The sequence below is a fragment of the Piscibacillus salipiscarius genome (assembly GCF_042685285.1).
GTDB classification, from domain to species: domain Bacteria; phylum Bacillota; class Bacilli; order Bacillales; family Alkalibacillaceae; genus Piscibacillus; species Piscibacillus salipiscarius.
Window position 1 is genome coordinate 1 of sequence record NZ_JBHUMZ010000020.1, and the last position, 40545, is coordinate 40545.

The 40545-nt window shown below is 40.1% G+C and carries 37 protein-coding genes; 28 read left to right on the forward strand and 9 right to left on the reverse strand.

The annotated features are described in order from the left end of the window. Positions 1 to 122: 122 nt before the first annotated feature. The 3 genes from kynB to ACFSW4_RS08500 form a co-directional block, all read right to left on the reverse strand. The gene (gene kynB, locus ACFSW4_RS08490; protein ID WP_377328678.1) at positions 123 to 734 is read right to left on the reverse strand and encodes an arylformamidase; all 612 of its coding nucleotides are present in this window, start codon (positions 732 to 734) and stop codon (positions 123 to 125) included. A gap of 12 nt (positions 735 to 746) precedes the next feature. After that, a complete protein-coding gene (gene kynU / locus ACFSW4_RS08495) occupies positions 747 to 2021 on the reverse strand; it encodes a kynureninase (protein ID WP_054754742.1) in 1275 nt (424 codons plus the stop codon). Between the two features lie 276 nt (positions 2022 to 2297). Continuing rightward, positions 2298 to 4757 carry a sensor domain-containing protein gene (locus ACFSW4_RS08500; protein ID WP_377328680.1) on the reverse strand — a complete coding sequence of 820 codons (2460 nt, stop codon included), beginning with the start codon at positions 4755 to 4757 and terminating at the stop codon, positions 2298 to 2300. A 188-nt stretch (positions 4758 to 4945) separates the two neighbouring features. Here ACFSW4_RS08500 and ACFSW4_RS08505 point away from each other — a divergent pair, with 188 nt between their 5' ends. Beyond that, positions 4946 to 5383, forward strand: coding sequence for a DUF6376 family protein (locus ACFSW4_RS08505; protein ID WP_054754745.1), 438 nt, complete (start codon positions 4946 to 4948; stop codon positions 5381 to 5383). Between the two features lie 36 nt (positions 5384 to 5419). Here the strand turns inward: ACFSW4_RS08505 and megL are convergent, their stop codons facing one another. Then, a complete protein-coding gene (gene megL / locus ACFSW4_RS08510; RefSeq protein ID WP_377328682.1) occupies positions 5420 to 6625 on the reverse strand; it encodes a methionine gamma-lyase in 1206 nt (401 codons plus the stop codon). A gap of 296 nt (positions 6626 to 6921) precedes the next feature. Further along, positions 6922 to 7827, reverse strand: a complete 906-nt coding sequence (gene rarD, locus ACFSW4_RS08515) for an EamA family transporter RarD (protein ID WP_054754746.1) — start codon at positions 7825 to 7827, stop codon at positions 6922 to 6924. Between the two features lie 131 nt (positions 7828 to 7958). On the opposite strand from rarD, the gene ACFSW4_RS08520 reads away from it, so the two are divergent. The 3 genes from ACFSW4_RS08520 (at position 7959) to typA (ending at position 10733) form a co-directional block, all read left to right on the forward strand. Then, entirely contained in the window at positions 7959 to 8252 is a 294-nt protein-coding gene (locus ACFSW4_RS08520; protein ID WP_054754747.1) for a HesB/YadR/YfhF family protein, read from the forward strand. 11 nt (positions 8253 to 8263) lie between these two features. Then, positions 8264 to 8704 carry a hypothetical protein gene (locus tag ACFSW4_RS08525; protein ID WP_377328684.1) on the forward strand — a complete coding sequence of 147 codons (441 nt, stop codon included), beginning with the start codon at positions 8264 to 8266 and terminating at the stop codon, positions 8702 to 8704. 196 nt (positions 8705 to 8900) lie between these two features. Beyond that, complete coding sequence (gene typA / locus ACFSW4_RS08530) at positions 8901 to 10733, forward strand: translational GTPase TypA (protein WP_054754748.1); 1833 nt, start codon at positions 8901 to 8903, stop codon at positions 10731 to 10733. Positions 10734 to 10780: 47 nt separating this feature from the next. Here typA and ACFSW4_RS08535 read toward each other — a convergent pair whose 3' ends face one another. After that, entirely contained in the window at positions 10781 to 11215 is a 435-nt protein-coding gene (locus tag ACFSW4_RS08535) for a ferritin-like domain-containing protein (protein WP_377328686.1), read from the reverse strand. A 135-nt stretch (positions 11216 to 11350) separates the two neighbouring features. Beyond that, positions 11351 to 13948 carry a thermonuclease family protein gene (locus ACFSW4_RS08540; protein WP_054754749.1) on the reverse strand — a complete coding sequence of 866 codons (2598 nt, stop codon included), beginning with the start codon at positions 13946 to 13948 and terminating at the stop codon, positions 11351 to 11353. 248 nt (positions 13949 to 14196) lie between these two features. Here ACFSW4_RS08540 and ACFSW4_RS08545 point away from each other — a divergent pair, with 248 nt between their 5' ends. The 7 genes from ACFSW4_RS08545 (at position 14197) to ACFSW4_RS08575 (ending at position 22721) form a co-directional block, all read left to right on the forward strand. Beyond that, complete coding sequence (locus ACFSW4_RS08545; RefSeq protein WP_377328688.1) at positions 14197 to 15888, forward strand: peptide ABC transporter substrate-binding protein; 1692 nt, start codon at positions 14197 to 14199, stop codon at positions 15886 to 15888. Positions 15889 to 16143: 255 nt separating this feature from the next. After that, complete coding sequence (locus ACFSW4_RS08550) at positions 16144 to 17079, forward strand: ABC transporter permease (protein WP_377328690.1); 936 nt, start codon at positions 16144 to 16146, stop codon at positions 17077 to 17079. Continuing rightward, on the forward strand, positions 17079 to 18017 hold the full coding sequence (locus tag ACFSW4_RS08555) for an ABC transporter permease (protein WP_054754750.1): 939 nt from the start codon (positions 17079 to 17081) through the stop codon (positions 18015 to 18017). Before ACFSW4_RS08550 ends, ACFSW4_RS08555 begins: the two co-directional genes overlap by 1 nt. A gap of 13 nt (positions 18018 to 18030) precedes the next feature. Continuing rightward, positions 18031 to 19065 carry an ABC transporter ATP-binding protein gene (locus tag ACFSW4_RS08560; RefSeq protein WP_054754751.1) on the forward strand — a complete coding sequence of 345 codons (1035 nt, stop codon included), beginning with the start codon at positions 18031 to 18033 and terminating at the stop codon, positions 19063 to 19065. Then, complete coding sequence (locus tag ACFSW4_RS08565; RefSeq protein ID WP_377328692.1) at positions 19055 to 20071, forward strand: ABC transporter ATP-binding protein; 1017 nt, start codon at positions 19055 to 19057, stop codon at positions 20069 to 20071. The genes ACFSW4_RS08560 and ACFSW4_RS08565 overlap by 11 nt, the downstream gene beginning before the upstream one ends. A 480-nt stretch (positions 20072 to 20551) precedes the next feature. Continuing rightward, positions 20552 to 21742: a glycine C-acetyltransferase gene (locus tag ACFSW4_RS08570; RefSeq protein WP_377328694.1), complete on the forward strand. Its 1191-nt coding sequence runs from the start codon at positions 20552 to 20554 to the stop codon at positions 21740 to 21742. A gap of 31 nt (positions 21743 to 21773) precedes the next feature. Then, the gene (locus ACFSW4_RS08575; RefSeq protein ID WP_054754752.1) at positions 21774 to 22721 is read left to right on the forward strand and encodes an L-threonine 3-dehydrogenase; all 948 of its coding nucleotides are present in this window, start codon (positions 21774 to 21776) and stop codon (positions 22719 to 22721) included. 234 nt (positions 22722 to 22955) lie between these two features. Here the strand turns inward: ACFSW4_RS08575 and ACFSW4_RS08580 are convergent, their stop codons facing one another. After that, the gene (locus tag ACFSW4_RS08580) at positions 22956 to 23435 is read right to left on the reverse strand and encodes a tetratricopeptide repeat protein (protein WP_377328696.1); all 480 of its coding nucleotides are present in this window, start codon (positions 23433 to 23435) and stop codon (positions 22956 to 22958) included. 269 nt (positions 23436 to 23704) lie between these two features. Here ACFSW4_RS08580 and ACFSW4_RS08585 point away from each other — a divergent pair, with 269 nt between their 5' ends. The 15 genes from ACFSW4_RS08585 (at position 23705) to ACFSW4_RS08655 (ending at position 37903) form a co-directional block, all read left to right on the forward strand. Next, positions 23705 to 25282: a BCCT family transporter gene (locus ACFSW4_RS08585; RefSeq protein ID WP_377328698.1), complete on the forward strand. Its 1578-nt coding sequence runs from the start codon at positions 23705 to 23707 to the stop codon at positions 25280 to 25282. Between the two features lie 107 nt (positions 25283 to 25389). Further along, positions 25390 to 25923, forward strand: a complete 534-nt coding sequence (locus tag ACFSW4_RS08590) for an acyl-CoA thioesterase (RefSeq protein ID WP_377328700.1) — start codon at positions 25390 to 25392, stop codon at positions 25921 to 25923. Between the two features lie 59 nt (positions 25924 to 25982). Further along, a complete protein-coding gene (gene hutP, locus ACFSW4_RS08595; protein ID WP_054754754.1) occupies positions 25983 to 26432 on the forward strand; it encodes a hut operon transcriptional regulator HutP in 450 nt (149 codons plus the stop codon). Positions 26433 to 26526: 94 nt separating this feature from the next. Further along, positions 26527 to 28002, forward strand: coding sequence for a histidine ammonia-lyase (gene hutH, locus ACFSW4_RS08600; RefSeq protein WP_377328702.1), 1476 nt, complete (start codon positions 26527 to 26529; stop codon positions 28000 to 28002). Positions 28003 to 28255: 253 nt separating this feature from the next. Then, positions 28256 to 29920: a urocanate hydratase gene (gene hutU, locus ACFSW4_RS08605; protein ID WP_377328704.1), complete on the forward strand. Its 1665-nt coding sequence runs from the start codon at positions 28256 to 28258 to the stop codon at positions 29918 to 29920. 57 nt (positions 29921 to 29977) lie between these two features. Then, positions 29978 to 31237: an imidazolonepropionase gene (hutI, locus tag ACFSW4_RS08610; protein WP_054754755.1), complete on the forward strand. Its 1260-nt coding sequence runs from the start codon at positions 29978 to 29980 to the stop codon at positions 31235 to 31237. Then, entirely contained in the window at positions 31230 to 32183 is a 954-nt protein-coding gene (gene hutG, locus ACFSW4_RS08615) for a formimidoylglutamase (protein ID WP_377328706.1), read from the forward strand. The genes hutI and hutG overlap by 8 nt, the downstream gene beginning before the upstream one ends. A gap of 78 nt (positions 32184 to 32261) precedes the next feature. Continuing rightward, the gene (locus tag ACFSW4_RS08620) at positions 32262 to 32786 is read left to right on the forward strand and encodes a hypothetical protein (RefSeq protein ID WP_377328708.1); all 525 of its coding nucleotides are present in this window, start codon (positions 32262 to 32264) and stop codon (positions 32784 to 32786) included. Between the two features lie 75 nt (positions 32787 to 32861). Beyond that, positions 32862 to 33044: an SE1832 family protein gene (locus tag ACFSW4_RS08625; RefSeq protein ID WP_054754758.1), complete on the forward strand. Its 183-nt coding sequence runs from the start codon at positions 32862 to 32864 to the stop codon at positions 33042 to 33044. Positions 33045 to 33340: 296 nt separating this feature from the next. After that, positions 33341 to 34354: an amyloid fiber anchoring/assembly protein TapA gene (gene tapA, locus ACFSW4_RS08630; RefSeq protein WP_054754759.1), complete on the forward strand. Its 1014-nt coding sequence runs from the start codon at positions 33341 to 33343 to the stop codon at positions 34352 to 34354. After that, complete coding sequence (sipW, locus tag ACFSW4_RS08635) at positions 34335 to 34916, forward strand: signal peptidase I SipW (RefSeq protein ID WP_054754760.1); 582 nt, start codon at positions 34335 to 34337, stop codon at positions 34914 to 34916. Before tapA ends, sipW begins: the two co-directional genes overlap by 20 nt. An 84-nt stretch (positions 34917 to 35000) precedes the next feature. Beyond that, the gene (locus tag ACFSW4_RS08640; RefSeq protein WP_054754761.1) at positions 35001 to 35705 is read left to right on the forward strand and encodes a TasA family protein; all 705 of its coding nucleotides are present in this window, start codon (positions 35001 to 35003) and stop codon (positions 35703 to 35705) included. 18 nt (positions 35706 to 35723) lie between these two features. Then, positions 35724 to 36605, forward strand: coding sequence for a TasA family protein (locus ACFSW4_RS08645; RefSeq protein ID WP_054754762.1), 882 nt, complete (start codon positions 35724 to 35726; stop codon positions 36603 to 36605). A gap of 60 nt (positions 36606 to 36665) precedes the next feature. After that, entirely contained in the window at positions 36666 to 37286 is a 621-nt protein-coding gene (locus tag ACFSW4_RS08650; RefSeq protein ID WP_054754763.1) for a TasA family protein, read from the forward strand. Then, positions 37283 to 37903: a class D sortase gene (locus ACFSW4_RS08655; RefSeq protein ID WP_377328710.1), complete on the forward strand. Its 621-nt coding sequence runs from the start codon at positions 37283 to 37285 to the stop codon at positions 37901 to 37903. Before ACFSW4_RS08650 ends, ACFSW4_RS08655 begins: the two co-directional genes overlap by 4 nt. 77 nt (positions 37904 to 37980) lie before the next feature. Here the strand turns inward: ACFSW4_RS08655 and ACFSW4_RS08660 are convergent, their stop codons facing one another. After that, positions 37981 to 38313: a helix-turn-helix domain-containing protein gene (locus tag ACFSW4_RS08660; RefSeq protein WP_054754765.1), complete on the reverse strand. Its 333-nt coding sequence runs from the start codon at positions 38311 to 38313 to the stop codon at positions 37981 to 37983. A gap of 168 nt (positions 38314 to 38481) precedes the next feature. Here ACFSW4_RS08660 and ACFSW4_RS08665 point away from each other — a divergent pair, with 168 nt between their 5' ends. Together ACFSW4_RS08665 and lipA are read left to right on the forward strand one after the other, a co-directional pair. After that, entirely contained in the window at positions 38482 to 39321 is an 840-nt protein-coding gene (locus tag ACFSW4_RS08665; protein ID WP_377328712.1) for a lipoate--protein ligase family protein, read from the forward strand. A gap of 21 nt (positions 39322 to 39342) precedes the next feature. After that, on the forward strand, positions 39343 to 40266 hold the full coding sequence (gene lipA, locus ACFSW4_RS08670) for a lipoyl synthase (protein ID WP_054754766.1): 924 nt from the start codon (positions 39343 to 39345) through the stop codon (positions 40264 to 40266). The last annotated feature ends 279 nt before the right edge of the window (positions 40267 to 40545 follow it).

Consider the following 40545-nt stretch of genomic DNA (forward strand, 5'->3'; position numbering starts at 1 on the left):
AATTATATACGACCATTTTCGAAATTAAATTGCCACAGCCCTGTAGAATACAGGACCGTGGCAGCATAGGTGTTTTTTCTTGTCTCATTTCCCTGGGTCAGTTCAAAAGGCGGGGGTCAACTTTATCCTTCTAAAATGGCTCGGACGGGGCTACCATCAGCACCTTCTATTTTTAATGGAAGGGCAGTGAGCCTGTACATACCCGGCTTGACATCGGTTAATGTTAATCCTTCTAAAATATGCACTCCGTTTTGAAGTAGTGAGTGATGCGTATCTAGCGTTTTACTGTCTAACGGATCGACTGACGGTAAATCCACACCGAGAAGTTCTATGCCATGTTTTAAGAAAAAAGGTCCGAGGTCAGGATGAATGATTGGAATTTTTTCTGGGAAGACATCATCTGTCCACGTTTCAGTTTTAAGTAAAACCCTGCGAACTTCACTTAAATCGAGTCCGTCAAAATCTTTAGGAGTAATTTCACCTTTAGTTGTGACATCAACAACAAGTGCATCACCGACGAATAGCTCAAGGGGAAGCTGCTCAATCGTCATGCCACTATCTTTAAAATGGAAAGGGGCATCGACGTGAGTTGCGGTATGGCAGCTCGTTGTGATTTGACCAACGTTGACTGAACCTGTTTCCTCCTGGGACCAAGTGAGGTTATAGGAAAAGGGCGTATCACCCGGCCAAGTCGGTGTGTTCGCATTTAATAATCTTGAAATATCATAAATCATATCGCACACTCCTTAAGCAATGACATCACGTTCATTTTTATATTGCTTATATCGTTGATTGTCCATGATGTCTTTTAAAATCATCACGGTTTTGTACACATCGTAATAGGAAACGTAAAAGGCAACGGGGGCAAGGCGAATAACATTTGGCGCGCGGAAGTCAGGTACGACGCCATTTGCTTTGAGTGCCTTACAAATACTCGCAGCTTCTTGGTGCTCGAGGCATACATGCCCGCCGCGATGCTTGTCATCTGTCGGGTTTCCAATCGTAAAATCATAGTCTGATAAATGTTCTTTTACGAGAGTCATTAAATATTCAGTAGCTTTGAGCGATTTTTCGCGAATAGCCTCAATGCCAACTTCTTCAAAAAGCTCAAGCGAACCGATTAAAGGCGCAACACTTAGAACGTGGGGAGTTCCAATCTGGAAAGCTCCAGCTGAATCCGCAGGTGTAAAATCATGCTCCATATCAAATTGTTTCGTTTTGTCTGATCCAAACCACCCCGCAAGCCCCGGTTCAGCTCCAAAATGTTTTTCATGTACAAACAGCCCTGCAACACCGCCTGGTCCGTTGTTAACATATTTATAGTGGCACCAGTAAGCAAAATCGACTCCATGTTCGTGGAAATTATGTGGAATGGCGCCTACCGAATGGCAACCATCCCAGCCGATTAAAATACCACGGTCATGTGCTGCCTCGGTTACACGCTTAATATCGAGTAGCTGACCGCTGCGATAAAGGACAGTGGGTAGAATGACTAGGGCGACTTCGTCCGTCATCGCTTCGATAATATCATCCTCATTTAGCGTCCTGCCATCACGGCTTTTAACGCGAATTAAATGCTCATCAGGATCTAATCCGCGAAGCTTAAGTTGACTTTTTAAAGCATAAATATCTGAAGGGAAGTTCAGCTCATCTGCTAAAATCTTTGTGCGTGATCCCTCAGGTTTGAAAAAAGTCGCAACTAGCTGGTGGAGGTTCGTTGTCGTCGAACCTGTAACTACGACTTCCTCAGGATTACCACCCACTAAAGTTGCCATTTTGCTTCCAAGGTTTTCAGAAAGGAAAAACCAAGGATGGTCGCCTTTCGTCCAACCATCAATCCCGTAATTTTTCCAAGAATCAAGCACTTCTAAAAGACGTTGTTCCGAACGCTTTGACAATAGCCCAAGCGAATTCCCGTCCATATAAATTTGATTATCTTTTATGTAAAATTCATCTTTGTAACCACGAAGCGAATCCTGTTGATCCAATTCACGTGCAAACTCTTCAGTCGGTTTAAACATCCAAATCCCTCCTAATATCAATATACCATAAAAAGAGTTCAAGTGATGAGAATAGATGTGTTCGCATTAGGGTTAGTTTTGTTCGTATGTTTGTATGAACTGTTCGTATTTCAAGAAAGTTTGTCCGTGTAATTAAGGGAACTGTTCGTATAGGCGATAAATTTGTTCGTAAAATGGATTTAATTGTTCGTATCATTCTACATATCATCTTTAGAACGTTCGTCAGGCTGGGGAGGACGACTTACCAAGACACAAAAAAAGGGTAGAGACGTGTCTCTACCCATACTGCTCCTCGAATTGTACAATGGAACATGGTTTGCGAAAATAAAAGCCTTGATAATAATCGCAATCAAGCGTCTGAAGAAATTTAAGTTCCTCTTTAGACTCGATTCCTTCTGCAATCATTGGAATGTTAAGCTCGTTAGTGAAGTGAGAGATTCCTCTTAATATCGCCTGGTTCTTCACATTTTGATCGATATTTTGAATAAATTGACGGTCGATTTTGAGTAAATCAATGTTAAACAGGCTTAAATGAGCAATAGATGAATAGCCAGTGCCAAAGTCATCTAACGCAAAGCGGAACCCTATGTTTCTAAAGTCATTAATGGTGTTATTAACCAGTTCATGATCATGTATTAATGCCGTTTCTGTAATTTCGAAAATAATGTTCGATGCGTCGACTTGGTAATGTTCTAACGTTGATAAAACGTAGTCTTTGAATGACTGTCTTAAAAAACGCTTAGGCGATAGGTTATTAGTAATTGAGATATTTAGACCTATATCGTCTCTCCAACGTCTAATCGTTTCACAAGTTTTACGCAGCACAAAGTGGTCAATTCGATGAATCAGCCCTGACTTCTCAGCAATTGGGATAAACACATTAGGCGGAACATACCCATGCTTAGGATGTTTCCAACGAATTAAAGCTTCAGCAAGTGCCACTTGTTTTAATTCGTTACAATAAATCGGCTGTAAATAAAGCTCAAGTTCATTATTTTCAAAAGCGAAATTCAAATCTTGCTCAAGTTCATAATCGTTAAACGTTTGCTTCTCAACATCTTCTTCAAACATTTGCCAAGAATTTTTACCAATCGTTTTAACGTAATGAACGGCTCGATCAGCGTTATTGATTAGGTCGTTTAACGTATGACCGTGATTCGGAAACTGGCTAACGCCGATACTAGAAGTGACCTGAATCTGATACTCGTCAATTAACATTTTGCGTTCAAGTGAGTCTTTGAGGCGCTGTGCTATGTCCTCGATCGATTCATCATCTTTTAAACGGTTGACCATAATGACAAACTCATCACCACTTAACCGTGCGCAGATTCCGCGGTCCTGAATAACATGGTCCATTCTTGTGGCAGTCAGGGTAAGAACCTTATCGCCAATGTCGTATCCAAGAGATTCATTAATTGATTTAAAGTTGTCTAAATCTAAATAGATAATCCAAAAAGGCTGTTTCTTACGTTGGTTCATGATGTTATTAATGTAAGTTTCAAAATTTCTCCGGTTTTTAAGTCCGGTAATTTGATCATGATTTGCAATAAATTCAACTTCCTGTTCGTGAAGCTTTCGCTCTGTGAAATCAACTAACACACCGTCGATTTGAGTGATTTTCCCATTATGATCAAAAATAGGGATCGCTTGTTCTTCAACCCATTTCACTTGCCCTGCTTTCGATAAGATCCGATACTCATGCTTAACCTTTTCACCTCTTAGAATTTGTCTTCGGTTACGCGAAAAACTCGTTAAATCCTCAGGGTGAATATATCTTAACCAGTTAAAATCATCCTGATAGACTTGTTCGACTGTCACATCAATCATTCGTTCGATTCCTTTAGACACATACTCAAGCCTTCTATTATCCAAATTAAACGAGCAAACAATCATATCGAGAGAGTCGTAGATTTTCTGCAGGCGCTCGCGATTTATGGAAAGATCTTTTTCTAAACCACGCAGTTTGGTCACATCTTGGATAATTCCAATTAAACGAACGGGATCTCCGTTATCATTTAATATACTGTCACCTCTTACATGAAGCGTACGAATACCACTCTGAGTTTTAATGCGGTAATCCATCTCGTAGCTGGTCCCGTGTTCCATCGCCTGTTCGAAGGTTTCTTTAAATTGAGTATAGTCATCCGAATGTGTCATAGAGAAAATTTTATTGAGATCGATTGATTCATCTTTCCATTCAGGTCGTTCATAGATTTCATATAGTTGGTCAGACCAATGGATCGTATTCGTATTAAGGTCGACCTCCCAGGTCCCCATATCTGCAGTCGCTTGAGCAGATATCAATTTTTCTTTTATATGTGAAAGTTCACTTAAATCACGCTCAGTGTCAGTTAAATCATGAACGAGCGCGTACAGACCGATAACTTTTTCATTTTCAAAAATTGGGATACTTGTCAGCCTGACTGGAATTTCAAAACCATGTTTATGTATAACTTTTGTAAAATGCTTAACGGATTTTCCAGATATGACACGATTAAAATAGTTAACCGTTTCGCTTTGGAAGCCGTCTGCAATAAACGGGTTAAACGGTTTTAAATGAAGATCACGGTATTCATAAGAAAGCATGTCTAACAGTGCCTGATTCATGTCAATCATGATTCCTTTATGATCAACCGTCACAATTCCATCTGGAAACCGGTTGTATAAATCTTTTTGAGTCTGATTCTGTTGGTTAAGTTGAAGAGCCTTATGTCCGCTCCATTCTGTTCCAGCCATGATCCTAACCTCATCTTTCAGTCATCCAATTCTAGCCAATTATACTTATACCTAGTATAGCATACTACGCTAATACTTCCTATTATCTATCAGAAAGTTTCGAATATAATAGAAGTAAGATATAATAAAAGAATAGTAGGGTAAGACAAGCATATAATAGTAAAAAATCATTAAGGAGATGAAATAACATGAGGTTATTAACCATTGCTATTAGTTTTCTACTAATAACAGGTTGTGGTGTCATAGATGAGGTCAATCAAACAGTTGATTATGGTAAAAAAACAAAAGACTACATTAGCACGATGGCAGGTTACCAAGATGATGTTTCAAATTATATGAACAAAGAACAATTAACAGAGCAAGATATTAAAGACATTAAAGTTTTAATAGATGAAGTTGAAGCAGAAATTAAGGAATTTAATGAAATTGAGCCTCCAAGTGTGGCTAGCGGAATCCATGATGAAATTGAAGCTAAAAATAATCAAGTGTTAGAAGCTACGGAAGAGGCGAAACGCCAAATGAACCAAGGGCAGTTTGATGCTAGTGCATTTGAAAACCTAGAAATTGCTAAGACTTTAGCTGAACTAAAAGCTTATAAAGAACAAATTGATCAAGTGATGAACTAAAAAGGAGGGGCCTTTAAAAGGCTCCTCCTTAGTTATTTAATCTAATACATTGGCTTCAGCAGTTTTAATTTTATCTAAGCTTTGTTCTAAGTCAGCCCAAATGTCTTCCCAAGCTTCAAGACCGCATGACATTCGAATGAGGGTGTTAGATATACCCATCTTTTCTCGGCTCTCTTCTGGGACAACAGCGTGAGTCATTGTCGCTGGATGCTGGATGATGGTCTCGGCATCGCCTAAGCTTACAGCAATTTTTAAGAATGACAGATGGTTTAAAAATTCTTGAGCTTCTTTTTTACCACCTTTCACTTCAAAGGCAATAACACCTGCACCTAAACGCATTTGTTTTTTCGCAATATGATAGTCAGGGTTATCTGGATCAAATGGATAATAAACGCGTTCAACATTTTGATGAGCTTTTAAGCGTTCAACAATTGTTTCAGCTGTTTGTGAGTGGCGCTCCATACGAAGTGATAACGTTTTAATACCACGTAAAAGTAACCACGCATCAAATGGCGACATTTGCCCGCCGATATCTTTTTGTGTTGTCATAGCCATATCAGAGATGAAATCTTCTTTTCCTACAACAAGACCTGCTACAACATCACCGTGTCCCCCAATATACTTCGTGGCACTATGAATGACAATATCACAGCCAAGGTCAATAGGACGCTGTAAGTACGGGCTTGAGAAAGTATTGTCTACTACGACTGGAATCTCGTACTCTTTCGCAACTCGCGCCACCATTTCTAGGTCAATGACTTTCATCGTTGGATTAATGGGTGTTTCGACATAGATGACGCTTGTTTCCGGTAAAATATGTTCACGAATCTGATCCTCTGTTTCCATGGAGATATAATCTGATTTAATATTATATTTTTCATCCAAGATTGAAAGTAAACCAAACGTACAACCGTAAAGTCCTTGTGAGCACAAGATGTGTTCGTTCGCCTTAGTTAATTTAATAAGGGTCGCCGATACAGCTGCCATGCCAGTTGCGAATGCCAAACCAGCTTCACCATTTTCAAGTCTCGCAATTCGTTCTTGCAGCGCTGTTACGGTTGGATTCCCTAAACGGCTATAGATATAACCTTCTTCCTCACCAGCAAAACGGCGCTCACCTTGTTCAGCCGAATCAAACGTAAATGTTGATGTTTGATAGATTGGCGTTGATAAACTCCCTAAATGATCTTTAGAATCGTAACCGACATGTACGGCTTCTGTTTCAAAACGTCTTTCCTTCATGTTTTCATCCCCCTTAAGCAAAGTCTGTTAGTTTATATGTATTATTGTAACATAAAATTTGAAAGCGCTTTCGTTAAATTTGCTATTAAAAATATGAGCATTAGCTAGGTTGTCTCCGATTGTCCGTATCTGAAGTGATTTTGTACGTATTTCGCTGGCAAGTGTTTGTATTTCATGAGGATCTGTTCGTATCCGGAACCGATTTGTTCGTATTTGAAGTGGAATTGTTTGTATTCGGAATGAGTTTGTTCGTATGCATAAAAAAGCAATTTCCAAAAGCGGAAATTGCTAGTTACTTAACCTACAGTCTTCATTTTTCTTATATGCAAAAATCTCTCATAGGAGTATAAGATTAACCCAAGCCATATAAGGGTAAAGGTAATAGCGTGTACTTGCGTAAAGGACTCACCGAATAAAAAGACACCTAATAACAACATAATCGTTGGTGCGAAGTATTGCAGAAATCCAACTAATGATAATGGAATGCGCTTTGCACCTTGGCCGAACAACAATAGTGGTAGAGCAGTTGCAAGTCCGGTACCTATTAAGATTAATCCTTCAAATGAAAAGCCCATCGCACCTGTGCCGTTTGATTCTAATAAGAACACATAAACTAATGCTACTGGCGTTACTATTAATGTTTCAATCGCAAGACCGAATATAGCATTAAGGTCGACCGTCTTCTTAAGTAATCCGTATAAAGCAAACGTAACGGCCATGCCTAAAGCAGCCCAAGGAACAGAACCGAAATTATAAGTCATATAAAAGACACCAATAAATACTAGAGCAATCGCTGTCCACTGGATTTTAGTAAATCGTTCTTTAAGAAATATAAAGCCAAAGAAAATACTTATTAACGGGTTTATGTAATAACCTAAGCTTGCATCAAGCACGCGGTCTGAGTTAACAGCCCATATAAAGATAACCCAGTTCAAACTGATGATCAATCCTGCGGCTGTGATTCCGAAGAGCTTTTTCTTATTAAACATAATTTGTTTACATTCTTCTAAAAATAAGTGCCAGCGGCGAATTGTGACTATTAATAGAATCATAAATACAAAGGACCAAATAATTCGATGAGCTAGAATTTCCCATGCAGGGACATGGTCGACTAGCTTCCAATACAGCGGTAAAAATCCCCACAGCAAATAAGCACCAGATGCATATAAAATTCCTAAACGTTCATTTGACAATCCTAACATCTTCTTTCTAGTTATAATGATTTTTGAATTTTATTATAGTATAGAAAATTTTGCAATGAACATGCTTAAAGTTGTTGTTTACATTTGTTTTAGATACACTGAAATGAGAGGTAATAAAGGAGGAGACGCCATTGAATATACATGTATCAGACGAAGCAGTGGATTGGTTTGTTAACGAAATGGACCTAAATGAAGGAGATGTGATTCGCTTTTTCCCGAAATACGGTGGGACGAGTGACTTTCAGGATGGCTTCTCAGTTGGAATTGAACCAGGGCGTGCTGATGTCGCTGGCGTTGAAACAGAGAAGAATAATATTTTATTCCAAGTGGATGAAAAGGATGAGTGGTTCTTTAAGGACCAAGATTTATATGTTGGGGTTAAGAACGGGGAGCTTGCGTTTTCGAACGAACCGTTAGAGTCATAGGGGGAAGAAATATGTCTTGGACACGAGAAGAAGCGTTTGACTTTCTAAAGACAATTTATACAGACGAGGTCATGCAAGATGAGAAGCGTCGAGTTTTTAAGATGTTAAATCGTCAGCTTTATGAACGGTTGGATGACCTTGCGATTAATAATGCTTTATCTGACCGCTCCGAAAAGCAACTTAAGTTTTTTAAAGAATTTACATTTATGCCAGGGGATAATATTTTTCAGTCCATGCGTTATTTATTCTTAATGGCTCGCGGTGAGAAAGAGCGAGACAGGCAAAAGACTGAGATGCATTTGAACCGCGTTTATCATTCGCTATTTCAGGCAGCTGGCTGGAGGAATCCGATTATTCCTGACTCGTTCTGGGAGACGCCACTAGGTATTGCATGCCGAATTGCCGAAAAAGGCGTGGAAGATGTTTATCCAATATTAGATGACATGACGTAATCTCACTCATTACTTATGGGTGGGATTTTGTTTTGTCATATGATGTGTGCCGTCATAGCGTTCTGTTTACTGTCTTTAATCGTTCTTGTAAAAGCAAAAAGTTTAAGGAAATTAGATTAAATTAGGTATTTTGGGCAGTTTTTGTTATAATATAAAGGTTGAATAAGTTTATGTGAAAAGAATAGGAGAATTTTTAATGCAAGAGAACAAAGACATTCGCAACATAGCGATTATTGCCCACGTTGACCACGGGAAAACAACCTTGGTTGACCAAATGTTACATTACTCAGGAACGTTTCGTGAGAATGAACATGTAGATGAACGTGCGATGGACTCGAATGATTTAGAGAAAGAACGCGGTATTACGATTTTAGCTAAAAATACGGCGATTAATTATAACGATACTCGCATTAACATTTTAGACACACCAGGACACGCAGATTTCGGCGGTGAAGTTGAACGGATTATGAAAATGGTAGACGGTGTTCTGCTAGTCGTTGATGCTTATGAGGGCTGTATGCCTCAGACTCGTTTCGTGCTTAAAAAGGCACTAGAAGATGGCTTAAAGCCGGTAGTCGTTTTAAACAAAATTGACCGTCCGAATGCTAGGCCTGAAGAAGTGGTCGATGAAGTATTAGACCTTTTCATTGAGCTTGGTGCAGACGATGATCAACTTGAATTCCCTGTTGTATATGCATCAGCTTTAAACGGAACGTCTGGTGAAGAGCCTGAGGAACAGCAAGAAACGATGGATCCGGTATTTAAAGTTATTTTAGATTACGTGCCAAAACCTAAGCGTGATGTGGAAGGGCCACTTCAGTTCCAAATCACGATGCTTGATTACAACGATTATGTCGGTCGTATCGGTGTTGGACGTATATATCGTGGTCGCATGAAAGTCGGCGAGCAGGTCGCGTTAATGAAAAAAGACGGCAGCATGAAAAAGTACCGTGTAACGAAACTGTTCGGTTTCATCGGATTAAAACGTGTTGAAATTCAAGAAGCTGAAGCGGGTGACATTGTAGCAGTAGCGGGAATGGAAGACATCAACGTTGGTGAGACGGTTTGTGATGTTGAAAATCCTGATGCACTACCAATTCCGCGTATTGATGAGCCGACATTACAGATGAAGTTTGTGACGAATAACAGTCCATTTGCTGGTCGTGAAGGTAAATTCGTAACGGCTCGTCAGATTGAAGAACGTCTACTCACTCAACTTGAAACGGACGTAAGTCTTCGCGTTGAGAAAACTGAATCACCAGATGCTTGGATTGTATCTGGTCGTGGTGAGCTTCACTTATCGATTTTAATAGAAAACATGCGCCGTGAAGGTTTTGAATTACAAATTTCTAAGCCACAGGTCATTATAAAAGAAATGGACGGTGTGAAATGTGAGCCTATGGAACGCGTTCAAGTGGACGTACCTGAAGAGCACCAAGGTGCGGTGATGGAATCACTTGGTGAGCGAAAAGGTGAAATGATTGATATGGTGAACCAAGGAAATGGTCAAGTCCGCTTAGAATTTAAAATACCTTCAAGAGGTTTAATTGGTTATACGACAGAATTTATGACACAAACACGTGGGTTCGGGATCATTAACCACACATTTGATTCTTATGAGCCAGTCGTTGGGGGCCGAGTAGGTGGCCGTCGCCAAGGTGTATTAGTATCTCAAGAAAAAGGTAAAGCGACAAACTACAGCATCCTTGCTCTTGAAGATCGTGGCGTCATTTTTGTTGAACCAAATACAGAAGTATATGAAGGTATGATTGTTGGGGAGCACAACCGTGAAAACGACTTAACAGTTAACATCACGAAAGAAAAGGCTCTAACTAACGTGCGTTCAGCAACAAAAGATAACACACAAACCATTAAATCCACACGTAAATTAACGCTTGAAGAAGCGATAGAATATCTGGATGACGATGAGTATTGCGAAGTAACTCCAGAATCAATCCGTTTACGTAAGAAAATCTTAAACAAAGGTGAACGTGAGCGTGCTCAGAAAAAATCTAAATTAAATAGTTAATGTGAAAAAATCCGCTGAACTTAGTGTCAGCGGATTATTTTAATGCATTATTGAAAATGTGGATCCATAAGTAAACGGTCAATCTCTTCCATATGACCGGTTTCATCGGCTATCATATCATCTAATTTAACAGACAGTTCGGTTAAACCGAGTTCGTCAGATTGTTTCTTACGCTCTTCATAACGATCAATCGTTGCTTTTTCAGCGTCTCGAGCAGCTTCAAGCATTTTCTTAACATCCGTTTCTTGAGGTACAGGTGCAGGCTCAACGGTTGGTGTGCCACCGAGTGACTTTATTTTTTCGGCTAAGTACAACGCATGCCCTTGTTCATCAGCAATTTCGCTTTCGAAAAAAGGTTTTAATGTAGCGCGATATAAACCTGAGACGACAGCCGCATTATTCGTATACATGATTGAGGCTGTGTACTCGTTTCTTAAATCTTCATTTAATCCATCAATTAATTCTTGCATTTTTTGATCCATAAAAAACATCCACCTTTCGTTTGGAGTTCTATATATGGTTTTCCCTGTTCTTGCAGGAATAAACATGACTGTACTGTCCCAAAAGATGATCAAAGGACCAAAAAAAGCCTCCCAGTGACCGGGAGGCTTTACAATTTATGATGCTTTGCGTTCAAATAATTTATTAAGTTCGTGCTCGATATTCTTAAGGTGTGCATCTTTACCGTTATTCTGATATTTGACTAAGGCTTTTTCTACCGAATGCATCACAGATTGAATATGCTGTTCAGTATTACCGTTTGTCTCGACGGTCTCTTTAAGCTCAGCTTCTAGTTGGTTTAGTAAAAATTCATTCCCATGTTGGTTTGCGATTTCTACTAAATTAGCCGCTGAATAATCAAGAAGTTGAGCTTCGACGACATCATCAGCATGACGTGGCATGACCTTATATTCGTCATAGTTATAAGTTAAAACGCCGGTAACGGACTGATAATACTCATTCGCTCTGACTAAATCTGTATCTGAATCAATGACAAAGTGTCCGTTAGCGTCGTAGGCTTGATAGTTATGATAACCATCATCACCCTCAACATAAAAATCTTTAACCGTGACAAGCTGGCCTTCATAAGCTTCGCCAACTTCACTTGAAGTAATCACTATCGGTTCAGGTTCACCAACACCTTTTTCGATAATAGATACATGATCTTCACTTGGGAGAATTTGAAGCAGGCCAAAGTATTCCTCGGTTCGTGCTTTAGCACTGATTTTGTCACCAACTTGTGCTCCGAAATCTTCAGCACGAACGACGATTCCAGCGGTGTCATCCTGAACGTAGTAATTGTACATGCCACCAGCATAGAATGCGGCAGTGATTACACCTTCGATATGAACGCGAGTATCGAGTTCGGCATCACGTGCCGATTGAATTGATTGAACAGGTAACTCCTCCGTTACATCTTCTTCACTTCTAGGCATTAACTTGAATTCACTGAAGTTATAATCAATGACACCAACGATTTCATCGTAAGTTTTACCAACTTCTAAAAAGCCAGCATCATTATCGATGACAAATTCACCGTCTGCATCACGTGCAGTATAATCGTTATATTGGTTGACGGATAGTATTTCAACATCTTCCATAGTTACTAGCTGAGCTTCGATGGACTCGCCAAGGTCACTAGATGATACTAGTGTTGGTTCAATGTTTGACACATCTTCTTCGATCACCTGTACATTAGCATCAACGATTTGGAGCATACCGTAATACTCATCCGTCACACCAGAAGCGGCAATTTTATCACCGACATTTGCTTCTAAATCACTCGTACGCACGATGATTCCAGCCGTATGGTCTTGAATATAATAGTTTGTAAGGCCGCCACTAACTACTTTATGAGTAATTGTGCCTTCAACTGTGACGCTAGTTCCTAATTCAGCTGATCTAGCGTCAGCGATAATTGGCTCGCGTTCGAAAGCAGGCTCATATCCTTCATTTAAAGCTGTTAATTCATCTCCAAAGAAAATTCGAGCATGCACCGGCACTTCCGCCCAATCGTCTGGCATGTAATAAAGACCAGTTTCTGAGTTAGCTACGTAACGATGTAACGGACTATTATCGTAGCGAGCACGGAAGATAAATGGTAATTCCATTAATGGTGTGTCTTCAGACCAGATCCCTTTATTTTGTTCTTTAGCGGCCTTAACAGCATCCTGGTACTGTTGGTAAGTTTCCTCAGGTCCAACAGGCCAAATAAAATAAGTAGAAGCATAACCTTCTTGTACTAATTTGAGGTTTGTATTTAGGTTGTCCTCTTTGCGAACGACCTCAGCTAACACACGGCCATACGTATCAAGAGGCTCCTCTCCAACTTTGATGATGACTTCATCACCAGGCTGCAATAGTTCACTTAAATACTCCTTGGCCTGTTCACCATGATATTTTTGAGAATGGTTCGGGTCTTCTAAAATTAATTCTGGGTCATAATCATCTTGATGGTAGGTTTCTGGGGTGTCCATATTTAAGAAGCGGATCGTCGTTTCTCCTAAAACTGGTTCATTGACATGGATTGTATCGCCGTCAACAATTCGGTCGACTGTACGATGGTATTCCTCTTTGGGGTCATTATCTGGAGGTGTGACTTCTTCATGACTACCAATATAGTCAAATGTATCTTTTGGGAATGCAATCCAATCAGTAGATGGATCAAAGTCATCTGATGCATTGGTGTCGCCAGCTGTAATAGAAATGTCTCTTACTAATGTTTTATCTTGAGTTTTGGTTAGGTTGTCTCCCCAATAATCTCCAGGGTCTTCACCGACTTTTCCAAGTGAATCAATGATGTCTCCGTTACGAGTATCGGCATTATAGTTTTTAAAAAGAATGATTGCATCATCGCCATTAAAATTATAAGCGAAAGAGTTTCCGGTAAGATTTGCTTGATCTAATAATGGTTGATCAGCATCACTGTGAGCCATTACAAAGGTTTCACCGGGTTCAAGTGTGCCAGCTAGATTTAACTCATTAGCATAACCATCACCAGGTTCAAACGAAGCACCATTTGTGAAAGTTACAATAGAATAAGAAGACATATCGACCGTCTCACTTGTCCCATTATAGATTTCAATGGCTTTATTATAACCGCCACCTTCAATATATTCTGAGATGATCAAATCATGATGAGTGTCTGCAAAACTACTTGTTGAAAAAGTTACCGTAAAAAGTGCGAACAAAACAACAGTAAAGAACTTCTTCACTAAGTTTCCCCCTCCTGTAATAAATTTCAGTTTAATTATAACTTGTCTTCGAATAAAAATCTCACTAATTGTAGAAATTAATATAGAAATAATTCAATAGGGTGATATGTGAAAATAGTATAAAAAAATCAAAAAATCTTACAAAACATCTTCAACTTATGACAAAAATGTGTATAATAGAGAGTACAGGCTTTTTACTGCAGCGAAAGTTGCATAAATTTTTAAAAAATTAGGGGGTAAAAAGTAACATGAGAAATTTCAGTAAATTCTTGTTATTTTCTTTAATCGCTTCTCTAGTACTTGTACTAGCTGCTTGTTCTGGTGGCGATAGTGAAGAAGATACTAATAACAATAGTGAAGGTGAAACAGAAAGTAACCAAAGTGAAGGTGAAGGCGAGGGCGAAGAAACTGCTTCTAAGTCTGAGCAGGTTCTTAACGTTAACATTAAAGAAGAGCCTCCATCGTTACACCCTGGACTAGCTTCTGATACGACATCAAGCTCAGTATTAGACCAGGTATTTGAAGGGTTAACTCGTATTAATCCTCAAGGTGAAGCAGAAGAAGCTATGGCAGAAGACATTCAAGTGTCAGATGACCAAAAAACTTACACGTTCACAATTCGTGAAGGTGCTACATGGTCGAATGGTGACCCTGTAACAGCTCAAGACTTTGAGTTTGCTTGGAAATGGGTATTAAACCCTGACAATGCTGAAACGGATTATGCTTATCAGCTTTATCCAATTAAAAACGCAGAAGCTGCAAAATCTGGAGAAGCTTCTTTAGATGAAGTAGGAATTACTGCTAAAGATGATAAGACGTTAGTTGTAGAACTAGAACAACCTACTCCTTATTTCGAAAAGCTAACTGCATTCCACACTTATTATCCTGTTAACAAAAATGCTGTTGAAGGTAATGACGAGTGGTATACAGATGCAGGTGAGCAATATGTAACAAACGGTCCATTCTTATTAGATTCTTGGACTCACAAAGATAAAATTGTACTTAAGAAAAATCCTGACTACTGGGATGCTGAAAATGTATCTCTAGAAACAGTTAACATGTTCATGGTTGAGAACGAAAACACTGCATTAAATATGTTTAAAAATGGTGAGTTAGACTGGGTAGGTTCTCCATTTGACTCAGTACCATTAGCAGCTATGGATCAACTTAAGCAAGAGGACAAGTTAAACATTTCACCACTAGCTGGTGTTTACTATTATGCATTTAATGTTGAGAAAGAGCCTTTCAACAATGCTAAAATTCGCCGTGCATTTGCTCTAGCGATTAACCGTCAAGCAATTGTTGAGAACATTACTAAAGGTGGACAGCTTCCAGCAATGGCATTAGTACCACCAACAATTTGGGAAGAAAACGAAGAGGGTTACTTCGAAGATAATAACGTTGAAAAAGCTAAACAGTTATTAGAAGAAGGACTTGAAGAAGAAGGTTTAAGTGAGTTACCAAAAGTAACAATTTCTTATAACACTAGTGAAGCACACGCTGCAATTGCTCAAGCAATTCAAGATATGTGGAGACAAAACCTTGGTGTAGATGTAGAACTTGCTAACGAAGAATGGCAAGTATACTTAGACACTATGGGTAATGGTAACTTCCAAGTTGGTCGTATGGGTTGGTTAGCTGACTTTAACGATGCAATTAACTTCTTAGAAATTTTCCAATCTAAAGGTGGAAACAACTACACTAACTGGGAAAGTGAAGAATATGCTTCTTTACTAGAAGAGTCTAGAACAATTACTGATCCAGAAGAGCGTAAATCAGTATTAAAAGAAGCTGAACAAATCTTTATGGATGAATTACCATTAGCACCAATTTACTTCTACACAAACGTATACACTAAGAAAGATTACGTTAAAGATGTTAAACCAAGTGCGATGGGTAGCATCAACTTAAAATACGGTTCAATTGAATCAGCTGAGTAATATTCACAACACACAAAATTAAATGAGAAAAGGTATATAGGAAACATTCTATATACCTTCTCTCGTTAAAAAAGAGAATTTATTAACTATTCAAACAACAAGAGTTAACTCCAAAAGATTACATGACATGACTTTTTAAATATTTCTAATAACTTTAGTTTATGTATTGTTGGGGTGATTCAATCACCCCTTTTTAATGTGAAAAAAGAGTTAATATTTTGAATTTTCTATTGTACAAAAATGGAGGTGGAGGAATTGGGTAACTATCTCTTAAGGAGATTTGGTTCAATGCTGGCATCGTTATTTTTCATTGTAACGATTACATTTGTTTTGATGCAGCTTGCTCCAGGTGGGCCATTTGCATCTGAGAAAAAAATGCCGCCGGAAATTGAAGCACAGATGAACGCGAAGTACGGTCTAGATGATCCACTTCATATCCAGTATTTTGACTACCTAAAGGACGTCGCTCAGTGGGATTTTGGCCCATCATTAAAACTTACAGGTCAAAGTGTAAACGATATCATTAACCGTAGTTTTGAATATTCCTTACTATTAGGGCTAGAATCAATCTTTCTAGCACTAGCATTTGGGATTTTATTAGGAGTGATCGCTGCGTTAAGGCATAACTCAGGAGTGGACTATACGGCGATGGTTATTGCTGTATTAGGTATTTCAGTACCAAACTTTATTTTGGCAGCCGTGCTGCAATATTTCTTTGCAATGAAGTTACAATTACTACCAGTAGCAGGATTTGATTCATTTGCACACACACTCTTACCAGCAATTGCGTTAGCAACAACGCCAATGGCTTTCATTGCAAGATTGATGCGTTCAAGCATGCTAGATGTATTAAGCTCGGATTATATTAAGACAGCGAAAGCAAAAGGTTTAAATGAACGTGTTGTTACTTACAGGCACGCTCTAAGAAATGCGATTATGCCGGTTGTCTCTTATTTAGGACCACTTGTCGTCGCAATCTTAACAGGAAGCTTCGTGATCGAGGAAATCTTCAACATTCCTGGATTAGGTGCAGAGTTTGTTAACAGTGTTACAAACCGTGACTATACAGTTATTATGGGTACAACTGTGTTCTTCAGTGCGTTACTTCTAGTATCCATATTATTAGTAGATTTACTTTACACACTCATTGACCCTCGAATTAAGTTTGGTAAAGAAGGAGGGAAAAGCTAATGTCACAACCTGAATTAAACAGAGCAGAAATAGAACAGACAGATTTTGAACCATTAGTTAGAGATGAATCTGATGCTGAGAAAATTTCCGGAGAAAGTACATCTTACTGGAAAGATGCTTGGCGCCGTTTTAAAAAGAATAAATTAGCTTTGTTCGGTGTAGGTGTCATATTATTCCTAGCATTTATGTCATTCTTTGGTGGTCCTATATCTGGTTACGATTATTACACAAACAATTACGCCATAACTAACCAATCACCAAGCGCTGATCATTGGTTTGGAACCGATAACCTTGGCCGTGACGTATTTTCAAGAACTTGGTATGGAGCTAAAATATCTCTATTTATCGGTATTATGGCTGCACTTATCGACGTTGTGATTGGTGTTATTTGGGGTGCAGTTGCAGGATATTTTGGCGGAAAAGTTGACGAATACATGATGAGAATAGCAGATATTCTTTATAGTCTTCCATATTTATTAGTGGTTATTTTGTTAATGGTAATTTTACCACAAGGATTATGGACACTAATCATAGCGATGACCTTCACAGGCTGGATTAACATGGCCAGAATTGTCCGGGGTCAGGTTATGCAGTTAAGAAATGAAGAATATGTGCTAGCCGCTCGAACCTTAGGTGCTAATAGTAACCGAATCATGTTTAGACACTTAGTGCCAAATACACTTGGTCCAATTCTAGTAACATTAACATTAACTATTCCAAATGCAATCTTTACAGAAGCATTTTTAAGTTATCTAGGTTTAGGTGTACAAGCTCCACTTGCAAGTTGGGGTACAATGACAAATGATGCGATAGGCGCATTACAATATTATCCTTACCAATTATTCTTCCCAGCGTTCTTTATCTGTTTAACGATGCTGGCATTTAACGTAATTGGTGATGGTATGCGAGACGCGTTAGACCCTAAATCTCGTAAATAAGGAGGGGAAAACCGTGAAAAAAGTATTAGAAGTAAAAGATCTAAATGTCTTTTTCGATACGTATAAAGCTGAAGTTCAAGCAGTTCGTGGAGTGTCTTTTGACGTACACGAAAAAGAAACTTTAGCCATAGTTGGTGAGTCAGGCTCAGGAAAGAGTGTGACGTCCCAATCAATTATGAAATTAATACCAATGCCTCCTGGAAAATTTGCTGGGGGTTCCATTAAATTTAATGGTGAGGAATTATTAGATAAATCAGAGAAACAAATGGAAGACATTCGTGGTAAAGAAATTAGTATGATCTTCCAAGATCCAATGACATCATTAAACCCAACGATGACTGTTGGTAAACAAATCGCGGAAAGCTTAATTAAACACCAAAACATGTCGAAGTCTCAAGCACGTAAACGCGGTTTAGAGCTATTAGAACTAGTAGGAATTCCAAACCCTGATGCTCGTATTGATCAGTATCCGCATGAATATTCAGGTGGTATGCGTCAAAGAGCAATGATTGCAATTGCGCTTGCATGTAATCCTAAACTGTTAATTGCCGATGAACCGACTACAGCTCTTGACGTAACAATTCAGGCACAAATCCTGGATTTAATGCGTGACTTACAAGATAAAGTCAATACATCGATTATTTTAATTACACACGATTTAGGTGTCGTTGCTAATGCAGCTCACCGTGTAGCCGTCATGTATGGTGGTAAAATTGTTGAAACGGGTACGGTAGATGAGATTTTCTATAATCCAACACATCCTTATACTTGGGGTCTATTAGGCTCGATGCCTGATTTAGACAGAGATGGCGAAGAAGAGTTACAAGCTATTCCTGGTACGCCACCAGATTTATCTGATCCTCCAAAAGGATGTCCTTTTGCTGCGCGTTGTCCGTATGCGATGAAAGTCTGCGAAAACCACATGCCTGATTACTTTGAGCTATCTGATACTCAGAAGAGTGCATGCTGGTTATTGGACGAACGTTCACCTAAGGTAGAACCACCTGAATCTGCTAAAGTAGGAGGTTCGAAACGCGATGAAGAATAATGAAGATAAATTATTAGAAATAAAAGATTTGAAAAAACATTTTAAAGTTGATCGTAAGACAACTTTAAAAGCTGTAGATGGCTTGAATTTTGATATCTATAAAGGGGAAACATTTGGATTAGTAGGTGAATCTGGTTGCGGTAAATCAACAGCTGGACGTACGATTTTACGATTATATGGTGCAACAGATGGTGACGTTATTTTCGATGGGAAAAACGTTCATGATAAAAAATCAGCAGCCGATACTAAAGAATTAAGCCGTAAAATGCAGATGATCTTCCAGGATCCTTACGCATCTTTAAACCCGCGTATGACGGTTAAAGATATTATTGCTGAAGGTATTGATATTCACGGATTAGCTAATAACAAACAAGACCGTGAAGATAAAGTTATTGAGCTATTAGAAACGGTTGGTCTGAATAAAGAGCACGCGAACCGTTACCCACACGAATTCAGTGGTGGTCAGCGTCAACGTATCGGGATTGCTCGCGCACTAGCACTAGACCCAGATTTTATTGTGGCCGATGAGCCAATTTCTGCACTAGACGTTTCGATCCAAGCTCAGGTTGTTAACCTCATGAAACGTCTGCAGAAAGAAAGAGGATTAACGTATTTATTCATCGCGCACGACTTAGCGATGGTAAAGCATATTAGTGACCGTGTAGGGGTTATGTATTTAGGAAGAATGATGGAGTTAGCGTCAAGTGACGACTTATACAAAAATCCATTACACCCCTATACACGTGCCTTATTAAGTGCGATTCCTAAAAGTGATCCGGATGTTGAGAAGAACCGTGAGCGAATCATCTTAGAGGGAGATGTACCAAGTCCAACTAACCCTCCAAGTGGTTGCCCGTTTAGAACAAGGTGTCCGCTTGCACAAGAAGTATGCGCTGAAGTTGTACCTGCATGGATTGAAGCTGAGGAAGGTCACCATGTGGCGTGCCACGTCTATGATGATCGTTATAGTGATCAATTTGATGCTGCCAAACAAGCGATGTCATAATTTTTAAGAACCTTTTTTATAAGGTTCTTTTTTTTTTTGCTTCAGGTTCGTATCATGTCTCATATTTTTGCTCTAATGTCCTATAAAACGGCTTCAATGTCTCATAAACTTAGTCGAATGCCTCTTTTCGACAAAATTCGATTCCTCATGTAGGTTAAAAATGTCTCATAAACGGTTCTATATGTCCCATAAAACTTCCGAACAGGATTCTTTTACGCCATGTGCGAAAAAGCATCGATATTGACGTTGGTGATCGATAAATCAAAGAAAAGGTTCGATAAAATGACGAATTTTACTTCGTCGACAAATTTCGCGGTAGATATATCTCAAAATGGGGTAGATAAAAGGGAAAATTGGGATAGATATCTTAAACCAAAAGGTTCATTTAAAAATAAATCTCGGCTAAATTTCGCTCTTTCTGCAAAAAATGTTATCATAGAATGGGTTTTAACATTTAACGTAATTTTAGGAGGTAAAGACATGCCAAGTGAAACGTTAAATCAGTTTTTAAATGAGAACTTAAACGAGCTTAAAGACCAAGGACTTTACAATGAAATCAACGTTGTAGAAGGGTCTAATGGTCCAAGAATTACAATCGATGGCAAGGAGCTTATTAACCTGTCGTCAAATAACTATTTAGGTCTTGCAACGGACGATCGTCTAAAAGAAGTTGCGAAAGACGCTGTTGAATCACACGGTGTTGGAGCGGGTGCCGTTCGTACGATTAACGGAACGCTCGATTTACATGTAAAATTAGAAGAAAAAATTGCAGAATTTAAAGGGACTGAAGCTGCAATTGCTTATCAGTCAGGTTTTAACTGTAATATGGCAGCGATTTCAGCTGTTATGGATAAAAATGATGCCATTTTATCTGACGAGCTTAACCATGCATCGATTATTGATGGTTGCCGTCTTTCTAAAGCAAAAATTATACGATTCAATCATTCAGATATGGCTGACTTACACGAGAAAGCTAAAGAAGCGAAAGAATCTGGTCAATACAATAAAATTATGATTATTACTGACGGTGTTTTCTCAATGGATGGGGACATTGCGAAGCTTCCTGAAATCGTTGAGATCGCTAAGGAATTTGACCTAATCACTTATGTAGATGACGCGCATGGTTCTGGTGTTTTAGGAAAAGGTGCCGGAACTGTTAAGCATTTTGGACTGCAAAAGGATATTGACTTCCAAATGGGTACGTTATCTAAAGCCATAGGTGTTGTGGGCGGTTACGTAGCCGGTAAGCAAAATTTAATCGACTGGCTAAAAGTACGCTCTCGTCCGTTCTTATTCTCAACGTCACTATCACCAGCTGACGTAACGGCTTGTACTAAGGCGATTGACCTATTAATGGAGTCAACAGAGCTTCATGACCGTATGTGGGAAAACGGTGACTACTTGAAAAAAGGTCTAAAAGAATTAGGCTTTGATATTGGAAATAGTGAAACGCCAATCACACCTTGTATTATAGGAGAAGAAAAGGCGACACAAGAATTTAGTAAACGTTTATTTGATGAAGGTGTTTATGCTAAATCAATCGTGTTCCCAACAGTGCCAAAAGGAACAGGGCGCGTGCGTAATATGCCAACAGCCGCACATACAAAGGACATGCTTGATGAAGCATTAGCCATCTATAAAAAAGTCGGAAAAGACATGGGACTTATATAGAGATCGTTTTGGGGAATTGGAGGAAACATCAATGAAGAAGGTTTTAATCACTGGCGCTCTAGGTCAAATTGGCTCAGAGCTAACGACAACGTTGCGTGAACGCTATGGCGCTGACAACATCATTGCAACTGACATTCGTAGAGCAGACAGTGAAGTCGTAACAGGCGGCCCGTTTGAAATTTTAGATGTCACAGATTATAACAAGATGTATGAACTCGCTCAAAAGTACGAAGTTGATACGATTATGCATTTAGCCGCTCTATTGTCAGCTAAAGCGGAAAATAATCCGAAATTTGCATGGGACTTAAACATGGGCGGACTCGTCAATGCGCTTGAGGTTGCACGTGAGCTAGAGCTTAAATTTTTCACGCCAAGTTCGATTGGTGCATTTGGTCCGACAACACCTAAATTTAAAACGCCTCAAGATACGATTCAGCGTCCAACGACGATGTATGGGGTGAATAAAGTATCAGGCGAGTTGCTTTGTGATTATTATTTTAACCGTTTCGGAGTCGATGCTCGTGGTGTTCGCTTCCCTGGTCTAATTTCATATGTGACAGAACCAGGCGGCGGGACGACAGACTATGCTGTTGAGATCTACTACGAAGCGCTTAAGAATAAAAAGTACACCTCGTATATAGCTGAAGGTACTTACATGGATATGATGTACATGCCAGATGCAATCAATGCGATTATTCAGCTGATGGAAGCTGATGCGGGTAAGCTTGAACATCGTAACGCGTTTAACGTAACCGCGATGAGTGCAGCTCCAGAAGATTTTGCTCGAGCGATTCAAAAACACATTCCAGAGTTTGAAATTGATTACGATGTCGACCCAATCCGTCAGACGATTGCGGAGAGCTGGCCAGACTCGATTGATGCCGAATGCGCAGCAAACGAGTGGGGCTTTAAACCAGAATTCGATATCGATAAAATGACAGAAGATATGCTTAAAAAGTTAAAAGAAAAGTTGGGCTAAAGCGCCCAACTTTTTTATTTTATGAAGTTTCTCATTTACGTTAGAATTGTCCATATAATCAGCAAGAGTGTTCATATTTTGCCATGAACTGTTCGTATTATCGAAAAGTTTGTTCATATTTCAGCATAAATTGTTCGTATTACAACCTAAAGTGTCTGTATTTAAGTTAAGATTGTTCATAAGAATGGTCAAATTGTCCGTATTTTAAAGTAAACCCTTGGACTTTAAGGCAACCTAGTTAAACACCTCATCTAAACGACTCGCATAAAAATCAAGTGCTCGTGAGAACTGCTTAATCGATTCATCATCAGTCGTCTCAAGCAATTTCTTCAACACAAATTCCATAGCCAAATCTGTATCCCCTAAGTTATAAAGCGTCATCGCAAAGAAAATATAAAACGCATTGTAATCAGGATATTCACTCATCCCAATCTCCAATGTTTCGCGAGCCTGTTCATACAAGCCAACCGCACGATAACTACTGCCAAGGCATAACAATGCATCTCGACGCATCTCACCTTCAAGGCCTAACTCTAAAGCTTGTTTATAAAAACCAATAGCTTGCGGCTCCATATCGTTTTGATCATGTATATAAGCAGTTTCTAATAACAGTTCGGCGTTTTGGTCATCTTTTTCTAATAATTGAAGCGCGAGATTTCTCGCATCATCGTAATTTCCCTTTTCTCTAAGTGCTTTTACTTCTTCTAAACTCATGATTTTAACTCCTTTCTAACTCAATTGTATAGCTCACCCAAAGACTAGGCAAACTAAAATTGGGACTTAGCTTTAAATGAACTCAAATGTACTTAAATTTTTTTAAAATATATCCTTAAACTATGTAAAACCTATGAGTAGGTATCAAATCCTTTAACATAGTTCAAAATCCTGTTTTGACTAAATTTCGACAATTCACTACAATATATTTTGTGTGAAAAAATTCGAAGGGCGAAACACCTTCGTTTTTGTAAAATAATAGGAGGAACATGATGAAAATAAAAGAAAAGTATCACTCGGAGGACTATCTGGGTAAAGGAGTCCAAAAGACCGCTTTATTTATTAGTGGTGGATTTTTAATTTTATTCTTTTTACTAGCTTTTTTAGCACCTGACTTTACAGAGAAAGCTGTTGGTGCTTCATTTGACTGGTCAGCTCAATTTTTTGGTTTGTTCTGGCAGTTATTAATGTTAGCAACGCTAATTGTAGGGTTACTACTTATGTTTACGCGATATGGAAGAGTTAAGTTAGGTAAACAGGAAACCCCTGAGTTTTCTAATTTTCGCTGGATTGCGATGGTTTTAACGACATTACTTGCAAGTGGTGGTGTGTTCTGGGCAGCAAGTGAGCCAATGTCACACTTTATCACGACGCCACCGTTGTTTAGTGCAGAGAACTTAAGTGCGTGGGATCGCGCCGTTCCTGGTGTTGCTCAAGCATTTTTCCATTGGGGATTTTCTGCATGGGCCGTATTAGGTACAGTTGCAACGATTGTATTGATGTACGCTCATTATCATAGAGGAATGCCTTTAAAGCCAAGAACGATTCTATATCCGTTAATTGGAGATAAAGTATTCAAACGTTACAACTTCTTTGGTTTAACAGCTGATGTGACGTCAATTATCGCTGTTGCTGCGGGTACTATTGGAGCAATTGGCTTCTTAGGCCTACAGGCGGCTTATGCTTTCGAACAAGTGACAGGCATTGAAAGTAATTTGTTCATGCAGATTTTATTTATTGTAATCTTAATTGGAATTGCAACGATTTCGGCTGTTACGGGTGTTGACAAAGGAATCCAGCTATTAAGTCGTTTTAACGTAGCGTTTGCCGTTCTGCTCATGGTGATCATTTTAATTGTTGGACCTACAGCGTTTATTTTAGATATTTTCATTACAGCAGAAGCTTTCCAACTACAAAACTTCTTAATGATGAGCTTAACTCGTGGTGATGAAACGTGGTTAGCATGGTGGACCGTCTTCTTCTGGGGTTGGTTTATCGGTTTTGGCCCAATGATGTCGATCTTTATTGCACGTATTTCACGTGGACGTACAATTCGTGAGTTAATTGTAGCTGTAGCCATAATTTCACCAATTGTCAGTAACTTATGGTTCGCAACACTAGGTGGATCTGGTGTATTCTTTGAAATGCAAAATTCAGGAATTATATCAGAGCCTCTGCAAAATGTTGGTCAGGAAGCAGCCGTTATGGCAATCTTGAACCAACTACCAATGAGTGCAGCCTTTGCGGTTGGATTTTTAATCATTACCATCGTGTTTGTGGCGACTACGGCCGACTCAATGTCATACGCATCAGCCGTTGCCGTTACAGGTAATGATAACCCTAGTAAGTATATCCGTGTGTTCTGGGCACTTATTTTTGGTGCAGTTGCAGTCGCACTTCTAACGTTAGGTGAAGGTAGTATTGGTCTACTACAAAACTTCATCGTCGTATCGGCAGTGCCGGTATCATTACTACTACTTCCGCCAGTTTGGGATTCCGTTAAAATCGCAAATAAAATGGCTATTGAACAAGGAATTAAAAGTAAAGACGATCGTAGTAAACTATAAAATATAAAGCACTCCTCAACTGAGGGGTGCTAATTTTATGGGACAATATGCTTAAACAAAACTTAGCGTGGTATACTACCATTAGAAAATGAAAAAGGGTGATTCGAATGGAAGCAAAACCTTGCATCAATTCTTTAACAGTTAAAAACTCACACGTTCTCCCGCCAGATACCAATAGTCACGGTACATTATTCGGTGGACAACTCATGGCTTACATAGATGATGTGGGGGCCATCGCGGCAACGAGGCACGCACGCATGCCAGTTGTGACAGCTTCGACTGACTCGGTTGACTTTTTACATCCAGTTAAAGAAGGTAACACTATTTGTCTAGAGGCTTTTGTGACTTATACGCATCGCACATCAATGGAAGTGTTCGTTAAGGCCATTACAGAAAACTTACTAACCGGTGAGCGTCAAGTCTGTACAACAGCGTTTTTAACGTTTGTTGGGTTAGATGAAGATGGAAGCCCTACAGAAGTACCACCGGTTTACCCTGAATCAGAAGAAGAGAAGTGGCTTCACAATGGGGCGGCGGCACGTGCTGAATACCGTCGTAAGCGTCGCAAGGATTCAAAAGAGTTAGCAGACCGTTTTGGTGCCGATTTCCCATGGGATCCCACAACGAATCGAAAGGCCTAATTGACTTTACTTATAGCACCATATAAAATGAACGTATAATAGAAATTGTTGGTGTTAACATGAAAAAGTCATTAGAAGCGGGAATCGGAAAGTCAGCTCTTCAGTTAGTATTAGCTAGTAGCCATGAGATCGAAGAGGCCGAAGCTCGCGTCACTGAATCAGGTTTTCATTATTGTTTAGGAAAAACAGGATCGATGGATATGCAGAAGGTCGTCTCAGCGATTGAAACAGCTGCCAAGCGCCATCAGATTATTGATGAAAAACTATACCGAGAAATGCACGCGCTATACCATGCCATTTTAGAAGCGTTAGAAGGCGTCACAAGAGGCCAGGTGTTACTAGGAGATGTGATGCGAACAGTTGGACTAAGGTTTAGCGTCGTACGCGGGATGCCTTATGAAAATGAGGCAGAAGGTGAATGGATTGCTGTAGCGTTATATGGAACCATTGGCGCGCCTATTAAAGGGCTAGAGCATGAAACAACAGGTCTCGGTATTAACCACATTTAAATAGAAACGCCCAGAGCGATGAGATAATAGGGGGCTAACCTTCAAGGAATACCTTGAGGGTTAGTCCCTTTTTGTCTATTAAAGGAGTGATGACATGGAGTTAACCGGATCTAATCTGGATTTAGAAAAAGTAAAACAAATTGTAACAGGTTTTGAAACCGTTACCATATCAAAAGAGAGTTTAGAAGAAGTTAAGAAAAGTCGGAAGGCTGTTGAAGATTACTTAGACCAGCATCAAGTCATTTACGGAATCAACACAGGATTCGGAAAATTTAGCGATGTCGAAATTGAGGACGGAGATCTTGATGAGCTTCAGTTGAACTTAATTCACTCGCACGCATGCGGAGTGGGTGAGCCTTTTTCAGAACAAGTAAGCCGGGCGATGATTTTACTTCGCGCCAATGCGCTTTTGAAAGGTTACTCAGGGGTTCGGCCCGTCATTATTGAAAGATTAATAGATTTACTGAATCACCGAATTCACCCTGTTATTCCTCAGCAAGGTTCATTAGGAGCAAGCGGGGATCTCGCTCCACTTGCGCATTTGGCATTAGTTTTGTTAGGTGAGGGTGAAGTCTATTATCAAGGCGAACAAGTGCCAACGATGATCGCATTTAACCAAGAAAAGTTAGAGCCTGTTCAGTTAAAAGCAAAAGAAGGTCTGGCTCTGATTAACGGGACCCAGGCCATGACCGCAGTTGGCGTTTTAGCTTACCTTGATGCTGAAAAAGTATTAACGTATTCAGAAAAAATTGCCGCCATGACGATGGAGGGTCTCGAGAGCATTACGTGCGCCTTTGATGACCTCATTCACATGGCGCGAGGGCACGCCGAACAGAGAGAAGTGGCAGAAAGAATGCGTGAGTACTTGAAAGGAAGTCAATTAACGACCAAACAAGGTGAGAAGCGAATTCAAGATGCATACTCCATACGCTGTATTCCGCAAGTGCTGGGAGCATCGTGGCAAACACTTGGTTACGTTAAAGATAAGCTCGAAACCGAGATTAATGCAGCAACTGATAACCCGCTCATTTTTTCTGATGAAGGAAAAGTATTATCTGGAGGAAACTTTCACGGCCAGCCGATTGCGGTTGCGATGGATTTATTAAAAATCGGCATGAGTGAAGTCGCGAACATTTCAGAGCGCAGGATAGAGCGTTTGGTTAATCCGCAGCTGAATGACCTGCCGCCGTTTTTAAGCCCAGAACCAGGACTTCAATCTGGCGCGATGATTATGCAGTACACAGCCGCATCCCTCGTATCAGAAAACAAAACCCTTGCCCACCCTGCAAGCGTGGACTCGATTCCGTCATCAGCGAATCAAGAAGATCACGTTAGTATGGGGACAATAGGAGCGAGGCACGCCGCACAGATTATCGAAAACGTTCGTCGCGTGGTCGCAATCGAGTTTATTTGCGCCATGCAGGCCGTGGAACTGAGGGGCGGACCTGCTAAGATGGCCGAGACAACTCGAGTTCTTTACGAGGCGGGGCGCGAGGTCGTACCGAGTATTAAACGAGATCGGGTGTTTTCGAAGGATATTGAGGCACTTCAAGAATGGTTGAGACAGTAAAATTCACGCATTTATCGTATGTTGAGTGGAACTGTTCGTATCTTTGAACTAATTGTCCGTATATCAGAGTGAATTGTCCGTATTTAATAAGAAAGTGTTCGTATCTTGCTATAAACTGTCCGTATTTAAAACAAAAGTGTTCATATACTTGATTAAACTGTTTGCATTTACAAGAGAATTGTTCATATTTTGATAGAAAGTGTCCGTAATCATGTATTTTAAAATAGTTTTCTAGATCAAGGAGGAGTATTACATGTCAAATCCAGTTAAAACAATCCGTGCACCACGAGGGACTGAACTGAATACGAAAGGGTGGGTCCAAGAAGCGGCTCTACGAATGCTGATGAACAATTTGGACCCAGAAGTTGCAGAAAATCCTGATGAGCTAGTCGTATATGGGGGTATAGGAAAAGCTGCTCGTAATTGGGAAAGTTTTGAAGCGATCGTTGCGACACTCAAAAATTTAGAAGAAGATGAAACACTACTCGTTCAATCGGGTAAGCCGGTTGCGGTCTTTAAATCCCAAAAGGATGCGCCTCGCGTGTTACTCGCTAACTCGAACCTCGTACCGGCGTGGGCGAATTGGGATCATTTCCGCGAGCTAGAGAAGAAGGGCCTCATGATGTACGGCCAAATGACAGCGGGAAGCTGGATTTACATTGGGACTCAAGGTATTTTACAAGGAACGTATGAAACATTCGCTGAAGCGGCTCGCCAGCATTTTGATGGTTCACTACAAGGTACGCTTACGGTCACTGCTGGTCTTGGCGGCATGGGTGGCGCACAGCCACTTGCGGTGACGATGAATGATGGTGTTGTGATTGCGATTGAGGTGGATGAAACGCGCATTAAGCGCCGCATTGAACACCGCTATTTAGACAAAATGGCAACAACTCTTGATGAGGCTCTCGACATGGCGAAACAAGCCAAAGCAGCAGGCCAGCCGTTATCGATTGGCTTACTTGGAAATGCTGCAGAAATTTTACCTGAACTCGTAAAACGAGGGGAAATGCCGGATCTAGTAACCGACCAAACGTCAGCGCACGATCCGCTGAACGGCTATTTACCTGCAGGTTACACCATGGAACAAGGTGCAGAAATCAGAAAGTCCAACCCTGAAAAATATCTCAAAGACTCTCGCTCTAGCATTAAATCTCACGTTCAGGCGATGCTAGATTTACAGAAAGCAGGAGCCATCACATTCGACTACGGAAACAACATTCGTCAGGAAGCTTACAATGAAGGTTTAGAAAATGCCTTCGACTTCCCTGGATTCGTTCCAGCGTTCATTCGTCCGCAGTTCTGTGAAGGGAAAGGGCCTTTCCGCTGGGCGGCGTTATCAGGTGACCCAGAGGACATCTACAAAATTGATGAGGTTCTTTTAAAAGAATTCGCGTACAACGAGCACTTATGCAAGTGGATCCGCATGGCGCGAGATAAGGTCGCTTTCCAAGGGCTGCCATCTCGAATTTGCTGGTTAGGCTACGGCGAACGTGCGCGTTTCGGCAAAATTATTAACGACATGGTTGCAAAAGGCGACATCTCAGCTCCTATTGTCATTGGCCGTGACCACTTAGATGCAGGATCTGTCGCATCGCCAAACCGTGAAACGGAATCGATGAAAGATGGAAGCGATGCAGTTGCGGACTGGCCGATTTTAAACGCGCTGATTAATTCTGTTAACGGTGCGAGCTGGGTATCGGTTCACCACGGAGGCGGAGTTGGCATGGGCTACTCACTACACGCTGGGATGGTGATTGTCGCAGATGGAACAGATGATGCAGCTGAGCGTTTAGAACGCGTGCTGACATCTGATCCTGGTATGGGCGTAGCGAGACACGTCGATGCGGGATACGAGCTCGCTGAACAAACGGCCCGCGAGAAAGGCGTTCACATTCCAATGCTTGATGAAAAATAAACACTCACACCCGCGCAAGATTCAGGCGCGGGTTCTAACAATCAAAGGAGGATACACATGGCACAGACCACACTACTTTATAATATTGGACAACTACTCACCATGGATCAGCACGAAGGCCCGGTTCGCGGTGAAAACATGAGCAAACTCGATGTTAAAGAAAACTATGCGATTTTAATGAAGGGTGGTAAAATTGCAGAAATCGCGCCCACGAACGAGTTGATCAACTCCGAAGCGGATGAAAAAGTCGACTGCGAAGGAAAGCTCGTCACCCCTGGCCTTGTCGAACCACACACGCATTTAGTATTCGGCGGTTCTCGTGAACACGAAATGGCTTTAAAGCAACAAGGCGTTCCTTACTTAGATATCTTAAAGCAAGGCGGCGGCATCTTATCAACGGTTCGTGCAACGCGAAAAGCAACGGAAGAAGAGCTTTACGAAAAAGCAATGTTTCATTTAAACCGTATGGCATCGTACGGCATTACAACGGTTGAGGCGAAAAGTGGTTACGGCATGGACAAAGAGACGGAGCTAAAACAGTTGCGCGTTGCGAAAAAAGCAGGGGAAAACCACTCACTTGATTTGGTGTCTACTTTCCTTGGCGCCCATGCGATTACGGAAGAGTACAAGGACAATCCTGATGCCTTACTAGGCGAAATGGCAGCACTTTTTGATCAAATCAAAGAAGAAAACCTCGCTGAGTTCGTCGATATTTTTACTGAAACAGGTGTGTTTACGATTGAACAATCTAGACGTTACTTACAAAAGGCAAAAGATCACGGCTTTGATGTGAAAATTCATGCAGATGAAATCGACCCACTTGGCGGAACGCAGCTTGCTGTAGAACTTGGTGCAACAACAGGCGATCATTTAGCTGTCGCAACCGATGACGGAATCAAACAGCTCGCAGGATCAGATACAATCGGCGTACTGCTTCCTGGTACGATTTTTTACTTAGGAAAAGGTGAATTTGCACGCGCGCGAGATATGATCGAAACGGGCGCTGCAATAGCCATTTCAACGGACTTTAACCCAGGCAGTAGCGTGACAGAAAACATTCAGCTCATCATGTCACTCGCAGCCCTTAAGATGAAAATGACACCAGAAGAGATTTGGCATGCCGTAACGGTCAATGCGGCTCATGCGATTAACCGTGGAGAAGAAGCGGGGCAAATTAAAGTAGGCCGCAAAGCTGATGTGGTTATTTGGGATGCACCGAATTACCTTTACATTCCTTACCATTACGGCGTGAACCACGTTAATACGGTCTTTAAAGCCGGTCAAAAGCTATACCAGCGAGGTGATTTACTTGTCTAGGTATATCAAACCAGCTGGACAGGCGAAGTTCGTTGATCGTTACACGAAAAAGATGAATGAATTACTTGTTGATCTTAACGTGCATGAGGGTTCGGTAAAATATGGATTGATGGGGGCACCACTTTCTAAACCGTCGATCAGTCATTCGGGTGCGTCGATGGCTCCCGGGGCCATTCGTCAGGCCATGGGAAGCTACTCAACGTATGCGAATCATACCGATCAAGATTTACGTGATACACAAATTGTAGACTTTGGGGATGTCGTGATGCATCCGACTGATATAGTGGAATCACAAGACCGAATCTATCAATCGGTAAAAGACGTAATCCAGACGCACAATCCAGAGTATTTTATTTTATTCGGGGGCGATCATTCAGTCAGTTTTCCGTCAATAAAAGCATTACACGAAACAAAAGGGAAGGTGGGCGTCATTCAGTTTGATGCCCATCATGACCTGCGAAATTTAGATGACGGCGGGCCGACGAACGGAACTCCTTTTCGCAGATCGATAGAAAATAGCGTATTAAAAGGTGAGCACATCGTTCAAATCGGGATTCGTGATTTTACCAATGCCAAGGCGTATGCCGATTACGCCGTGAAGCAAGGCGTTAAAGTCTACACGATGCAAGATGTGCTACAGGACCGAATTGAATCGATTATACGTGAGTCTATTAACTATTTAAAAAAACGAGTTGATTATATCTATTTATCCGTCGATATGGATGTATTAGACCAAGCCTTTGCGCCGGGGTGCCCGGCAATCGGCCCAGGCGGCATGGACAGCCAAACGCTCCTAACAGCCGTTCAAGAAGCGGCGAAACATCCGATGGTTAAAGGGATGGATATCGTTGAAATTGACCCGACTTTGGACTTTCGTAATATGACTAGCCGGGTCGCAAGCTATGTGCTGTTTTCTTTTCTTAAGTCAAAAGACCTAAAAATTTAGAGGATTAAATACTTGTCATGTCGAATAGAATTATACGAGTATCGAAAACCGTATAATAAACTATTGGAGTGAACCGACGTGAAAAAGATAAAAAGATGGAGTCTAGGTTTGGTGATCACCTTGGTCGGGTTAGTCGGGTACTTTGTAGTAGAAGCGGCAAGTAATGAGGTCGAGTTTACTAGTGTGAGTCACGCTGGTGTGCAGCACAATTTACTTGTAGAACATGAGTACATTTACATTGGAAAAGAATTTGAATGGACTGGAGAAGGACTTCCTACGATAGAAGACATTAACATATTAACGAATGAAGGCGAAGTTCTTGAAGCGGATGATTCGGACATTCAAATAAAGCTATGGATTGATGAATCCAATCAAACCCAAATTTTGTACGGTGATATGAGTGAAAAAGATTTAGAGAGAATCTCAAATTACCAGAAGGTTAAAGGGTATCAAATGACAAAGCCTGAAATAACCTTAGTCATGCAAGTCAAACTCAAAAACCCGAGCTACCAGAATCACCTGAAATCCTTTATGATCGAGTATAGCCAAGACGGCAAAGCTAAGAAGCAAGAAGTTCCACTTAAAAATTTCATCTTTCATTAAGGTTAGGTCATGAGGCCTGACCTTTTTATTTGGAAAAAAGTTTTATTTTTCTTACAATGAATTTGAGGTGATTAGATGAAAAAGAAAGAAATCCAAGAACGAATCGATGAATTAAAAATGGATTACATCCGAATTCAAGGAGATCTCGATAAATTAGAATCAACCGGCGGAAACGTCACCATGTTAGAAAAAACATTATCACGCATGGAAGATGAACTAAACGAACTAAGACAACAACTAGCAAAAGCAAGTGAATAATAGGTAGATTAATAGACCTTGTCCTAAGAAATTTGGGGCAAGGTTTTTGTTTTGTTTAGTTGTTCTTAATAAAGAACGGAGTAAAACGAAGAAAAGGTTAGGAATTTTAAGGAAAAAGGGTCTTGTTCTTTAAAAAGAACAATATTTGTTCATTATTTAGAATATTTGGGCTTTTTTCGGGTTTTGCATATCTGAGCGGCAAGTCTATACTATTCATATATTCATTATAACGAACATATAATTAATCTTGTGTTCATTACATAGAACGTTCCCGGCTAGGAGGGATCATTATCCAAATGAGAAAAAGTCGATTAACTGCGAGAAGGAAGAGAGAGTTGAAGAAAAGTTTATTCATCAAACCTTTAATTGGTCTATATCTGTTATTTCTGTTTTTATCATCGATCGCTGGTTCAACTGAAGCGGCTTTTAATGATGTGGAAGAAATATCTGCTTCATTAAAAGTGGGTTGGGAATTAGATGAAGACGAAAAGTGGGATAAAAGTTCTTTAACTTTTGATGGTCAAAAAGTTGGAGGAAATTGTGATCGTATTTATGCCTATGTCAAGAACGGTGGCGACGGTGATATGGAAGTGCCTTGGGGTTATCAGGTCATCAAAATATCTCAAGGTAATGATGGAGATGTAATACACGAAGGTGAAACACCATTGATAGATTCTGGTGATTCTGCAGAGCTAGCTTATGAAGGTGAACTTGAAAATGGAAAATACAAATTTAAGTTTGTAAGACCTGAAGGGCACCCTGGTGGAGATAGTGGTGGATTTAGTGGAAAAATTCATGTTACCGATTGTGCCGATCAAGAAGAACCTGGAGAAGATAAAGAGAAAGACAGTGGATCACCAGACGATGTATGCGATGAAAATCACCCTGGCAACCCACAAGCTTGTGATGATTCGCAACAAACAGATGAAGGTGATGGAAATCATCAAGAAAACGTAAGCAAAAAAGAATCGAATGATTCAAAAGATAAATCTGTAGAAGAAAAACAAACAAAGGAAAAATCAAAAGCTGATTCAGAAAACATGACTGAACAAAAAGAGAAAGCTCCTAAAAATACAAATAGTGGTGAAGAACAAACTACTCAAACTGAGGAAGCAGAAGACACGAAAGATCAAGAGAAAGAAGAACAGCAAGGTACTAATAGTGCTGAAACGGAGTCTACTAATAACAAGGAAAATAAAGAATCGGAGTCAGATGAACCTGTAGAACAAGAAAATAATACTAACGTAGATAGTGAAGAAGGAAATACTGAAAACTCAAAGGGTGATAACGATGAAAGTCAAGATAATTAAATGGGGCAATCGAACCATTAACTTTCTATTAATTGCTGCATTCTTGTTTACATTCGTATTAGTAATTTCAAATTTGATGAGTGATGGCACTCCAAAAGTGTTTGGGCAAGAACTTAAGGTCGTCTATTCAGGATCAATGGAACCTGAAATTAAAACTGGAGCAGTTATTGGGATTAAACCAGATTTTGAGGTTCGAAACCTTAAAGAAGGCGACATCATTATGTTCCAACAAAGAGAAAATCATTTTGTGACTCACCGAATTATAGAGGTTTTAAATAACGATGGGCAGCTAATGTTTAGAACTCAAGGTGATAACAATGAGTTCGCAGATGCTAACGCTGTGCTTCCAGCTAATATTTACGGTGTTCATGAAGGCATCAATGTACCTTATTTAGGCTATGCAATGGATTTTGCGAATTCTAAATTTGGATTAGTCACATTAATGTTTATTCCTGGATTTTGGTTATTGTTCAGCTCAGGAAAAACTATTTATCTAGCTATAAGAGAAGAAAAACAGCAAAAAGAAGAGTCTAGTTCAGAACCCGCAGAAAATATTTCATAGTGTTTTACCGTTAAAGCTCTTAGCTTTTGACGGTGAATTAATAAATTATTTATTGCCTTGGGAGAGGTAAAAGGAGGAATTATTTTGGATATCAAAAAGAAACTTGGTATCGGTGTACTAACAGGTGCACTAGGACTATCACTAGTAGGAGGAGGAACATGGGCTGCGTTTAACGACGTGGAGGAAACTCAAAACCTATTTGTAACAGGAATACTAGATTTACAAATTGGTGAACAAACCACGATTGATTTTCAACTTGATAACTTAAAGCCAGGTGATCACTGGTCTGAAACACTTGTACTTAGAAATGGCGGTACGCTAGATATCAATCAGATTTTAACAACCATTGAAGTTGGTGGTTGGAATAATGAAGATGCATTAGACCTTAATACGAAGCTTTGGCCTGGTGCGGGAGACAATGAATTAGAAGATTTCTTAGCACAATTCGAAGTATCAATTAGTAGAGATGGTACCCATCTAGTGACCACAACTTTAGATCAATTAAACGGTATTACCAATGCAGAGATGACGGGAACAGATGCTGCAACAGCTGCATTAAATCCGGGTGATGAAATTTCATATGAAGTTTCATTCTTATTCAAAGAAGTAGATGAAACATTTGATAATTCTCGTTTCCAAGTTCAAAACAAATATCAAGATGAAGAAGCCGAAATCTCTATGAAGTTTGAGGCGACTCAAATGCCTGGAGAAGAAAGAGGAAATGATATGGACTTTGGAATTGAAAGCAACGGAGATCTTAACAGTTTAGTAGAAGGCCAAAATAAATAAGGTTTGGGGGAGAGATAGATGAAATTAAAAAAGAAATTAATGATGGGTTCAATGTCAGCTGCTATGGGTTTATCTTTAGTAGCTGGTGGAACATATGCAGCGTTTAACGATGTTGAAGACACGAGTGCAGCTTTTGCGGCTGGTACTCTGGAAATGGATTTAGAGCAAGTGGCTGAAGGTAAGCCATTTACGTTTGAGGTGGTCAATTTAAAGCCTGGTGACACGATGACTAGAGATATCAAATTTGTTAACAAAGGTTCTTTAGCAATTAAAGAAGTTTTAATGGCTATTGAAAATATGCAATTTGCTAGTATAGGTACTGTTCTTGGTGATGAGCCTCAAGCAGAAATGATGTTCCCTGGTTCAGGAGATTCTTGGTTTGATAATGTAAATACAGATCCACTAGCTTTCTTAGATCAATTTAGAGTTTCAATCATCACTTTAGGAGCTGAAAGTGGTGGCGATTATCAAAAGGAACTATTGGGTCAAGATGATAATGTAACATTAAAAGACTTCTATTTAGCATCTGATTCACTGAATAGCAAAGATGCATCTTCTTCACAAATTAATGCTGCCAGGTCTAAAGTCTATGATGCTATTAACCATAAAAACTACATTAAAGGTCATCGTTTAAATGTTACAACAGAGACTAATAATGGTTGGGAAGGACTGCCTGTAGACCCGACTGATCCAGATGTGTTACGTTTGAAAATTGAATTTATTGATGATCAAGATAAAGATGAGTATGGTGAATATGAACAAAACATCTATCAAGCTAATGGTGCAATGCTAACATTCTCATTCGAAGCTACTCAGTGGGAAGGTCAAGAAATTACTGAAGATGATTTAGGTGAGAATGGTTACATTGAAACAAACGAACAAGCAAATAACGGTGAGTAATCTTTTTAGGTAGGGTCTCCCCCTACCTCATACATATCTACTGAGGAAGGAGGCAGTACATTGGCTAAAAGAATCATCTTTATATTCACGTTAATTGGTGCTTTAGTTTTTGGCCCATCTCAAGTCTACGCCGATGATGTCTCGATTAGTTTGAATGAGGAATTTTTATTTAAAGTTGAAAATCTTAAACCTGGGGATTATATGATTCGTAATCTAGTGGTCGAAAATGATGGAGATTATGATTACTATTTTCATTCGATTGCTGAGTCTACTGGAGGATCTGAAAAGTTATTTAATCAATTTCAGTTAACCGTGACGGACTCTTCTGGTGAACTTATTTATGACGGAAGCTTAGCAGGTTTTAACGGAATGGAGTCTCGCTTATTAAAAATAGGTGAATCGGAGGAATTTGAATTTAAAGCAACATTCCCTTACGAATCAGATAATTCATTCCAAGGTTTAAGCACTGAATTTAACATTAAGGTTTGGGCTGAAGCTGAACCTCCTCAAGAGAATCAAGAGGATGTTGTAGGTTCAGATACGAATGTTAAAGGTAGCGGCTTCCTTCCTCAAACTGGTGAAGAAATACCATACTTATTTTACATCATTGGGGGAACGTTCTTAATTAGTGGTCTTGCGCTATACTTAGTAACCCGCAGGCTTTCTAGTGATAAGAAGTGAAAAAGCTGATTGCTATTCTATTTATCTTAGTTGGTATCGGGATTATCGCTTTCCCTCATATACAGAAACAAATCTATGCGTCAAAGCAAGATGAGCTCGTTCGTGAGTTTCAAAATTTGGATCAAATTTTCACTGAAAACCAAGAACGGGATGAAATTGAGGTGAGTGGCAATGGACCTGCTGAGGGTGAGCCCGAACCAGAAACTAAATCCCTTGATGCTGGAGTCGTTGGACTCCTGCATATTGAAAAAATTAATCTCACTGTTCCTATGCTTCAGGGAGCAACAGATAAGAACTTAGATCTTGGACTCGGTATTATGGAAGGAACGAGTTCACTTGGTGAAATTGGAAACACTGGTATTGCCGGACACCGAAGTTATACGGAAGGCCATCTATTTAACCGGCTAGACGAAGTAGAGATCGGTGATCGGGTTAATATTGAAACACTGGAATCGAACCTGACTTATGAAGTCTATGATACTCAGTTAGTAACGCCAGATGATGTGTCGGTGTTAAAACCAAATGGTGATGATTCTATTATTACGCTGATTACTTGCGAACCGATGTATAATCCAACCCATAGGATTATCGTTCATGCAAAAAAGGTTTCAGATTAAAACTTAAGGCAGGTCCACTTTATTAAAGGTGGGCTTGCTTTTATTTTACAAAACAAAAAACCGCCATCTCTGGCGATTTACTCATCTTCATTCTTTAGTTTCCATTTATTAAACTCTAGGAAGTTTTTAAACTCTTCCTTAGAGACTCCTGAATTCATAGCCTCTTTAACTAGCTTTTCCCATTCTGTATCAAGTCCTGATTGTCCTTCTTTTACCGTATCTTTAATCAAATGGTCAATTGTGATGCCGAGTTCTGATGCGACTTTTTCTAAAAATTGAACAGATGGGTTTTGTTGGATATTGCGTTCTAGGGCACTCAAATACGATTTAGCCACGCCCGCGCGTTCAGCTAGCTCGGTCAATGACAGGCCCTTTTCTAGTCTATATTTTTTTACGCGTTCACCGATCATGTGGGAAAACTCCTTAACGAATGACACTATATTTTTATCTTATCAATAATATAGCATATTTTTATGTATAAAGTTAGGTCAATTCTTTATTTTCGTTTTATTTTTTTACATAGTCTTGTTAAGATGGTAGTGTTAGAAAATTTATCTGACTAAAGTGAGTGTTACAACATGACAAAAGAAAAGTGGTATTTTATTAACACGAAAGCGCATGACGCCGCTTATAACATGGCATTTGACGAGTGTCTTTTGCGCTGGCATAGTCAAGGTGATATTCCGCCTGTTTTAAGGTTTTACACGTGGACGCCTGCTGCGATGTCGGTTGGGTATTTTCAGAAGGTTGACGGGAAAATACATACAGAGAATGTTAAGCGCTACGGATTTGATTTCGTTCGCCGATTAACAGGTGGTCGTGCGGTCTTGCATGATCATGAATTAACATACAGCGTCGTTGTGTCTGAAACTCATCCTAAGATGCCGAAAACAGTTACGGAGGCTTACCGCGTGATTACGCAAGGTTTGCTTGAAGGCTACCGGTTACTCGGAATTGATGCTGATATGGCGGTCCCTGAAGGTAAGCTACAGCGTACGGGTTCTGCGGTTTGTTTTGATGAACCATCGTGGTACGAGCTTGTAATCGGCGATAAGAAGGCAGCTGGTAGTGCGCAGACGCGTAAGCAGGGGGTCATTCTCCAGCACGGATCGGTTCCAATTAGTATGGATGACGATGTTTTATTCGACATGTTCGCATATCCGGCTGATGAGGTTCGTGAGCGAGCGAAGGCGAAGTTTAAAGAGAAAGCGACGTCAATGGAAGCGTATTTAGGCCGAAAACTGACGCTTGAGGAAGTGGAAGAGGCCTTTCACCAAGGGTTTGAGAAAGGTTTAGATATAGAGTTAGTTCCTTTCAAGCTAACACCTGAACAAGAGCAAGAGGTTCAGACGTTAGCGGAAGAAAAATATAAGAATGATGAGTGGAATTTTTCACTGAATAAAAAGGGAGTCAAATAAATTTAAGAAGGGGTGGCATGGATGGCGAAAAACAATGAATACGTCAGAAAGCCGGAATGGTTAAAAATTAAGCTTAACACGAACAAGAACTACACAGGTCTTAAAAAAATGATGCGCGAGAAAAATTTACATACGGTATGTGAGGAAGCGCGTTGTCCGAACATTCACGAATGCTGGGCGGTTCGTAAGACCGCTACATTCATGATATTAGGTAAAGTTTGTACGCGTGGGTGCCGTTTCTGTGCGGTACAAACAGGGCTTCCAACTGAGATTGATTGGCAAGAGCCGCAGCGTGTAGCAGAGTCTGTTGAAATTATGGGACTTCGCCACGCAGTTATCACAGCGGTTGCGCGTGATGATTTGAAAGACGGAGGCGCAGGAGTTTTTGCCGAAACAGTTCGTGCGGTACGTGAACGTAATCCTGGTACAACTGTTGAAGTTCTGCCTTCTGATATGAAGGGTGACTACGAAAGCCTTCATACACTTATGGACGCGAAACCAGACATTTTTAATCATAACATCGAAACGGTTCGCCGCTTAACACCAACTGTACGTTCGAAAGCGACATACGACCGTTCGTTAACGTTGCTAAAGCGTGTTAAAGAGGTCGCGCCTGATGTTCCGACGAAATCAAGCATCATGGTTGGTTTAGGTGAGACAAAAGAAGAGATCCTCGAAGCGATGGATGATCTATTAGCACATGACGTGGATATTCTAACAATTGGTCAGTACTTACAACCAACACGTAATCATTTAAACGTCGTTCGTTACTACGAGCCACAAGAGTTTGCGGAACTGCGTAAGATTGCCTTCCAAAAAGGCTTTAAGCACTGCCAGTCAGCACCACTTGTTCGTTCATCTTACCATGCAGATGAGCAAGTCAGTGAAGCTGCTAAACAGCGCCGTGAACAATTCGAAAAACATTACATGAAAAACCCATCTTAATGAAGTTAATCCCCCTCAATCGGCTTGAGGGGGATTTTCTGTGACTTGCAGGTATATGTTGATGAAATTTAACGAACCTCTCAGTCCTAACCGACCGATAAATTAAAGAAAGTGATTGATAAATTTCAAAAAGTGATTGATAAAATCAAAAAAGTGGTCGATATTTTAGAAAAACTGGTGTTCTGTAAAGAAAGTGGACACAATTACTCAAAATTTTTTTGATGAGATGATCAACCATCGCAACTTGACATTGAGCCTCTGATTGCGTGCTGTTTAGCC

Coding starts and splice junctions, on each gene's coding strand:
- kynB (WP_377328678.1), bottom strand. CDS start 734: ATGATTTATGATATTTCAAGATTATTAAATGCGAACACACCGACTTGG.
- kynU (WP_054754742.1), bottom strand. CDS start 2,021: ATGTTTAAACCGACTGAAGAGTTTGCACGTGAATTGGATCAACAGGAT.
- ACFSW4_RS08500 (WP_377328680.1), bottom strand. CDS start 4,757: ATGGCTGGAACAGAATGGAGCGGACATAAGGCTCTTCAACTTAACCAA.
- ACFSW4_RS08505 (WP_054754745.1), top strand. CDS start 4,946: ATGAGGTTATTAACCATTGCTATTAGTTTTCTACTAATAACAGGTTGT.
- megL (WP_377328682.1), bottom strand. CDS start 6,625: ATGAAGGAAAGACGTTTTGAAACAGAAGCCGTACATGTCGGTTACGAT.
- rarD (WP_054754746.1), bottom strand. CDS start 7,827: ATGTTAGGATTGTCAAATGAACGTTTAGGAATTTTATATGCATCTGGT.
- ACFSW4_RS08525 (WP_377328684.1), top strand. CDS start 8,264: ATGTCTTGGACACGAGAAGAAGCGTTTGACTTTCTAAAGACAATTTAT.
- typA (WP_054754748.1), top strand. CDS start 8,901: ATGCAAGAGAACAAAGACATTCGCAACATAGCGATTATTGCCCACGTT.
- ACFSW4_RS08535 (WP_377328686.1), bottom strand. CDS start 11,215: ATGGATCAAAAAATGCAAGAATTAATTGATGGATTAAATGAAGATTTA.
- ACFSW4_RS08545 (WP_377328688.1), top strand. CDS start 14,197: ATGAGAAATTTCAGTAAATTCTTGTTATTTTCTTTAATCGCTTCTCTA.
- ACFSW4_RS08555 (WP_054754750.1), top strand. CDS start 17,079: ATGTCACAACCTGAATTAAACAGAGCAGAAATAGAACAGACAGATTTT.
- ACFSW4_RS08565 (WP_377328692.1), top strand. CDS start 19,055: ATGAAGAATAATGAAGATAAATTATTAGAAATAAAAGATTTGAAAAAA.
- ACFSW4_RS08570 (WP_377328694.1), top strand. CDS start 20,552: ATGCCAAGTGAAACGTTAAATCAGTTTTTAAATGAGAACTTAAACGAG.
- ACFSW4_RS08575 (WP_054754752.1), top strand. CDS start 21,774: ATGAAGAAGGTTTTAATCACTGGCGCTCTAGGTCAAATTGGCTCAGAG.
- ACFSW4_RS08580 (WP_377328696.1), bottom strand. CDS start 23,435: ATGAGTTTAGAAGAAGTAAAAGCACTTAGAGAAAAGGGAAATTACGAT.
- ACFSW4_RS08585 (WP_377328698.1), top strand. CDS start 23,705: ATGATGAAAATAAAAGAAAAGTATCACTCGGAGGACTATCTGGGTAAA.
- ACFSW4_RS08590 (WP_377328700.1), top strand. CDS start 25,390: ATGGAAGCAAAACCTTGCATCAATTCTTTAACAGTTAAAAACTCACAC.
- hutP (WP_054754754.1), top strand. CDS start 25,983: ATGAAAAAGTCATTAGAAGCGGGAATCGGAAAGTCAGCTCTTCAGTTA.
- hutH (WP_377328702.1), top strand. CDS start 26,527: ATGGAGTTAACCGGATCTAATCTGGATTTAGAAAAAGTAAAACAAATT.
- hutU (WP_377328704.1), top strand. CDS start 28,256: ATGTCAAATCCAGTTAAAACAATCCGTGCACCACGAGGGACTGAACTG.
- hutI (WP_054754755.1), top strand. CDS start 29,978: ATGGCACAGACCACACTACTTTATAATATTGGACAACTACTCACCATG.
- ACFSW4_RS08625 (WP_054754758.1), top strand. CDS start 32,862: ATGAAAAAGAAAGAAATCCAAGAACGAATCGATGAATTAAAAATGGAT.
- tapA (WP_054754759.1), top strand. CDS start 33,341: ATGAGAAAAAGTCGATTAACTGCGAGAAGGAAGAGAGAGTTGAAGAAA.
- sipW (WP_054754760.1), top strand. CDS start 34,335: ATGAAAGTCAAGATAATTAAATGGGGCAATCGAACCATTAACTTTCTA.
- ACFSW4_RS08645 (WP_054754762.1), top strand. CDS start 35,724: ATGAAATTAAAAAAGAAATTAATGATGGGTTCAATGTCAGCTGCTATG.
- ACFSW4_RS08660 (WP_054754765.1), bottom strand. CDS start 38,313: ATGATCGGTGAACGCGTAAAAAAATATAGACTAGAAAAGGGCCTGTCA.
- ACFSW4_RS08665 (WP_377328712.1), top strand. CDS start 38,482: ATGACAAAAGAAAAGTGGTATTTTATTAACACGAAAGCGCATGACGCC.
- lipA (WP_054754766.1), top strand. CDS start 39,343: ATGGCGAAAAACAATGAATACGTCAGAAAGCCGGAATGGTTAAAAATT.